The organism is Bifidobacterium rousetti (assembly GCF_008698235.1).
Classification (GTDB): Bacteria; Actinomycetota; Actinomycetes; order Actinomycetales; family Bifidobacteriaceae; genus Bifidobacterium; species Bifidobacterium rousetti.
Window position 1 is genome coordinate 57,672 of sequence record NZ_PEBH01000002.1, and the last position, 57,671, is coordinate 115,342.

A 57,671-nucleotide genomic window follows, 5' to 3' on the forward strand; every position below is an offset into this window, starting at 1 on the left:
CACACGCTGTTCGATCTGCCCGAGCAGCCACGCGGAACCGGACCAGAACTTCTCGGTCTTGTACATGTCGACCCAGCTCCTGTACGGGTTGTCCTCGAGCGTGCCGGCGAACTCGCGGGCGAGGCGCTGGCCGTAGTCGGCGTACACCCACGCGCACGGCAGTACGGCGACGAGCACGTCGAGCAGGTCGCCGCCGTAGGCGATCGACAGGATGTTGGACGTGTAGGCGCGGGCGAACGCGGACTGGCGCACCGAGTTCATCTCCTCCTCGGTGATGCCGTAGCTCGCCATGTACTTCCGGTGCATCGAGGATTCGACGTTGAAGATGGCGTTCTGCACGTTGGCCATGAACTGCATCACCTCGGGGTCGCGCGTCTTGGTCAGGCCCAGCGCGTGGACCTTCGCGTAATCGGCGAGGTAGCGGTAGTCCTGCAGCAGGTAGAAGGCGAACTTCTCGCGCGGCAGCGTGCCCTCGCCGAGCTCGCGCAGGAACGGCTGGCGGTAGCCCTCCTCCCAGATGACGTCGGCGGCCTCGCGCAGACGGGTCGCGAACGGCGGCAGGTGGTCCAGGGTGATCGCTCCGAACGCCTCCGGGTCGAACGTCGTGGTCATGGTGTGCTCCCTTCGATGAGTGGTCTCGATGAGTGACGGTACAGGACGACAGCGTACTAGGATGGGACCGGTAACACGAGACCCTTGCATGAGGAATGATTCACATAAGGGAGGAAAAATCATGGGTGAGGTAGTCACCGAGAAGGACAAGGAGTACGAGGCCGAGGAGCGCAAGGCGGCGTCGGGCCCGGACCAGGCGATGAGCGACCGCGTGAACAACCGTTCGCTGCGCCCCCGCTCCGAGGCGTTCAAGGAGTTCATGCGCTCCGGCTGGGCCGACGACGAGCCGGACATCGAGCCGCTGGAGTCCTCGAGGTTCACGCCCGCCAGGCTCAAGGCCCTCGGCGCGGCCTTCCCCGGCGAGCGTCTGGTGATCCCCGCCGGAAGCCCCAAGGTGCGCAACAACGACTGCGACTACATGTTCCGCCCGGACACCGCCTTCGCGTACTACACGGGCCTCGGCGTCGACTACGAGGCGGGCGCCGTGCTGGTGTTGAACCCCGTGGACCCGGACTCCCCCGAGGCCAAGGCCGGCCAGACGCATGTGCCGGAGCTGTTCGTCGCCCCGCGCGCCGACAACTCCACCACCGACTTCTTCATGAACCCGCATTACGGCGAGTACTGGGTAGGTCCGCGTGCAGGTCTCAAGGAGATGACGGCGATGACCGGCATCGAGACGCATGACATCGCGCAGCTGGCCGACGCCCTGTCCAAGGACGTGGGCGCCGAGGCGGGCGCCGTGCGCGTGCGTGTGATGCGCGAGACCGATCCGAGGATCACCGCGCTCGTCGAGTCCGTGCGCGAGGCGAACGGCGCGGCCGACCCGGACAGGAACGCGGCGGACGACGACAAGCTGCACGAGTTCACGTCCGAGGCCCGCATGGTCAAGGACGCCTATGAGATCGGCGAGATGCGCAAGGCCGTCGCCGCCACCAAGCAGGGCTTCGACCGACTGTTGTCCGCCCTGCCGGCGGCGCTCGACAAGCCGCGTTCCGAGCGCATCCTCGAGGGCGCGTTCAACGCCGTCTCCCGTGAGCTCGGCAACGCGGTCGGCTACGACTCGATCGTCGCCTCCGGCCCGCACGCCCCGATCCTGCACTGGATGCGCAACACCGGCGTCGTGAAGTCCGGCGACATGCTGCTCGTCGACGCGGGCGTCGAGGTCGACTCCCTGTACACGGCCGACATCACCCGCACGTTCCCGACCAACGGCAGGTTCACCGACCTGCAGAAGCGCCTGTACCAGGCCGTGCTCGACTCCCAGCAGGCCGGCTTCGAGGCCGCCAAGCCGGGCGCCACGTATTCGGACATCCACCACGCCTGCATGCGCGTGATCGCCGAACGTCTGCACGACTGGGGCCTGCTGCCGGTGGACGTGGAGACGTCTCTCTCCCCCGAGGGCCAGCAGCACCGCCGTTGGCTCGCCTGCGGCGTGGCGCACCACCTCGGCCTCGACGTACACGACTGCGCGCAGGCCCGCTTCGAGTCGTATCAGGGTGCGCCGATCCGCCCGGGCATGATCTTCACGATCGAGCCGGGTCTGTACTTCCGTGAGGACGACATGCTCATCCCGCCGGAGTACCGCGGCATCGGCATCCGCATCGAGGACGACGTGCTCATGACCGAGGACGGCCCCGAATGGATCTCCGCCGGCATCCCGAAGCAGATCGAGGACGTCGAGGCGTGGATGCGCGACCGCGCCGCCGCCCCGACCGCCTGATCGTACGGCGACAACGGCGAAACATCGCGAAAGCAAAGGAGAACCGACATGCCAACCCCGCAATTCGTGCTCGAACTGCGCAAGAAGATCGGCCATGACCTGCTGTGGCTCAACGGCGTGACCGGCTGCGTGCTCGACGATGAGGGCCGTCTGCTGCTCGGCCGCCGTTCGGACACCGGCGAATGGGCGATGGTCTACGGCATCAACGAGCCGGGCGAGCAGCCCGCCGACACCGTGGTGCGCGAGATCAAGGAGGAGACCGGCGTCGACGCGGTGGTCACCGATCTGGTGGCCGTCACCTCGTCGGACAAGGTCATCACCTACGCGAACGGCGACAACACGATGTACATGGACCATTCGTTCCTGTGCGCGCTGAAGCCGGGCGGCAACGCCGACCCGTTCGTCGGCGACGAGGAGAGCCTTTCCGTCGGCTGGTTCGACATGGACGACCTCCCCGAGCCGTTGGCGGCCAGCACGGTGGAGCGCCTGGCCCTGTTCCGCAGGTACATCGAGAATAAGGCCAAGGGCGACGCCCATGCGCTGTTCGTCTTCGACGGCGAGCAGCACTGACGCCGCACGGCAGATTGACAGCACGAGAAAAGCCGACGCTGAGGATCACTCAGCGACGGCTTTTCTCGTATCTTCAGGGGAAACCGTATCCCGCTACGCCTCGGCGGCGAGCAGCTCGTGGAGATGCTCGCGGTGGAGGCGCTGCTCGCGCGGATCGGGCACCGGCAGCGAGGCGAGCAGTTTCTTCGTGTACGGGTTCTGCGGCCGCTGCATGATGTCGTCCGCGTCCCCGTGTTCGACGATGCGGCCCTTGTGCATCACCATGATGCGGTCGGCAAGCATGTCGACGACGGCGAGGTCGTGGGTGATGAACAGGCACGCGAACCCGATCTCCACCTGCAGCTTCTTGAACAGCTGCAGCACCTTCGCCTGCACGGACACGTCCAGCGCGGAGGTGGGCTCGTCGGCGATGAGCAGCGACGGCTTCAGCGCGAGGCCGCGGGCGAGCGACGCCCTCTGCCGCTGGCCGCCGGACAGCTCGTGCGGGAAGCGATTCATGTACGCGCGCGGCAGCTGCACCATCTCGAGCAGATCGCCCACGTAGTCCTTCGCCTCGGCGACGGACCCGTACTTGCCGTGGACGAGCAGCGGCTCGGCCACGTTCTCCGCGATGGTCATCAGCGGGTTGAACGAGCTTCCCGGGTCCTGGAACACGAAGCCGATGTCGGCGCGCTTGGGTTTGAAATCGCGCTCCTTCACGCCGTTCATCTCGATGCCGAGCACGTTGAGCGAGCCGCCGGAGACCTTCTGCAGGCCGGCGATCGCGCGTCCCGTGGTGGACTTGCCGGAGCCGGATTCGCCCACGAGACCCAGCACCTCGGAACGGTGGATCGTAAAGTCGATGCCGTCGACCGCCTTGAAATCGGGCTGCATGAGATGGCCCGGATAGGTGATCGTCAGTCCCTTCGCCTCGACGGCGACCGGCTGCTCACGCCAATCGGCCTCGCGCTCAAGGACATGGCCGTCGCGGTCGTGCACGGTGAGCTTCTGGCCGATGCGCGGCACAGCGCCGAGCAGGCGCTTGGTGTAGTCGGCCTGGGGGTGGTAGAAGATCTGTTCGACCGTGCCCTGTTCGACGACGTGGCCGCGGTACATGACCACGACCTGGTCGGCGATGTCGGCGATGACGCCCATGTTGTGTGTGATGATGAGCACGGAGGCGTCGAACTCGTCGCGGGCGAGGCGCAGCAGGTCGAGGATCTCGGCCTGCACGGTCACGTCGAGCGCGGTGGTCGGCTCGTCGGCGAGGATGAGTCCGGGGTTCAGCACCAGCGCCATCGCGATGACGATGCGCTGCTTCTGGCCGCCGGAGAACTGGTGCGGATAGTAGTCCACGCGCGTCTCGGCGTCGGGGATGCCCACCTTCTTGAGGATGTCGATGGCCTTGGCGCGCAGCTCCTTCTTGTCCTTCATGCCGTGGGCGCGCAGGCCCTCCTCGATCTGCCAGCCGATGGTGTACACCGGGTTCAGCACCGAGTTGGGCTCCTGGAAGACCATCGCGGCCTCGGAGCCGCGCACTTCGCGCAGCTGTTCGCCGCTCAGGGAGAGCACGTCGAGGGAATCGGAGCCGTCGCGCTTGGACAGGTAGACGGCGCCGGAGGTGGTGGCGGTCTCGGGCAGGAGCTTGATGATCGAACGGGCCGTCACGGACTTGCCGGAGCCGGATTCGCCGACCACGCCGACGACTGTCTTGCGCGGGATGGTGAAGTTGATCCTGTCGATCGCCTTGATGGATCCTGCGTCGGTCATGAAGGAGACGGACAGGTCCTTGATCTCGGCGAGGTTGGAGGCTTCCTTCGCCTGCACTGGTGTCTCGGCCTTGGTCTCGGCCATGATCACTCCTTTCCTTCGTCCGATGCGGGGGCCTTGCCCTCGCCGGTCCATTCGCTGCCCGGGATCGCCGGGTCGTGGTCGGTGACGGTGACGGGCGTGTCCTCCGGGGCGAGCGGGTTACGGGCCGCGTCGAGCTCGGCGACGACCTCGTTGCGCACGCCCGGCTTCTCGCTCGGGTCGACGGAGGTGTCCTCGATCGAGCCGACGACCTCGCCGGCGGACTTGCGGGCGCGCAGTCGCGGATCGGCCAGATCGTTGAGCGACTCGCCGACGAGCGTGATGCCGAGCACGATGAGCACGATCGCGAGGCCCGGGAAGATGGCCGTCCACCAGATGCCGGCGGTCACGTCGGCGACGGAGCGGTTGAGGTCGTATCCCCATTCGGAGGCGGCGGTCGGTTCGATGCCGAATCCGAGGAAGCCCAGTCCGGCGAGGGTCAGGATCGCCTCGGAGGAGTTGAGCGTGAGGATCACCGGCAGGGTGCGCGTCGAGTTCTTGAGCAGGTGCTTGGTCATGATGCGCCACGTGGAGGCGCCGACGACCTTCGCGGACTCGACGTACGCGGAGGACTTGATGCGCACCACCTCGGCGCGGATCGTGCGGAAGTACTGCGGGATGTAGACCACGGTGATCGAGATGCCGGAGGCGAGGATGCCGCTCCACAGACCGGACTGGCCGCCGGAGATCATGATGGCCATGAGGATGGCGAGCAACAGGGACGGGAACGAGTAGATCGCGTCGGCGATCACGACGAGCACACGGTCGATCCAGCCGCCGAAGTAGCCGGAGACGAGGCCGAGCAGCACGCCGGCGAAGATGGAGAGCACGACGGCGATGACGATCGCGATGATGGCGGTGCGCGCGCCCCAGATGGTGCGGCTGAACACGTCGTAGCCGCCCACGGTCGTGCCCCAGATGTGCTCGGCGCTGGGCGCGGCCTGCGTCGGGAAGGACTGTCCGGAGGCGTCCTTCATCTGCGAGTAGCTGTACGGCGCGATGAGCGGCGCGAAGATGGCCAGCAGGATGAAGAAGAGCGTGATCACCAGTCCGGTGACGAGCATGCCCTTCTGCCAGCCGACTGCGATGCGCAGCTCCTTGAGGATCGGGGCCTTGGTCCACCACGGGCCGGACTTGTTGACCTTGAGGTCGTTCAGACGGCTGTCGCCCGGCACGCCGACCTTGTTGACGGTGCTTTCGGTCATGTCAGTACCTCACTCTCGGATCGATGAGCGCGGCGACCACGTCGACGATGAAGTTGACGACGGCCACGATGATGGCGATGAGGATCACGATGCCCTGCACGGCAACGAAGTCGCGGGCCTTCAAGTAGGTGGAGAGCATGAAGCCCAGTCCCTTCCATTCGAAGGTCGTCTCCGTCAGAACCGCGCCGGCGAGCATCATCGCGATCTGCATGCCCATGACGGTGATGATCGGGATCAGGGCCGGACGCCACGCGTGCTTCTTGAGCAGTCGCGATTCGGAGACGCCGCGGGAGCGGGCGGCCTCAACGTAGCCGGAGTTGTAGGTGGCGATCACGTTGGTGCGCACCAGGCGGATAAACACGCCGGCGGTCAGCAGGCCCAGCGCGAGGGCCGGCAGGACGGCGTGACGCAGCACGTCGGCGAGGACGGTCATGTCGCCCAGCTGGAGCGAGTCGATGATGTAGAAGCCGGTCGGCGAGACGAGACGCTGGAACTGCATCTCGCTGGACAGGTCGGAGCGGCCCGAGGAGGGCAGCACGTTGAGCCACACGGCGAAGATGAGCTTGAGCACGAGGCCGAGGAAGAACACCGGGGTCGCGTAGCACAGGATCGCGAACACGCGGATGCCGGCATCGGCCGCGTGGTCGCGGTGGCGGGCGGCAATGCGGCCGAGCCCGATGCCGACGATGAGCGCGACGATGAGCGACAGGAACGCCAGCTCGAACGTGGCGGCGCCGTACCGGGTGAGGATGGTGATGACCGGCTGGTTGTCGGTGAGCGTCGTGCCGAGGTCGCCGTGCAGCAGACCGCCGAGGTAGTCGAGGTACTGCACGATGAGCGGACGGTCGTAGCCGGCGGCGTGGATGCGCTTGTTCAGCTCCTCGGGGGTGAGTCGGCCGCCGAGCGCGGCGGAGATCGGGTCTCCGGTGGCGCGCATCACGAAGAAGACGATGGTGACGAGGATGAAGACCGTGGGGATGATCAGCAGGAATCTGGTCAGGATGAATCGGAAGAACCCGCCGGACAGACGGTTCCTCTTGGGTTTGGCCGCCTTCGTTCCGGTGGAGTCCGTTGCGGTGCTCTCGGACACGCGAAGCTCCTTTTGATGGATGGGTGATGATGCGATAAGGCTCCCGCCGGCTGCGCCGGCGGGAGCGGATGGGATTCGGTTGGCGGATTATCGGTCCGTCCTACCGGTCCGTGCCATCCGTCACTTGGTGACGGAGGCGTAGCGGAAGCGGAACGACGCGTCGAGGGTGACGCCCTTGACGTTCGCACCGGTCACGGCCACCTGCGCGCCCTGCAGCAGCGGGATGGTGGACAGGTCCTCGGTCTCGAGCTTCTGGATCTGCTTGAGGATCTCCTCACGGGCGGAGGCGTCCTTCTCGCCGGCCTGCTTGACGATGAGGTCGTTGACCTCCTTGTTGGAGTAGCCGTTGTTGACGAAGTTGCCGTCACGGAAGAACGGGGACAGGTAGTTGTCCGGGTCGGAGTAGTCCGGGAACCAGCCGAGCTGGTAGACCGGGTAGGCGCCGTCGGAGCTGTCGGTGACGTTGCGCTCCTTGTTGTACTGGGTCCATTCGGTGGACTGCAGGTCGACCTTGAACAGGCCGTCGGCCTCGAGCTGGTTCTTGATGGCCGCGTACTCGTCGGCGGAGGAGGAACCGTAGTGGTCGTTGTTGTACTGGAGCTTCAGGTCGACCGGGGTCTTGACGCCGGCCGCCTCGAGGACCTGCTTGGCCTTCTCGGCGCTGGGCTTGCCGCTGCCGTCGCCGTAGGCGGCCTTCAGGGTGTCGTCGTGACCGGCGAGGCCGTCCGGGATGAAGGAGTACATCGGGGTGTAGGTGCCCTTGTAGACCTTGGTGGACAGCTCGTCGCGGTCGATGAGGTTCGCGACGGCCTGGCGCACGGCCTTGGCCTTGTTGGCGTCCGGCTCGCTGGACTTCTCGCCGTAGGGCTGGATCTTGAAGTTGAAGGCGAGGAAGCGCTCCTCACCGCCCGGTCCCTTGACGACCTTGACCTTGGAGTCCTTGGACAGGTCCTCGATGTCGGTCGGGTTCAGGGAGCGGTAGGCGACGTCGATCTGGCTCTGCTGGACGGCGAGCTTCAGGTTGGAGGCGTCGGCGAAGTACTTGACCTGCACGGCGTCGTTCTTGGCCGGGGTCAGGCCCTGGTAGGAGTCGTTCTTGGCGTAGGCGAGCGCCTCGTTGAGCTTGAACGAAGTGAGCGTGTACGGGCCGGCGAACGCCTTCTTGGAGACGATGGTGTCGGCCGGGGTGAGCTTGTCGGCGTCGAAGGAGTCCTCGTCGACGATCGGGCCGGCCGGGCTGGAGAGCACCTGCTTGAGGGTCACGTCGTAGGGCACGGTGTCCTTGAACACGACGGTGGTGTCGTCCTTGGCGGTGACGGAGTCGATGTTGGCCAGCAGCGAGCTCGGGCCGTTCGGGTCGTCGATCTTCTTGATGCGGTCGAAGGAGAACTTGACGTCGGAGGCGGTCAGGTCGTTGCCGTTGGCGAACTTGAGGCCGTCCTTGAGCTTGACGGTGAACTCGGTGCCGTCGTCGTTCCACGTGCCGTCGTCGGCCGCGATGTCCGGGCTGAGCTCGGAGGTGTTGTAGTCCTGCGCGTACAGGAACGGGAACACCTGGATCTGCACGGCGTAGGAGCCGTTGTCGTAGGAGCCGGCCGGGTCGAGGCTGGTGATCTTGTCGGTGGTGCCGATGGTGATGGTCGATCCCGCGCTCGCGGTGGCGCCCGCGCCGTCGTCCTTCACGCCGCCGCATGCGGCGAGCGAGGCGATGGCCGCGACGGATGCGATCAGCGCCATGACTTTCCTGGATTTCATGGGAATCCTCTCTCTATAGTTCCCCCCACGGCCGTTTCCCGTCGTGGATTAGGGCTGACTATAGGAACCACTTGTGTTAACCCGACGTTTCCTTATGTAACGTCCGAACGTCCCTGTTGCCGGTTTTCCTTGGGATTCCGCCATTTCGCAATCACGTCCACATGCTGGAGCCCCGTAACATACGGTCCATATCGTGAGACTGGCATGTGGGATGGACGCAGGCGTGGACAGGGGCCGGATCACGCCCACGCGGCCGCCCGCGGAGCCCGCGGATGCCCCGGCACAAGGCGGCCACCGGCGGGGGTATGACGGGGCAACACAAGAAGTTAAGTTCGCTTACAAAATCGAAAACCCAAGACTTTCCGCCGCTCCGCGAATTGCGCGCCGCATGTATGCGGCTATAATGAAAAGTACGTTGCGTATAGAAGTGTCTGCAGCGTGGCGGCACGTACTATCATCCTTTGACGTCCCCTCCGCGAGGGGATTTCCTCCATGACGATACGACGACGATACGATGTTAAGGAAGGCGGCATCATGCCCGACCAGACGTACATGGGTTCGCTCCCCCTGCGGACTTCGGGCCGAACGAGCAAGGCCAGCCCCTCCGACGTACGGCGTCTCAACCGCTCGCTCATCTTCAGCCTGCTGTTCCCGCAGCAGCGGTGCTCCCGCGCCGAGCTCGGCCGGATGACCGGCCTGTCGCGCGTGGCCGTGTCGGACGTCGTCGGCGGCATGCTCGACGAGGGGCTGATCCGCGAGAGCGGGCATGTCTCCCCCTCCACAGGCAAGGGCAAGCGCGCCACGCTGCTGAGCGTGGACACCACCCGGCTGCGCGTCATCAGCGTCGATCTGGCGCAGCCGCATTTCATCCAGGGGGCCGTGACCGACCTGATCGGCACCCCGCTGCAGCATATGGAGACCGCGCTGGGGCCGGGCGTCCACGTCGACGCGAACGCCATCGTCCAGCTCGTCGACCAGCTCACCGCCGACCTCGACATGGGCTCGCTCGTCGGCATCGGCGTGGCCGTGCCCGGCGTGATCCGCGACGGCGTGGTCAACGAGTCCACCGCGCTCGGCTGGCGGGGCGTGGACCTGCGCACCATTCTGGAGACGCGGTTCACCGTGCCGGTCACCGTCGCGAACAACGTGGTGTGCACGATGCTCACCGAACGCTTCTTCGGGCAGGCCGGTCCGAACCTCATGTTCGTCAAGATCGGGCACGGCATCGGCTCGGCGACGCTCATCAACGACGTGCTGGTCGTCGGCGAGCAGCACGCGGGCGGCGAGATCGGCCACATCTCCCCCGATCCCGAACGCGGCCCACTGTGCCCCTGCGGCAAGCGCGGATGCGTGGAGCGGGTGATCTCCGCCGACGTGCTGCGCGAGCGCATGCTCGCCGCCGACGACGACGAGCGGAGCACGGCCATCATCCGCGAGGCGGGCGAATACTTCGCCTCCGCGATGGCCATGCCGGTGGGCCTGCTCGACATCAGCGACATCTGCGTGTACGGCCCCGCGGACGTGGTCAACGCCACGTTCCTCGATGCGGCGCAACGCCGGCTCGACGCGATGACGCTGTCGAAGTTCCACGACCGCGCCGTCATCCGCCGCTGCCAGTGCGGCCCGGAGGCCACACTGCGCGGGGCGGCGGTCGACGTAGTGCTGCGTCACCTCGAAAAGGACTGAGCCCTACAGCTCCCGCCACGCGATGGCGCTGGGCTCCAGATCGAACCGTTCGCTCGATCCGTCGGGCAGCGTCACGACCGTGGACTGCGCGCGGTCGGTGTTGTTGATCACGCAGTAGCAGCGTCTGGCCGCGAAGTGCGCGACCTCGCATTCGGGGTTCGACGAGCTGAACGCGGCGTAGCGGTCCTCGTTGCGGCTCGCGTGGAACAGGATGCGTTCCAAGAGCCTCGCGTTGGCCGCCGAATACGGCAATCCGGACACGTACACGCCTCGGCCTTCCCCGTACTCGTTGACCGCGAGCTGGACCTGCCCGTTGTCGGCGCGCAGCAGCGTCACGTCCTCGCTGATCGGGTAGGTGTTGGCGACCGGTTCGCCGAAGTCGATGCCGCCGAGCGGTTCGACGCCCTGACCGCCGCCGCATCCACTCAGCGGCGCGCGGTAGCCGGCCTCGCGCCACGCCTCGAGCGCATCCGGGGCGACCGTGACGTCGGCGGTGATGAAGTGGTCGACCGTCACCGGCGGGAAGTACTTGTCGACCGACAGGGTCTGGAAGCGCTCCTCGTCGACGCCGAGCACGTCGGCCAGCTGGAAGAAGCGATCGCCCCGCCCGTTGACCGCGGTGGGCTCGCCGACGCCGACGAACGCGCCGCCGGATCGCACCCATGCGCGGATCGTCTCGAGCAGACGGCTGTTGCGCCACACGTCGCCGCCGGAGAACGCGGTGTCGACGGGCCCGCCGTTGATGATCACGTCGATGTCGTCATCGATGCCGCGCTCGAGCACGTCGGCGAAGCTGATGAACCGCACGTTGACGCGCATGCCGGAGAGCGCCTCGAGCAGACCGTAGTAGGAGTACGTCTGCTTGTTGGGCAGCGCGTGCGCCACGGTGAACGCCATCCACGAGCGCATCGCGCCCCACGAGTTGAGGATCGCGACCTCGAGCTCGCCTTCGGCGGCCACTCCCCCGCTGCGGTCGTGGATGTCGCGGAACTCGTCGGCGATGCGCGTGACGGTGTCGACGAACTTCGGGAACCTCGCGGCCAGCGACAGGTAGCCGCCGTAGCCCATGCGGTCGATCGGCGAGCGCAGGATGGCGCGGCGGGCCTTGCGCCAGTTGTCGAGCCCCTCGATGCTCGGGTCGTTGCCCTCGTGGAACGTGTCGGGGAAGAAGTACGGCAGGAAGCGTCCCTCGGTGTATTTGACGCCGGGGATGTCGGCGATCATGCGCGTGGTGGTGCCATCGCCGATCGAGCCGACGACCGCGTCGAGGCCAAGGTCGGCGAACCCCTCCTTGTATGGTTCGGTGCCGATCCACTGGTCGCCGAGGAACATGATTGCCTCCTTGCCGGCGGCGTGGGACATGTCGACGAGCCTTTTCACGTTCTCGCGCACGAAGCCGGACAGGAAGTCGATCCAGTCGCGCTGCGGCTTGCCGGGCACGCGCCAGGCGGAGTCGTAGCAGCCGCCGTCCACGAAGTCCTCGGGGCGCATGCGGTAGCCGTAGCGCCGTTCGAAGTCGTCGAGCGCGGCCGGCGAGACGGTGCAGGAGCTGCCGAACCAGTCGACGATCCGTTCGCGGTGCCTCTCGTCGAAGATCAGCGTGAACTGGTAGAAGAACGTGGTGAAACGCACCACGTCGACGGCCGGGTTGTCCTCGAGCCACTTGGCGAACGTGTCGAACACGAACTTCCGCGTGGCAGGATGGTAGATGTCGAACGGGATCTCGTGCTCCTTGTCGCCCCAGTCGTTGGTCAGGTGGTTGTACATCTCCACCGGGTCCCAGATGATGTAGGCGAGGAACGAGACCGTGTATTCGTGCATCGGCACGGCGTTGATGACGGTCACGGAGCCGGCGGACGCGTCGACGCTCCAGTCGACCGGGTCGACGGCGCATCCGGTGGTCCGGTCGACGACCTCCCAGTACTTCGCCGGCGAGGCGTCGTAGTTCGGGGCGAGCTGCTCGGCGTAGAACGTGCGCATCAGGTCGATGCAGATCGTGTCCGACTCGGCGAGGACGCGCTGGGTCATCAGGTAGACCTGCGGAGTCTCGTCCATGTGCAGGGTGATCCATTCGTTGTGCGCGCGCGTCGGGAAGTAGGCGCTGTACACCTTCTTGCCGAGGGCGAGCACCGCGTCGTCGAGGTGCGTGCCGTCGGAGTTGCGGATCGCGTCCGCGCCCCACAGCTCGGCGAGCTCGCGGGTCCTGTCGGCGAAGTTCTCCTCGGTGGGCAGGGTGAATCTTCCGGTGGACATGGGTGTGTGCTCCTTTCTCATCCCTTGTCTTATTCCTTCTTATCCCTTGACGGATCCGGCGGCGAGTCCGGCCTGCCAGTAGCGCTGCAGGCCGAGGAAGAGGACGATGACGGGCAGGACGCCGAGCAGCGCGCCCATCATCAGTGCGCCGCGGTCGGTGAACGTGGCCAGCGAGACCATGCCGTACAGGCCGAGCGTGACGGGCTTCAACGTGTCGGACGAGACCATCATGAGCGGCAGCAGGAAGTTGTTCCACGTCGCGACGAACAGGAACAGGAAGATCGTCACCATCGCGGGCGCGAGGATGCGCAGCACGATCGTGAAGAAGATCCTCGCCTCGCCCGCGCCGTCGATGCGCGCCGCCTCGAGCAGCTCGTTGGGCACCGAGGTCTGCGCGTACACGCGTCCGAGGAAGAAGCCGAACGGCGAGACGCAGCACGGGATGATGATCGAGAGCATCGTGTTGGTCAGGTGCACGGCGTGGAAGATCGAGTACTGCGGGATGGTCAGCAGGGCGGCGGGCATGAGCATGCAGCCCATGATCACGCCGATCGCGAGGTTCTTGCCGCGGAAGTTGAACTTGGCGGTCGCGTAGCCGGCCATGACGGCCACGAGCGTGCCGACGAGCGCGGAGACGCCCGAGTAGATCAGCGAGTTCAACACCCAGCGCCAGAAGTTGCCGCGCGTCCAGTTGAGCAGCTTGCCGTAGTTGTAGGCGATGGCGTCGGGCAGCCGGTCCAGGCCGACCGCGAACCACAGGCCGTTGCTGCCGGTCATCTGGCTCGGGGTCTTCGTGGAGGCGACGATCGCCCAGTAGATCGGGAACAGGAAGTAGATGAGCGCGAAGACCAGCACGACGATGGTGATGGTCCGGGTCACGGCCGACGGCTGCATCGATCGGGGCAGGTCGTTGGCGTGCCTGTCGCGGATCCTGTCGGCCCTCCTGCGGGCGCGGACGGCGGCCTTGGCGTCCTTGTCCTTGTCTGGCGTGGCGGTCATTCCTCGTTCACCTTCCTTTCGACGAGCGCGTAGAGCGCGGCGAGCACGCCGGCGATCAACGCCATGACGATGGCGATCGCCGAGGCCGGCCCGTCGCCGCCCGGCGTGAGCGTGCCCTGCGAGGTGCTCAGGGCCATCATCATCGGCGTGTAGGCCTTGCCGATGCCGGAGTCCGCAGTCGACATGACCTGCGGCTCGTTGAACAGCTGGATCGTGCCGACGATGGACAGCAGCATCGCCAGCAGCGCGGCGGCGCGCACGTTCGGCAGCTTGATGTGCCAGGCGATCTGGAGGCCGTTCGCGCCGTCGATGCGCGCCGCCTCGTACAGGTCGTGCGGGATGGCCTGGAGGGCCGCGAGGAAGATCAGCATGTTGTAGCCGGTGAACGTCCATGTGGTGATGTTCGCCATCGATCCGAGCACGATGTTCTTGGCGAAGAAGTCGACGCTGACGCCGAGGGATGCGAGCGCCTTGACGATCGGCGAGATCTGGCCGTTGTACAGGAACACCCAGATGATCGACGCGACGACGCCGGGGATGGCGTACGGCAGGAAGTAGCCGAGGCGGAACGCGGTGACGTGCCTGACGATGTACGAGTCGAGCAGCAGGGCGAGCACCAGCGCGCCGATGATCATGACCGGCACCTGGATGACGGTGTAGACGAGCACCCTGCCGACGCCGGACCAGAAGGCGGACGAGGTGACGGCGTATTTGAAGTTCTCGAGTCCGACGAACTGGTTGACGAGCTCGCCGCCGCCGTATGCGCCGCCGCCGGTGGTGACCTGGCGGAAGAAGCTGGAGTAGACGGCCCAGAAGATGGGCAGGATGAAGACGAGCGCGAACAGGATGCCGAACGGCGCCATGAACGCCCAGCCCGTGCGGCTTTCGCGTCGTTCGGCGTCGGTCCTCCGCCGTTTGGCGGCGCGCCTGGCGCCTCCCTGCCTCGCCGATTGCGTTGTTGTGGTCATGATGGAACCTTGTCTTTCGGTCTTTCGTATGCGTATGAGGGGTCTGCCCGGTGGATCGAGGGACCCCGCACGGGCGGCCCCGTCTGCGCCGAAAGGGCCGGAGTGCAACCACACTCCGGCCCTCCCGGGACCCGGGTCGGCCGGGGACCCACGGCGATCACGCCGTTTCGTCCGCCGCGACGCCGACGCCGCGGGTCGTCATTCCTTGACGGACAGCTTCAGGTCCTTGAGCGTGGCCACCGAGGTGGTCTGCGCGTCGGCGAAGATGTCGGAGACCTTGGCGGAGCCGTCGACGACCTTGGCGGCGGTTTCGTTCATCTTCGCACCGACCGCGGAGAAGCCGGGGATGTAGATGAAGTCGCTCATGTTCGCGTTCGCGGTCTTGAACTCGGACATGATGTCCTGTCCGCCGAAGAACGTGGCCCAGTCCTCGGGGGTCTCGGCGTCCTCGGTGGTGGCGGCCACGACGAGGCCCTGCGAGACGAGATCGGGCACCTGGGTGTTGAACCAGTCGAGGAACTCCATGGCCTCCTTGGGGTGCTTGGAGGTCTTGAGCACGGCCACGCCGGAGCCGCCGTCGGCGCCGGTCTTGGTGCCGTTGCCGAACCAGTCGCCGATCTGCGTGACCTGCCACTGGCCGGAGCTGGCCTCGCCGGCGGAGGACATGAACAGCGGGGCCTCCCACGCGGCGGCGACGGTGCCGATCAGCGAGCCGTCCTGCAGCGAGGCGTCGAAGGAGGCGTCCCAGCGCTGGTTGGTGGTGGCCGCCTTGGCGTCGAGCAGCTGCTGGTAGACGTCGGCCACGGCCTTCGAGCCGTCGGTCTGGGTGTCGACCTTCCACGCGTCGCCCTCGATCGTGTACCACGCGCCGGAGGCGCCGGCCTGCCCGGACATCGTCATCATGGCCTCATCGGGCTGGAACGACATGATGTACTTGCCCTGCGCCGCGGTCTTCTTGGCCGTCTCGATGAGCTCGTCGGCGGTCTTCGGCACGCTGATGCCGAGCTTGTCGAACTCGGTCTTGTTGTAGAAGTAGGTCAGCGGGCCGGTGTCCTGCGGCAGGCCGTAGCTCTTGCCGTTGACCTGCATGAGCCCGTAAGGTCCGGAGGCGAAGTGGTCCTTGTACTGCTCTGCGTATTCGGTGACGTCCTGGAGCATGCCCTTCGTGAAGACCTCAGGCAGCTCGGAATAGCCGATCTGCGCCAGATCCGGCGCAGTGTCGGACTTGACGTCGGTCTCGAGCTTCTTGATCATCTCGGAGGCCTTGCCGTCGAACTTGGTGGCCTTGACCTGGATGTTCGGATGCTCCTTGTTCCACTTGGCCACGATGTCGTTGACCAGGACCATGCCGTCGCCGTCGGGCAGGCGGTGCATGTAGGTGATGTTCACCACGCCGCCGTCGGACGAGTCCTTGGAGGCGATGTCGTTGGAGTCCGAGCCGCAGCCGGCGAGACCCATGGCCATGGCGGCGACGACGGCCGCACCGGCGATCACACGCTTCTTGTATGACATTTCCTTTACTCCTCTTCGAGATATGGGTGTCGCCACCGCGTTGTGGCAACTACTGGACACTTTAGGGGGTACGGGATTATATGTCAATTGTCTTTGCATTAAGCGCGTGTCATCATTGGATACTCTGGCATAACAATGGGAAAACCGTGCAACAGCAACGGTTTTCCCATTACGTCAATCACCTTTACTTGAAGCTTTGCCTACCCCCGTCCGGCAGGACGGTCACGCCGCGTGCGCCGCGGCGACGGCCTCGCGCACGATGCCGCGGTCGGTGCGTTCGACCGGTTCGTCGCCCCCGCCCCCGGGGCCGCCGTGCGAGGCGACGAGCCTCTTGGCCGACAGGTGCAGCGCGTCCACACCGGTGTCCCTGACCTGCGGGATCGAGGCGACCGTGAGCCCGCCCCCGGCCTCGATCTGGATGCGTCCTGCAGCGCGATCGGCCAGTTCGCGCAGGGCGTCGATCCCCTCCGGCACGCTCGGCGCGCCACCCGAGGTGAGCACGCGCGTGTACCCCAGTCCGACGAGCGTCTCCAACGCGTCGATGCGGTCGACGGCCATGTCGAAGGCGCGGTGGAAGGTGACCTCGATCTCGCGCCCCTCGCGATCGCCGGCCTCGCGCGCCGCCTCGACGAGGGCGGAGGCGAACGGCGCGTCGACCTCCCCCGCCGGCGTGAGACCGCCGACGACGACGCCGGCGGCGCCGGCACGGACGGCCTCGCGCACGTCGGCGAGCTGGACGGCCTTCTCGTCGTCATCGAACACGAACGAGCCGGCGCGTGGCCGGATCAACGCCTGCACCCCTCGCGGCACACCCACCGCGGCGCATGCGGCGATGAGCCCGGCGCTCGGGGTGAGGCCGCCGGTCGCGCCCAGCGCCACGCACAGCTCGATGCGGTCGGCGCCCTCCTCCTTCGCGATGCGGGCACCCTGCACGTCCTGGACTGCTATCTCGATCATCGTCATATCGGCTCCTTCGCCCTGATCCCCGCGCCTCATGCGCGAGTGCCTCCATCGTAGTCGAGCGACCACGGCGCCGACACCCGGCGCGGCAGGATCGACCGGGCGCGCCGGCGATCCATCGCGGGAAATACGGGGCAAAACGGGGTAATCACTTAAGACACGCCGTGCCGGTCGCTTAATTGCATTCATACATTAACAGCGTTAATATCTTAACCAAGTTCAGATTCAAGGACGAGCGGACAACCACTCAATGATGTGCGAGCGCAAGGAGGTGTCAGGCATGAACGACGGCAGGAACGTCACCAAGGCCTCCCAGGCTTCGCTGGCCGAATACAACCGCTCCCGCATCCTCCAGCACCTCTACCACCACGGTGTGAGCTCCCGGGCGCAGATCGCCAAGGCGCTGCACCTCACCCCCGCCGCCATCACCAAGATCACCGCGCAGCTCATCGAGGCCGGCGCCATCGAGGAGACCGGCGACATGGAGGGCGCGAAGAACCGCCGCTCGATCGGGCTCATGCTCGACACCACGAAATTCCACATCATCGGCGTCAAGTTCGCCCGTTCGCTCGTGCAGATCGGCGTGTTCGACCTGTGCGGCGTCGCCCTGAGCGTCGAGGACATGCCCCCCGTCACCAACGACACGATCGACGAGGCCGTCAGGCTCCTGCACCGGCGCATCGAGAGCCTGATCGCCGGCGACAGGCACGTCGTCGCCATCGGCATGGCCATCCCCGGCCCCTACATGCGCGACAAGGGCTACACCGCGGTCGTCTCGTCGATGCAGGGCTGGAGCAGCGTGAACTTCATCGACGAATTCGTCCACGCCTTCGACGTGCCCGTGTTCATCGAACAGGACGCCCGCGCCGGCGTGCTGGCGCACTACCTGTTCGATCCGGACTCCCACGGCGAAAGCAACCTCGCCTACTACCTGATCGGCGAGGGCGTCGGGCTCGGCGTCATCGACAACGGCCACATCGTCAACGGCGCCCTCGGCGCCGCCACGGAGATCGGCCACATGTCCATCGACGTCAACGGCAGGCCCTGCGACTGCGGCAACGTCGGATGCCTCGAACGCTACTGCTCCACCCCGGCCATCCACAAGATGCTCATCGAGGACGGCTCGGTCGTGCCCGGAGCGGCGGGGATGTCCAACTCCGAGGCGTCCCGCGCCCTGTTCGCCAAGTCCGCGGCAGGCGACGAGGCGGCGCGCGCGCTCGTCCTCGACATCGGCCGCTACGTCGGATACGGCTGCATGAACATCTTCAACGCCTTCAACCCCAGCCACATCATCATCGGCGACATCGTCTCCGAGGCGGGCCAGCCACTCCTCGACGAGGTGCGCGCCACCGTGCGCGAACGCTCGGTGCGGGAGCTCTATGAGTCCACCGAGATCACCCTGTCGACGATGTCCACCGACGCCATCGTCTGCGGCGCCTCCGCCGTGGCGGTCACCCAGTTCCTCGATCATCCGTCGATGTTCTTCGACCTGAGCTAGACCCGCCCGGAACCGGATCATCAAGATTTCCCAAACGGAAAACCACCAACACCAACACAAGGAAAGGAAACCACCATGTCCAAGCCCATCGTTCTCTCCCTCGGCGAGCTCCTGTGGGACATGCTCCCCACCGGCAAGCGCGCCGGCGGCGCCCCCGTCAACTTCGCCTACCACGCGATGATGAACGGCGCGGACGGCTACTCCATCTCCGCCGTCGGCGAGGACGAGCTCGGCGACGAGCTGCTCGCCGAAACCGCCAAGGCCGGCATCCACGCCGTCATCCAGCGCAACGCCTGGCCGACCTCCACCGTCGAGGTCGAGCTCAGGAACGGCATCCCGGAGTACACCATCGTCAAGGGCGTGGCCTGGGACCACATCCTGTACACCAAGCAGCTGATCGAGGTCGTCCAGCAGGCCGACGCCGTGTGCTACGGCACCCTGGCCCTGCGCTCCCCCGAGTCGCACGCCACCATCACCGAGCTGCTCAAGCACACCAAGCCGGGCGCGATGAAGTTCTTCGACATCAACCTGCGCGGCGACCACTACTCCAAGGAGCTCATCGAGGAGCTGCTCGGCTACGCCACCGTCTTCAAGATCAACGACGAGGAGCTGCTCCTCCTGCGCGACATGTTCGACATCCGCGGCACCTCCGGCGACGACGCCTCCCGCTGGTTCCTCGAGAACTACGACCTCGACTACGTGATCCTGACCGCCGGCTCCGCCTACTCCACGATCATCTCCAAGAACGGCGAGATCTCCACCGTGGACACCCCGCGCGTCGAGGTCGTCGACACCGTCGGCGCCGGCGACTCCTTCTCCGGCACGTTCACCGCTCGCACCCTGCTGGGCGACTCCCTGTCCGAAGCGCACCGCAAGGCCGTCAACACCGCCGCCTTCGTGTGCACGCAGAACGGCGCCTGGCCGGAGTACCCGGCCCAGATGACCGACTACCTGGCCGAGGCCGGCAAGTAGGCCACGCCTTCCCGCCAACGCGGCCCCGCCGTCCGCCATGCATTCCGCATTTCGCATTTCGCATGCGCGATCATGCGTGACGGGGCCGCAGGAGGGGCATCGACGCCCCTCCTGCGTCTTTCCCGCGTATCGCCCGCCCTTCGAGGCGAACGGGACGCCCGAAGGCAGCCATCCAACAACCAACCATTTTTCGTCTCATTACAAAGCAGTAAAGAAAAAGGGATATCACAATGAGCAACGAAACAACCAAGACCGGCAACGCCGGATTCGCCAAGATCGCGCCGGTCATGCTGGCGTTCTTCGTCATGGGCTTCGTCGACCTCGTCGGCACGGCCACCAACTACGTCAAGGCCGAGTTCACGCTGGCCGACGGCACCGCGAACCTGTTCACCACCATGGTGTTCTTCTGGTTCCTCATCTTCTCCGTGCCCACCGGCATCCTGATGAACAAGATCGGCCGCCGCAAGACCGTGCTGTGGTCCATCCTCGTCACTCTCGTGGCCATGGCCCTGCCGATCATCGCGTACGTCGCATGCCCGGCGAAGTCGACCATCCAGCTGGTGCTGATCGTCATCTCCTTCGCGTTCCTCGGCATCGGCAACACGCTGATGCAGGTGTCGCTCAACCCGCTGCTGACCGTGTTCGTCAAGGGCGACAAGCTCGCCTCCACGCTGACCACCGGCCAGTTCGTCAAGGCGTTCGCATCCCTGTTCGCCCCGTACATCGCCGCGTGGGGCTTCAACCAGCTGGGCATGTGGTGGATCCTGTTCGTGATCTACCTGGTCGTCGGCATCATCGGCTACATCTGGCTCGCCTTCGACAAGATCGAGGAGCCCGCCCCCGACGCCGGCACCACCACCATCGGCCGCTGCTTCAAGCTGCTGTTCTCCGACCGCATCGTCTTCCTGTGCTTCCTCGGCATCGTCGCCCACGTGGGCGTCGACGTGGGCATCAACGCTCAGGCCCCGCGCATCCTCATGGAGCACACCGACATCGCCCTGACCGTCGCCACCAACGCCACGATGGTGTACTTCATCGCCCGTATGATCGGCTGCTTCACCGGCGGCATTGTCCTGCAGAAGATGAGCAACAAGCTCGGCATGCGCATCTGCGGCGTGATCATGACCCTGTCCGCGATCTGCTTCGCGATCTTCGCCTTGACCCCGTCCAACCCGCCGCAGTGGCTGTTCTGGGTGGCCGTCGCGCTTGTCGGCTTCGGCAACTCGAACGTGTTCTCGCTGTTCCTCTCCCACGCCCTCATGTACCGTCCGGATCGCCAGAACGAGATCTCCGGCCTCATGCTCATGGGCCTGATCGGCGGCGCGATCTTCCCGCCGGTCATGGGTGTCGCGGCCGACGCCGCGGGCCAGTTCGGCGGCATCCTCGTGATGGCCGTGGGCTGCGTCTACGTCCTCGTCGTCGCCTTCGCCTACAAGGTCCTCGAGGGTTCCAAGAAGGCCTGATCGCGCAGCTCTCAAACTGCCCGTAGTTCGGGGATTTGCATGATCCCCGAACTACGGGCCCATGGAAAAGCCCCTGCAGGTGTGCTCTGCACCACTTGCAGGGGCTTTTCCACGTTCGATTGCATCGCAGACCTCCGTCAGACACTACATACGGAACGACCGCGGCGGCAATGGTGTGCCAACGGATTGACATCCTGTATTCCACAGGATACGATAAACAATGTGGAGATCAAACAATCAGCTGAAGGAGACGTGCTTATGCTGCTGCTTGCGGGCGGCGACAAAAGCACCCAACAGGACGACATCAGACACGCGCACGATATTCTCGACGACTACAAGGAGCAACAATGAGCAACGAATTCACCGACTACGACACCAGCGAATACCTCGAGAACGAACAGGACACCATCGCTTATCTCAACGCCATCGCCGAATACGACGACCCAGTACTCATGCAGGTCGCACTCGGCAATGTCGCCAAGGCGCGCGGAATGACGCAGATCGCCAAGGAGGCAGGCGTGGGCCGTGAAAGCCTCTACAAGAGCCTGAGCCGCGACGGCAACCCCAGTTTCCAAACCATCCTCAAGGTCATTCACGCCCTTGGTGGACGACTTAGCATCCAGCCCGCCTGAAAAACAACACCCGACTTCGACTTTGCCCACATTTCGCCTACATCCTTTCGTGATATGAGGTGGGTTCGAGTGATGCTGAACGATACGAAAAGAGCCGCTTTCCCTTACTCTCGTAGGGGAAAGCGGCTCTTAGCCTGTCTTCGCAACAGTGGAGATGCGGGGAATTGAACCCCGGTCCGGCGACCGTACCCTCAGTCTTCTACGTGCGTAGTCTGCTGGCCGTGCGGCGGTTTTTCTGCTCCCAACTTTGTCGCAGACAACTGTTGGCGGGCATATCCGCAGTTAAAGTCCCGGTGTGGCCCTGAGGCTCAGCCACATCAGCAAGTCCTCTAAACGACGCTCAGCATCCCCCCGAAGACGAGGGAGAGTGAACGGAGCGGCTGCTCACTGGTTAATCCTGGCGCGAAGCTCAGGCAGCGAGAGCGAACTCAGTGCGGTTAGATTTAGCACTTATTCTTTTGCCGGGGGCATCCACGAGCGGACCCGGCGTTCTCGGCACGCTTCCCTGCGACGAACAGGTCACCGTCGAAACCGATCATCCCCAATCTTGAATTATCAAGCAGCCCGTCTTTTCAGGCGGACACTTTAGCATACAGCCGTCGGGGATGAAACGCAAATCGCCGTACCGCCCAGGCGCACGAATGCGCCGTGGGCGAAACCGGCGCCGCGTCTCAGCGCAGCACCGGCCGCAACGGCGCGGAGACGTCGACCTGCGTCTTGTCCCCGATGACGTTCGGATCGGACAGGATCTTGTCGACGACGGCCTTTTTGAGCTTCATCTGCGAGGAGTCGCCCCAGACGACCACATGCTTGCCGCCGTCGAGTTCGACGGTGACGGAGTCCTGCGTGTCCGCCGTGACCTTGGTGATGCTGTTGCGCATCGACTCGGACAGCGCATCCAGCACCTTGAGCGCCTCCCTGACGCCGGTGCGCTTCAGGCTCGCCGACACGTCCTTCACCTCGATGACGGGGATGCCGTCCGCCGAGGCCCCCGCCACGGAGTTGAGCACGCGGGCCTTCGCGTCGACGGCGGTCATCGAGTCGCCATCCGTGGGTTTGAGCATCGCGGCGGGACGCTGCGACGCGACGACGACATCGAGCCCGTGCGGCCAGCGTTTCGTCGCCGTCGCGCTGGTGACGCCGGGGATGGACGACATGCGTTCGGTCATCTCGCCGGTGTTGACCAGCACGAGCGACCGGCCGGCCTGCCCGTCCACGATGTCGCGGATGTCGGCCTCGCTCACCCATTCGTTGGCGCCGGACACCGTGACCTGCGAGGCGTCGAGACGCAGCATGGGAGACAGGAACAGCAGCCAGCACAGCCCCGCGATCACGGCCGCGACGAGGACCGCCACGGCGACGCGCAGGGCGACGACCCTCACACCGGCGCGTTTGCGCTCCTTCGCCCGCGCCGTGAAATCGACGACCTTGGGCCTTGTGGCGAGGCCCAGCATGCCGGAGTTCTCCTGAAGCGTCTTGGCGACCAGATCCTCACTGCTCAGCCGACGCGCGTCGACGAACGCGCCCGGCTCCGAACGCGAGCGGTCCGCGGGCGTGCGCGACGATCCCGACGAGGCGGTGCGACGGCCGACGGCATGCCCGTCCGGCTGACGCCGTCCCTGCCGGTCCCGATCGTGTTCCGACGAACGCCCGTGTTCCGACGAACGGCCGCGGCTCCCCTTGCCGCCGGAGCTGACGACCCTGCCGGCCATCACTCGCAGCTTTCGCGATGCGCCTCGAGCGCGTGGAGGATCACCTCGCCCATGTCGGTGATGTCGCCGGCGCCCACGGTGAAGATGACGTCGCCGTGATGGGCGCGCATCGCCATCATCCGGGCGGCGAGCTCCATGTCGTCGACGGCGCGGAACTCGACACCGCTCATGCCCTGCGCCTCGCGCACGATGGTCAGCGGGCCGACGCCCGGGAAGTCGGCCTGCTTCTCGCGGGCCGGGTAGATGCCGGTGACGATGACGTCGTCGGCCTTGGCGAGCGCCTCGGCGAACTCACGGGCGAAGAACTTGGTGCGGCTGAACAGGTGCGGCTGGAACAGCACGCGGATCACGCTGTCCGGGTAGCGGCGGCGGGCGGCGTCGAGCAGCGCGGCGATCTCGGTGGGATGGTGCGCGTAGTCGTCGACCACGGTGACCTGCTTGACGACACCCTTGATCTGGAAGCGGCGTACGGCGCCGTGGAACGAGGCGAGGGCCCCGGCCGCGGCCACAGGATCGACGCCGAGCAGCACGGCGGCCGTGATGGCGGCCGCGGCGTTGCGCGCGTTGTGCAGTCCGGGCACGGTCAGCGAAACCGGCACGTCGACGCCCGATCCCGTCTCCCGTCCGGCGACCGCCGCCGGCAGATGCAGCGTGAATCGTTCGGCGCCGGACCCGCTCGCCTCGCTTTCGGCCGCGATATGCACGTATGCTCCGTCTCCACGCCCTTCCAGCGCGGGATCGTCGGCGGGCGTGGCGCCGTAGGCGATGGCCTTGGACGCCGTCTCGGGGTCAAGGGCGAGCAGCACGGCGAGCGCGTTCGGATCGTCGGCGCAGATGATCACGTGCCCGGTGGCGTGCCTGGCGTGTTCGACGAACGCGGCGCGGTAGTGCGCCTCGTCGCCGTAGTGGTCGAGGTGGTCGGCCTCGCAGTGGGTGATGATCGCGATCTCGGGACGGTACTTCTCGAAGCTGCCGTCGGATTCGTCGGCCTCGGCGACGAGCGCGTCCCCACCGCCGACGTGTCCGCCGTCGATGACGGTGCCGTCGGCGCCCTGGATGGAGCCGCCGATCGCATAACTGGGGTCGGCGCCGCAATGCTCGAGGATGTGCGCGAGCATCGAACTGGTGGTGGTCTTGCCGTGCGCGCCCGCGACGGCGACCGCGCGGCGTCCGTGCATGAGCAGCGCGAGGATGTCGCTGCGGTGCACGATGCGCTTGCCTGCGCCGGCCGCCGCGACGATCTCCGGGTTGTCGGGCTTGATGGCGCTGGAGTACACGACGGTGTCGGCGTCGGCGACGTTCTCGGCGCGCTGACCGAAGGCGACCCTGATGCCGAGCGACTCAAGACGGTCGGTCTTGGCGCTGCGCTCGCGATCGGAGCCGGACACGGCGACCCCCCGCTCGTGCAGCATCTCGGCGAGGACGGACATGCCCGCTCCCCCGATGCCGATGAAATGCGTGGCCCCCAGCACGTCGACGGTTTCGTCGGCCGCGAACGCGGCGTGCTCGGGGTTGAGGATGATGGGCGATGTGGTGTCTGAGGTCACGGAAACGCACTCCTTGTGGAACGAAGTCAAACTGTATTCATTATGTCGCATGCGATGACGGCGGCGAACGGCGTTCAGGCGAGTTCGAGGACCCGCCTCGCCATCGTCTCGGCCGCGTCGCGGATGCCGTAGCCCCAGGCGTTGGCGCCCATGGCCGTGAGGCGTTCGCCGTCGGCGAGGAGCGTGGGGATCTCCTCGCGTACCCATGCCGGGGTCAGCTCGGAGTCCGCGACCATGAGGCCGCCGTCCGCATCGACGACCGGCTGGGCGTTGAACCGCTGCTCGCCGTTGCCGATCGGCAGCGGCACGTAGACGGCGGGCAGGCCCAAGGCGGTCAGTTCGGCGACCGTGCCGGCGCCGGAACGGCAGATGACGAGGTCGGCGCAGGCGAACGCCAGATCGATGCGCTCCAGGTATTCGGCGACGTGGTAGTCCCCCTTGCCGGCGCTTTGCGGGCCGAGGCCCGTCAGGTGCCCGGCACCGGCGTTGACGTCGACGAGCTTCGTGACCTCGTCCGACTTGCCCTTGCCGGTCAGGTGCACGACCTGCGCGACCTTGAGGATGTCGCCGGAGGCGGCGGCCACGGCCCGGTTGAGGCTCACCGCGCCCAGCGAGCCGCCGGTGACGAGCACGAGCGGGCGGTCGGGGTCGACGCCGAGTTCGCGCGCCGCCTCGGCGCGGGCGGCCGCCCGGTCGGTCTCGAGCTTGGTCACCAGCGAGGCGATGGCGGGGCGCAGCGGCAGCCCTACGCGTTCGATCTCGCCGCCCTTGGCGGGCTTCAGCCCGGTACCCTCGTAGACGGTGCCGATGAACTCGGCCCAGCGGCTGCCGAGCTTGTTGGCCATGCCCGCGCGGGCGTTCTGCTCGTGGATGACGATCGGCACGCCCATCCTGTGCGCGGTGGCGTAGGCGGGGGCGGAGGCGTAGCCACCGAATCCGACGACCACATCGGCCTGACGATCCTCGAGGATCGAACGCACCTTGCGCGTCTCGGCGGCCCATTTGCCGGGGAACTTCAGCATGTACAGGTTGGGACGGCGCGGGAACGGCACCTTCTCGATGGTGTCGAGCTCGAGGCCGGCCGCGGGGACCAGATCCTTCTCGAGCCCCACGGCCGTGCCGATGACGCTCACCTTGGCATCGGGTTCGATTCGGCCGATCGCGGCGGCGACGGACAGCAACGGGTTGACATGGCCGGCGGTGCCGCCGCCGGCGAGGACGATGTGCTTCATGCTGTACGAGCATAGTCGCCCGCGGTCACAGTTGCTCGCCCGGGACGCAAGTCCTATTGTCCGATCGTCACAGCTTGGAGACATCAGCCTTGATCTGGGCCTGCTGGCGCATGATCCGCAGCGCGACCCCGGATATGCCCAGACACATGATCATCGACGATCCGCCGGCGGAGATGAACGGCATCGGCACGCCGAACACGGGGAAGATGCCGACGACGACGCCGATGTTGACCATCGCCTGGCCGACGAGCCAGACGAGGATCAGCATGAGCACCATCGAGCTGTAGCGGTCCTTGAGCTGCAGGGCGCTGAACAGCAGGCACCATCCGAGGATCACGAAGATGAGGATCACCATCGCGCAGCCGAGGAAGCCGGTCTCCTCGCCGATGATCGCGAAGATGAAGTCGTTGTGCGCGGCCGGCAGGTAGTTCCATTTCTCGCGTGAGTTGCCGAGACCCAGCCCCAGGAACCCGCCTGAGGCGATCGCGTAGCGGGCGTGCATCGACTGGAAGCAGATGCCCTGCGCGTCGGCCGCCGAGCATTCGGTGTACGCGGCGAGCACGCGCTGTCGGCGGTTGGGGCTGGACGCGATCATCGCGATGACCCCCACCGCCATGACGACGCCCGACCCTGCCAGCCATTTGCCGGGGAAACCCGCGATGAGGAACGCCACGACGCCGATGAACAGGAGGATCATCGCGGTGCCGAGGTCCTTGCCGCCGAGCACGAGCAGCAGGCACACGACGTACACCCCGACGACCACGCTGTACGCCTTGACCTGGTCACGCAGGCTTTTCGCCCGGTCATAGCGGCGTTTGGCCACGATCAACGCCGAGGGCAGCCATATGCACAAGGCGAATTTGATGAGCTCGGCCGGCTGTATCGTGATGCCGCCGACGCGGATCCATCCCGCATTGCCGTATTGCTCGACGCCGAGTCCGGTGAAGGTCAGCATCTGCACGGCCATGGCGAGGCCCACGGCGACGAAGCCGAACTGACGGTATAACTTGACCGGCAGCATCGACAGCACGAACCCCACCACCAGTCCGACGACGCAGAAAAACGCCTGATTGAGGCTGGAGAACGGCGACTTGCCCGTCGAGGCGTTCGATACGGCGGAGCTGGAGAACACCATGATCACGCCGAAGACGCTCAGTCCCAGCACGGACATGCGGAACCCGTGGTAACACCACAGCGGGTTGAACAGGCTCTGCGGGCTTGTGGAGCGCTTTCCCGCGCGATCGGGGCGGTCAGCGTCCGTCATACGCGCTGACCCATCGCCTGGCGGCCTCGGTGAACTTGACGCCGCGGTCGGCGTAGGAGACGAACTGGTCCATCGAGGCGCAGGCAGGGGCCATAAGGACCACGTCGCCGGGCTCGGCGTACCGTCCCGCGGCCTCGACGGCGCGGGCCATCACGTCGTCGTTCGGATCGGGGTTGATGACGGTCAGCGGGGTCGACGGGGAGGACGCGGCGAAGGCGTCGATCATCGGCTGCTGGTCGCGTCCGATGATCACGGCCGCCTTGATCGTGCGGCTGCGGTCGGCGACGAGATGTTCGAAGCGGCTGCCCTTGGCAAGGCCGCCCGCGATCCAGACCACCGAGCCGTCGGCGAAGCTTGACAGGGAAGCGTTGGCGGCATGCGCGTTGGTGGCCTTGGAGTCGTCGACGAAACGGATGGTGCGGCCGGCGTCGTCCGGCGTCGTCGCGGCGACGGTGGCGATGCGGTGGCCGCCGGGCTTAAACGTGCGCAGCGCGTCGAGGGCCTTGTCGCGGTCGGCGCCGAAGCCGAGGACCAGCGCGAGGGCGGTGAGCGCGTCGGCGAGCAGATGCGGGTAGACCGTGCCGTCGGGCTCCGTCAGGTGATCGAACTCGGCGATCGGGGCGAGACGCACGGCCTCGCCGACCTCCGCCCCGGCGACGCCGCTCATGTCGACGATCCATCCGTCCTTGACGCCGATCTGGCCGGCCTTGGGCTCGTGGAGCGTGAAGCCGACCCGGCGGCACCCTTCGGCGGGCTCGGCCTCCTCGGCCTTGCGCGTGACCAGCGGGTCGTCCGCGTTGTAGACGAGGGCCCGCTTGACGCCGTGGAACACCTTGGCCTTGTCGGCGGCGTAGTTCTCGCGTCCACCGTGCCAATCGAGGTGGTCGTCGGCGATGTTGGTGATGGCGGCGCAGTCGAGGGCGAGCGAATCGGTGAAATGCAGCTGGAAGGAGCTCAGTTCGACGCACAGCACGTCATGCTCGGGGTTGGTGGCGCAGCGGGACAGGGACATCGCCATGTTGCCGGAGGCGATGTTGCCGGCGGTCGGCGCGTCGTAGCCGCACGCCTCGAGCATCACCGAGGTCATCTCGGTGGTGGAGGTCTTGCCGTTGGTGCCGGTGATGCCGATCCACGCGGCAGGCCGGCCGGTGCGCTTCGAGTCGACGCGCAAGCGCCAGGCGAACTCGACCTCGCTCAGCACGGGGATGCCGCGGCGCTGCGCCTCGAGGATGAACGGGGTGCGCGGGTTGAACACCGGGGACGACATCACATAGTCGATGCCGTTCCAGTCGACCTTGTCGAAGGAGTCGAGGTCGGCGTCCGGCTTCCTCTCGTCGACGCCGATGACCCTGGCGCCGGACTCGCGCAGCACCTCGGCCAGCGACGTGCCAGACACGCCGAGGCCCGCGATCAGAACGGTCCTGCCTGTGATATCCATGATTGCTTTGCCCCCTGATGGATGGTTGTGTAAAGACCCGTTATACGAACACCCGTATACGAACGCCCGGAAATCAGCCGGAATCAGCCGAAGATCAGCCCGGAGCGGGTGGCCCAGTCGGCGTAGAAGACCACGAGCGCGATGAGCACGAACATGAGCTCGATCATCCAGAAGCGGACCACCACCTTGGATTCCTGCCATCCGCACAGCTCGAAGTGATGGTGGATCGGCGCCATCTTGAACACGCGCTTGTGCGTGGCCTTGAAGTAGCCGACCTGGATGACGTCGCTCATCGCCTCGATCACGTACAGTCCGCCGAGGATGACGGCGAGGAACTCGGTGTGCGTGGCGATCGACAGGGCCGCGAACAGGCCGCCCAGCGCGAGCGAACCGGTGTCGCCCATGAACACGGAGGCGGGGTTGGTGTTGTACCACAGGAACCCGATGCAGGCGACGGCGGCGCACACGGCGATGATCGTCAGGTCGAGCGGGTCGGAGACGGCGTACGCGTAGCCGGAGTGGCCGGCGCCCTTGAGGTGGTAGCTCTCCCAGAAGGCGATCACGCCGTAGCCAGTGAACGCGATCATCGACGAGCCGGCGGCGAGGCCGTCGAGGCCGTCGGTCAGGTTCACGGCGTTCGTCCACGCGGTCATCAGGAAGTTGACCCAGACGACGAACAGGACGATGGCGACGGCGCGTCCGGCGAATTCGAAGCTGAAGAACGGGCGCTCGATGAAGCTCATGCCCGCCTGCGCGCTCGGGAAGCCGCTTTTGGTGGGGATGATCAGGGCGAGCACCGCGTAGATCGTGGCGAAGATGAACTGGCCGATGAACTTGCCGCGCACCGTGAGCCCCTCACTCTGCTTCTTGCGCACCTTGGCGAAGTCGTCGATGAAGCCGAGCAGGCCCATCGAGAGCATCGCGAAGAGCACGAGGACGGCGGACCACGACGGCTTGTCGCCCATGTGCAGGTAGCGGTAGAGGGCCGAGGCGCCCCATCCGAGCACGATGGCCAGGTTGATGACCACGCCGCCCAGCGTCGGGGTGCCGCGTTTGACCTGATGCGACTTCGGGCCGTCCTGGCGGATGTACTGGCCGTAATGCAGCCGGTGCACGAGCCGGATGAGCATCGGGGTGCCGACGAGCGTGACGACCAGCGTCACCAACATTCCAATGATTAGCGCAATCACTTCGGGTCTTTCCTCATTCCCTGTCTTCCCATGGGCGGCCTGTTCCCGCCCGACGTATATGCGTCAGCCGCGTATGCCGCGCCAGCCGCGTCCCGGCCCGGGACCCCATTTCACTGCGCGGGCGCCCAGCGTTCGGCCAGCGCGCTCAGGCCCGAGGCGTGCGAGCCCTTGAGCAGCACGACCGTTCCGGCGTGATCGCGCGCGACCGACGTGACGAGCCCGTCGGCCTCGTCGGCGTCGTGGACCCAGTCGACCGGCACGTTGGAGACGCCCTTGGCGGCCAGCTCGGCGCGGGCGCCTTCGGCCAGCGACTCGGCGAGCGCGTCGAACTCGGCGTCGGTCTTCGAACCGACCGCGATGATGCGGTCCAGTCCGAGGCCGGCCGCGTAGGCGCCGACCGAGCGGTGCAGGCCGCGCTCGTCGCCGCCGAGCTCGAGCATCGCGCCGAGCACGGCGACGCGGTACGGCTCGGGCTCCTTCCCGGCTCCCCAGCGGGCCAGACCGTCGAGTCCGGCCTTCATCGAATCGGGGTTGGCGTTGAAGGAGTCGTCGATGAGCGTGAAGGAGGCGCCGTCGCGCTCGACCGTGGAGACGGCCATGCGGTGCGGGCTGATATGGCGCTGCTCGCCGAGCACGCGCGCGATGTCGTCGAGCGGCATGCCGAGCATGCGCGCGACGGTGGCCGCGGCCAGCGCGTTCATCACGTTGTGCGCGCCGGGGATGCCCAGCTGGACGTGCACGCTCGCGCCGTCGTCGGTGAGAAGCGTGAACGAGGGCCTGTCGAGGTCGTCGGTCGCGATGTCGCGGGCGGTCAGGGCGTCGCCTGCCGCATGCGTCGGGTCGATGCCGAAGCGCACGACGCCGGCCGGGGCGATGGACGCCATCGCCGCCACATGCGCGTCGTCGGCGTTGAGCACGGCGACGCCGTCCGGCAGCAGGCCGCGCACGATCTCGGACTTGGCCTGCGCGATGCGTTCGACGGAGCCGAACTCGCCCAGATGGGCCACGCCGACCTTGAGCACGATGGCGATGTCCGGCGGGGCGATCGTGGTCAGATGCGCGATCTCGCCGACATGGTTCGCCCCCATCTCCGCGACGAAGTAGCGGGTGTCGGCGTTCACGGTCAGCGCCGTGAGCGGCAGACCGATCTCGTTGTTGAACGAGCCGACGGGCGCGACCGTGGCGTCGAGGGTCGACAGCAGCGACTTGAGCAGGTCCTTGGTGGTGGTCTTGCCGACCGATCCGGTCAGCGCCACCAGCGTGAACGGCTTGCCGCCCTGCGCGGGGTCCGCGGCGGCGCGGCGGCGCTCGATGTTGTACCGTGCCAGCTCGCCCAACGCGGCGACGGTGTCGTCGACGACGATCTGCGCGATGTCCGCGCCGGCGACCTCATGGTCGACGATGGCGGCGACCGCGCCGGCGGCGCCCACCTTCGGCACGTAGTCATGACCGTCCACGCGCTCGCCCCTGATCGCGACGAACACGCCGCCGGCGGTCACCTGACGCGAGTCGCTGACCGTGGAGACGGCGACGGCGCCCTCGGGCACGCGCCCGGCCCCCTCACCCGTGGCCGGGGCCACGACCCTTCCTCCGGTCGCCTCGGCGATCTGCGTGATGGTCATCGGCATCATCGTGCTGCCCACTGTCTCTCCTCATTGTCCTTGGATGGTTTGATACGTTCCTGTGTTTCCCGGGTTTCCTGGGCCCGACCGGCGCCCGGACCGCCTACTCGAGATCCCCCGCCACACGCAGCGCGTTCCTGATGTTGTTGCGGCGCACGCCGGCGGCGAGCACCATCGCGATGGCGAGCGACAGGCGCGAGCGCTCGGCCGGGTCGTCGCCCTCGGTGGCGTATCGGGCGAGCGTGTCCGACTCCTCGGTGGGGCTGGTCACGCGCATTTGCTCGTCGGCGCGGAAGCCGTATTCGGACTGCATGCGTTCGATCACCGCGCGGTCAGCGTTCGCGGGGGCCGGCAGGGAGGATCCGAAGACGTCCACGTTTACCGATTCGAGCGCATGCGCGGACACGGTCAGGTCGTTCAGCGCGATGACCACGGCCGCGGCGCCGTCCTCCGCGCAGATCGCCAGCGTGCGCTGCAGGTCGATGATCCCGAGCGGATAATCCAGATCGAGCTTGCGTTCGAGCGAATACGAGCCACCCACGCTGATCGTGCCCACGGGGTTGCCGAGCATGTGCAGGAACCGTGCGAGCTTGTCGACGGTGGCGATCCCCTCCTGCGGCGTGGAGGCGCTCACCGCGAAGATCGCAAGCGTGTTGGAGGGGTTGCCGGCCATCTGCGAGGCGAGCGTGCCCATCTGCTCGGGCGTCGGGTCGGCGAACAGCAGCGGCATGTCCGGGTCCTTGAGGCGCTCGCGGTCGGCGGTCGGCACGATCGCGGCGTACGCGCCGTGCCGGCGGGCCCGGCGCAGCGTGTCCTCGTCCATGTCGTGGGCGGGATAGTACAGCGCGCCCGGCTCGATCGAATCGAGGTCGTCGGCGAGCGAGGTGACGGTCACATGACCCGCGAACGGGGGCACCAGCTCCCATCCGTAGTGCTCGACGAGGTGGCCGAGCGTCATGCGCTGCATGATGGACTCACTCACTGCGCTCATAGTGTCCCTTTCATCGCTTGTCTCATCCGACTCATCCGCGGTTCACCAATCCACTGCAATAGCATCAGTGCGCGGGGACGAATTCGGCACCTCGTACTTCTGCATAAGGAATTCACCAATCTTGGAGAACAGGGCACCGGAGGTGAGGCCGCCGTACGTGCCGTCCGGATCCTGCATGATCACGGTGACGACGAAACGGGGGTTGTCCGCGGGCAGGATGCCCACGAAGTCGGCGACGATCGACGTCAGGCGGCCGTCGGCGCCCGCGACCTCGGCGGTACCCGTCTTGGCGGCGACGCGGTAGCCTTCGACGCCGGCGGTGGACTTGTACTCCTCGCCGACCGACTCCATGGCGTTCCTGATCTGCCGTGCGTGCTCCTCGTCAAGGACCCGGGTGGCCTCGTTGTGGACCTTGTCCGTGACGTGGCCGTCCGCGTCGGTGACCGACTTGATGACCGACTGCCTGCGGCTGACGCCGTCGTTGGCGATGATGGAGATCGCGCGGGTCAGCTGCAGTGGGTTGACCGTGTAGCCCTGGCCGAACAGGACGGTGTCCTTGGTGCGGCCGTCCCAGGAGGAGGACTGCGTGAGCACGCCGTTGGTCTCGCCGGGCAGGTCCAGACCGGTGGACTGGCCGATGCCGAACTTGGTCAGCATGTCGTAGCGCTGCTGGGGGGTGACGTCCTTGGCGGCCATGACCATGCCGACGTTGGAGGAGTTGCTCAGGATGCCCGCCAGCGTCCAGTGTTCGCTGCCATGCTCGTGCGAGTCGTGGAACTTCTGCCCGTTCCAGTCGATCTCGTAGGGCACGGTGAACTTGTCGTCGATCTTGTGCGCGCCGCTTTCGAGGATCGCGGCCAGCGCCGGGACCTTGCCCACCGAGCCGGGCTCGAAGGTCTGCGTGACGGCCTTCGAGGCGTTGAGCTTGGCGGAGTCGGAACCGGCCTGGATCTGGTCGCTGTCCTCGAGGGCGATGATCTCGCCGGTGCGGCAGTCCTCGACCACGGCCACGCCCCACTTGGCGTGGAAGCTCGCGACGCCCTCGGTGAGCACCTTCTTGACGTACCAGTCCACGTCGGCGTCGATGGTCAGGCTCACGTCCTTGCCGTCGACGGCTTCCTTCGACTCGGTGACGGTGCCGGGGATGACCGCGCCGCCACCGTTGCTGCGCTGGTAGACGGTGTAGCCGTCGGTGCCCTTGAGCGTCTCGTTGAGCGTGCGTTCGAGGCCGGCGGCGCCCTCCCCCTCGTCGTTGACGCCGCCGAGCAGGGAGCCGAGCAGGGTGTTCTCGGCGTAGACGCGCTCGCTGCTCAGCTCGCCGTAGACGATGCCGGCGAGCCCGAGCTTGTCGATCTTGCGCTTGACGGCCGGGGTGACGTCCTTCTTGATGACGAGGTACATGCCGTCGCCGTTGAGCTTGGCGCCCAGCTCGAGGGCGTCGACCTTGAGGACCGGCGCCAGCAGGCGCGCCACCGCGGCCGCGCCGGTCGCGCCGACCGGCTTGCCGTCGATCTGGTGGCAGTAGCCGAGGGTCTTGGCCTGCTTGGAGCCGCAGGCGACGGGCGTGAACGCGGTGGCCGCGTCCGGGATGCCGATGATGTTGTACCGCTCGACGCTCTGGGCGAGCACCGTGCCGTTGGTGTCGGTGATCCGGCCGCGGTTCGAGCGGATCGTGATCCTGCTGGTGCGCATGTCCGTGGCGGCCTGGGCCGTGGCGCGCCCCTGCAGCAGCTGGACGCTGGCCAGCTGGATCAGGCACGCGCCGGCGACCACGGCGAGCGCCAGTCCGACCGCGAGGCACCGCATCATGAAGGAGTCGAGCCGGTGCCGGCGTGCGAACGCCCTGATGAAGTTCATGTCATTTGCCTTCCGTCGAGGCCGGGTCGGATGCCTTGTATCCGTTCAGGTCGATGGACACCGAGCTGGACTGCGGGACCATGCCCATGTCGTCGGCCTTCTGCGGCAGCGAGGCCTCGAGCTGGTTGAGCCTGGCCTGATCGTCCTGCACGTCCTGGGTCAGCCGCGCGATGGAGGTCTCCAGCGAGGAGACCTCGAAGGCGTTCTGCACCATCTGGGTGCGCAGCATCAGCGCACCGATGAGCGTGGCGGCGAGGAAGACGACGGCGACGACGATATGCACCGTGGGCGCCGAACGGGTGCGGACCCATTCCATGAACCGGCCGAAGCCGGCGGCGAGATCGTCCTTGTCGGCGCGGCCGCCGTTGACGACGCGCAGCTCGGGGCGTGACGCCGGCACGGCGGCGGGCTCGGGCCGGCGCGACGCCGGCACGGCGTTGGAACGCAGGGAACGTGCTGCGGATGCCATGATGTTAGTTCCTCTCCCCTTACTGGCGGTGGGATGTGCTTGCTTCGGACTCGAACCGTTCGACGGTTCTGCGCGGTATCGGTCTGACGAGTTCCACCGCGCGCAGCCGCACCGAGGCGGATCTCGGGTTCGCGGCGATCTCCGTCTCGTCCGCCTTCAGCGCCCCCCTCGTGAGCTCCCGGAAGAACGGACGGGCGTCGGCGGGGACCACCGGCATGTCCGGAGGCACGTCGGCGACGAGCCCGGTCGTCATGAACGTCTTGACGGTCTTGTCCTCAAGCGAGTGGTAGGACTCGACGACGATGCGCCCGTGCCCCCTGAGCCGCAGCGCGATCTGCGGCAGGGTGCGCGCGAGCTTGTCCAGCTCGCCGTTCACCTCGATGCGCAGCGCCTGGAAGACGCGTTTGGCGGGGTTGCCGGCCGGGCGGTGCGCCTTGGGCACGACCTCGTCGACCAGCTCGTTCAACTCGGCGGAGGTCTCGAGCGGGCGTTCTGCGCGGCGTTCGACGATCCGGCGAGCGATCTGGCGGGCGAACCGCTCCTCGCCGTACGTCCTGAAGATGCGGGTCAGGGACCGCTCGTCGTATTCGGCGAGGACCCGCCGCGCCGTCAGCGGCTGGGAGACGTCCATGCGCATGTCGAGCGGGGCGTCGTGGGAGTAGGAGAAGCCGCGGTCGGTCTCGTCGATCTGCAGGCTGGACAGCCCCAGGTCCATGAACGCGGCGTCGACCCGGCCGATGCCGTGCTCGTCGAGCGCCTCGGTGAATTCGTCGAAGGCGGCGTGCACCGGCGTGAAACGGTCGGCCAGGCCCTCGCGCTCCATGCGTTCGGTGGCGAGGCCCAGCGCCTCGGCGTCGCGGTCGATGCCGACCAGACGGGCCGCGGGCGCCGCCTTGAGGAAGGCCGTCGCGTGCCCCGCCAGCCCGAGCGTGCAGTCCACGATCACGGGGGCCGCCACGCGTCCGTCGGTGGCGGTGCCGCCCGTGACAAGGCGCACGCAGTCCTCCAGCAGCACCGGCTTGTGGATCGAGGCGAGATCCCGCCCGTGTTCGTCGTTCATCGTCATCCGTCCGTCCATCACATCCATTGCGTTCGTCGCATCCATCAGAACTCCACCTCCGGCAGCACGTCGTCGGCGATGTTCGCGTAATCCTGCTCCTTCTCGGCGAGGTAGGTCTCCCAGGTCGCGCGATCCCAGATCTCGGCGCGCGTGCCCACGCCGATCACCACCACGTCGTCGCCCAGATGCGCGTAGTCGCGCAGCATCTGCGGCACCAGCACGCGGCCCTGCCTGTCCGGGGTCTGGTCCACGGCCCCGGAGAGGAACACGCGCAGGTACTCACGGGCCGCCTTGTTGCCCACGGAGACGCGCTGGATCTGCATCGCGATGCGCCGGAACTCGGCCACCGGCAGCAGATACACGCAGCGCTCCTGACCACGCGCCATGACCAGCCCCTGACCGAGCTGACCGCGCATCTTGGCCGGCAGGGCCATGCGCCCCTTGGCGTCGATCCTGGGCGAATACGTGCCGAGCAGCAGCGGGGGCATGCCCAGATCGGCCATCACGCCCGCGACGCCGCCCAGAGGCTGGGCCGCCTGACCCTGCGGGGACTGCGGGGACTCGCCCTGTCCCGACGTGTCGCCGGAGGGGGCGAATCCCATGCCTTCCGCGTTGCCGTCGGCCATCCGCCCCACCTCCTTCGCATCGCATCAGGCACACCACCGCCACACTTCTCCCCCACTTTACCCCACAAGTCCCCATTTTTCCCCACCCGAACACACTTTCCGCGCTTTTTGACGGCGCCGGGAACCATTCCGGTGATCCCGCGGCGCGGATTTACGCGAACCCAGCTGCGAACCCGCGAACCCGCATGCAAACCCACGCGAATTCAGATGAAATTCACCTTTCTTCCCCCACTGCGGCCCCGGTCGTTCGGGGGAAGGAGTAAATTGGGATGTCTTGAAAATTTCGGCCAAGACATAAGGGGAAACGGTACGACCATGTCGAGTTACGCCTCGCAGCTTGAGGAGGAACAGCGCGCGGTGTCCCGCGCCTACGACCGTCTGGACGCATTGCGCGCCGAGGCGAGGCAGCGCCTCGACACGGTGCGCGCCGCGGGATCGCACGGGTCCCCGACGCAGCGCACCGAGCGGGACTCCTTCGCCACGATGTACGAGGACCGTCTCACCCAGCTGCGCGCCGTGGAGGACCGTCTGGTCTTCGGCCGTCTCGACGACTCCGCCGGCGGACGCCGCTACATCGGGCGCATCGGCCTGACCGACGAGGCGCACAAGCCGATCCTCACCGACTGGAGGGCCGAGGCCGCCCGTCCCTTCTACGAGGCCACGCCCTCGCATCACGGCGACATCGTGATGCGACGCCACATCACGCTGAGCTTCCGCGACGTGGTCGCCGTGGAGGACGAGGTGCTCGACGTGCACTCCGATCAGGTGGGCGAGGCCTCGCGCTCCGGCACGCTGACCGGCGAGGGCGCCCTGCTGGCGTCGCTGAGCTCGAGGCGCACCGGCAAGATGACCGACATCGTGGCCACGATCCAGGCCGAGCAGGACCACATCATCCGCTCCGAGATGGGTCGCGCGGTCGTGGTGCAGGGAGGCCCCGGCACCGGCAAGACCGCGGTGGCGCTGCACCGCGCCGCCTACCTGCTGTACACGCACCGCCGCACGCTGGAACGCGCCGGCGTGCTCATCGTGGGCCCGAGCTCCGCGTTCCTGCACTACATCGACCAGGTGCTCCCCTCGCTGGGCGAGACCGGCGTGGTCTCGCGCACGATCGGCGACCTCATCCCCGGCATCGAGGCCTCGGCCGTCGACTCCCCTCGCGCGGCCCAGCTCAAGGGCGACCACCGCATGGCCACGGCCATCCGCAACGCCGTGAGCGCGCGCGAACGCGTGCCGCACGACCTGCCGACCGTGCGGATCAGCGGCATCCCCGTGCCGATGCTGGCCGTCGATATCGAACAGGCCATGGCCGACGCCAAGCGCACCCGCCAGCCGCACAACAAGGCCCGCGAGACCTTCGTCAAGTCGATGATCTCCGCGATGCGCGCGCGCTACGAGGAGCAGCTCGACTACACGCCCGACCAGGACGAGATCAACCGCGCCGTCTCGCTGTTGCGCATGAACGATCAGGTGCGCGTCGCCCTGAACCTCGCGTGGCTGCCGATGACCGGCCAGTGGCTGATCGACGACATGTTCTCCAAGCCGGACAAGCTGCGTCGCTTCGCCCCCTGGCTGAGCGACGAGGACGTGGCCGAGCTGGTCCGCCCGAAGGGCTCCGCCCTGACCCGCTCCGATGTGCCGCTGCTCGACGAGGCGATGGAATTGCTCGGCGACGATCCGAAGGTGGCCGCGCGCAAACGCCGTGACGAGGCCAAGCAGGCGGAGGCGCTGCGCTTCGCGCAGGACACGCTGGCGCAGAACGGCATCGGCAACGGGCTGGTCACCTCGCAGATGCTGGTCGACCGGATCGCCGGCGACGACGTGGAGGTCACCGCCCAGCGCGCCGGACGCGACCGCGAATGGGTGTACGGCCATATCGTCGTCGACGAGGCGCAGGAGCTCACGGCGATGGACTGGCGCATGCTGATGCGCCGCTGTCCGTCCCGCTCGTTCACGATCGTGGGCGACGTGGCGCAGACCAGCGCGCTCGGCGGCACGCGTTCCTGGCCGAAGACGATGGACCGCCTCTTCGGACGCGGCAACTGGGATCTCGACGAACTGACCATCGACTACCGCAACCCGCAGGAGGTCTCCGATCTGGCCGGGCACTTCGCCGAGGCGCAGGGGCTGTACATCTCCACGGTGCACGCGGTGCGTCGGATCGCCGACGCCGTCTCGCGCACGACGGTCCCGTCCCGCGGCGAACTGATCGGGGCCGCCTGCGACGAGGCCGCGCGTCTGGCCGAACGGTTCGTGGCGACGGACGGCACCGGCCGTATCGCGGTGATCGCCCCGCAATCGCTGCTCGGCGAGCTGGCTCCGGCCGTCGACGCCGCCCTGCGACGGGTCCTCGGCGTCGACGAGGCCGCACGCATCGCCGATCAGGAGCCGTGGGACCGTCAGGTGACGGTCAGCGACACCGAGGAGGTCAAGGGACTCGAATACGACGCCGTCGTGCTCGTCGAACCCGGCCTCATCGACCAGGAGGCGCCGAGCCGTCTCGTCTCGGCGGCCGACCTCTACGTGGCGATGACCCGGCCCACGCAGCGTCTGGCCATTGTGCGGACCACGATGGACGAAAAGGATCTGGAACTCTAAGGTGGGAGACATGCCTAAAGCACTGTTACTGGAAAACATCCATCCCGACGCGGCCAAGTCGCTGCGCGACCACGGCTTCGAGGTCGTCACGGCCAAGGGCGCCCTGAACGAGGACGAGCTCATCGACGCCCTCGACGGCGTCGACATCGTCGGCGTCCGGTCGAAGACCACCGTGACCAAGCGTGTCCTCGAGGCCCGTCCGACGCTGTCCGCGGTGGGTTGCTTCTGCATCGGCACCAATCAGGTGGACCTCGATTTCGCCGGGCGTCAGGGCATCGCCGTGTTCAACGCCCCGTACTCCAACACCCGTTCGGTGGTGGAGCTGGTGATCTGCGACATCATCTGCCTGATGCGCCGCATCCCCGCCCACACGCACCACCTCAAGCACGGCCTGTGGGACAAGTCCGCGTCCGGCTCGCACGAGGTGCGCGGCAAGACGCTGGGCATCATCGGCTACGGCAACATCGGCTCGCAGCTGAGCGTCCTGGCCGAGGCGCTCGGCATGCGTGTGGTGTTCTACGACCTCGAGGAGAAGCTGGCGATGGGCAACGCCCACCGCTGCGCCACGCTCAACGAGCTGCTGGAGCAGTCCGACGCCGTGACGCTGCATGTGGACGGCCGCAAGTCGAACACCGGGTTCTTCGGCGAGGACCAGTTCGAACATATGAAGCAGGACGCCATCTTCATCAACGCGTCCCGCGGCTTCGTGGCCGATCTGGACGCGCTGAAGCGCCATCTCGACTCCGGACATCTCTCCGGCGCGGCCGTGGACGTGTTCCCCGTCGAGCCGAAGAAGACCGGCGACCGGTTCGACACCGCCCTGGCCGACGAGGACAACATGATCCTCACCCCGCACATCGGCGGCTCGACCCTCGAGGCGCAGAAGTCGATCGGGCATTTCGTCTCCCAGCGTCTGGAGGATTACTGGGAGAAAGGCTCGACCTCCCTGTCGGTGAACCTCCCCCAGATCAATCTGGGCCCCAACCGCGGCGTGACGCGCATCGCCCACCTGCACGCGAACCTGCCAGGCGTCCTCGCCCGCGTCAACCACGTGCTCGGCGAGGAGAACATCAACATCGCCGCCCAGTCCCTCGGCACCGAAGGCGAGCTCGGCTATGTGGTGACGGACGTCTCGCAGAAGCCGTCGAAGGACACGCTCGAGGCGTTGCGCGCCATCGAGGGCACGATCCGCATGCGCGTGATCTCCTGATTCGCCTCCCCGGCATCGATGAAGGCGGCTGGTCTCCCAGTTGTGGGAGACCAGCCGCCTTCATCGTTTCCCGTCGTCTGCGTGATCGTCATCGGCCACGCTTCGGCCGGGTTCCGGCCGTGCTCGGCTATTCGTGCTTGAGCTCGTCTATCGCCGACTGGAAGTCGTCGAGGTTCTCGAAGTTCCGGTATACGCTCGCGAAGCGCAGATACGCGACCTCGTCCAGCTCACGCAGCGGCTTGAGGATGGCCTTGCCGACCTCATCCGAGGTGACCTGTGCCTGCCCCGTGGAACGCAGATACTCCTCGACGCGCTGGCCGAGCATCTTCAGGTCGTTCTCCTTGACCGGACGCCCCTGGCACGCCTTGCGCACGCCGGAGATGACCTTGTCCCGGTTGAACGGCTCCAGACTCCCCGATCGTTTCTCGACGAGCAGCGTGGTGGTCTCCAGCGTGGTGAAGCGCTTGTTGCAGTGGAGGCACATGCGGCGGCGACGGATGGAATAGCCGTCCTCGCTGACGCGGGTCTCCACGACCTTGGTATCGGCATGATGGCAGTACGGGCAATGCATGGAATCCACCATACCGTGTACGCCCCGAAAAACGTTGCACGCGGGGTTTCGCATCAGTCGTCGGCGGGGATGACGATGCGCTGGCCGACCTGCACCGAGGCGTCCTCGAGGTGGTTGAGCGCCATGAGCTCGTCCACCGTGGCGCCGACGTCCCCTCCCCGAGGCGTGGCCATCTCGGCGTACGTCCACAGCGTCTGCCCAGGCTGGACGGTATAGCTCTCCACCGCCATCGGGGCGGCGGCCGAATCGGCGCGCGCCGGGGTGAACGCGCCCAACGTGGCGGACACGGCGAGAACGGCCAGAACAAGCACCGTGACGCGCGACACCAGTCTCTCCATGGAAACCACATCCTTTCGAACACATGTTCTATCGAACATCCGTGCTGATTATGACACAGATGTTCGAACGTCGCAACTCGCCGTGTCGAACAAATGTTTGATCTTTTGTGTGGTCCACGGTATGCTTGACCAAGCAGAAAGGAGCCCCATGAGCACCATCCCGTTCGCCCCCGCGGCCGCGGACGATCCCGCGAAACCCCTCACGGAACGTCAGCGCCGCATTCTCGAGGCCATCATGACGTACCAGAACGAACGCGGCTTCGCCCCCTCGTTCCGCGACATCGGCGAGGCGGCCGGGCTCAAAAGCCCCTCCTCGGTCAAGCACCAGCTGCAGGCGCTCGAGCAGAAGGGCTACATCCGGCTCAACGCGAACAAGGGCCGCGCCATCGAGATCCTGCGCACCGAGGAGGAGGGGCCTTCCGCCCACACCTCCCGCGCCGAGGCATCCCCTGAACGGTTCGCGCCGCTCGTCGAGGACGAGGGCGATGGCATGCGCACGAACGGCACCGCCACCATCTACCGGTTCCCCGTCGGCGGCGAGTCGGAGTCGATGCTGGAGTCGCGCGACGTCCCGCTGGTCGGTCGCATCGCCGCGGGCGTGCCGATCACGGCCGAACAGCATATCGACGATGTGATGCGTCTGCCCGAACGGCTCACCGGCTCCGGCGGCAAGCTGTTCATGCTCGAGGTGCATGGCGATTCGATGATCGACGCCGCGATCTGCGACGGCGATTTCGTGGTGATCCGCGAGCAGCAGGACGCCGTCAACGGCGACATCGTGGCGGCCCTGATCGACGGCGAGGCCACGGTGAAGACCTATCGCAACGATCACGGCCACCTGTGGCTGATGCCGCACAACCCCGCCTACTCCCCCATCGACGGCACACACGCGACGATCATGGGCAAGGTCGTCACCGTCCTGCGCAAGCTCTAGCCGGCCCGCAGGCGCGTATGCTACACTGCCGACCAGCGAGATATACGAAGACCCCGGCCAACCCCGGGGTCTTCGTGTTTCCCGGGCAAAACGCGAATGGTATTGAGAAGCGATTTCAACGCTGACGTACAGGTACGGCAAAGGGAAAGGACGCACACACGATGGGTCAAACGGGGCGGATGGATCAGCGCGGTCGAGGCGGTCATGCGCATGGAGTCGGATCGCAGGCGTCGGCGGACGGGACCGGCTCGCATCAGCGCCGGCTGATGGCGACGCTGGCGGTCACCGGTTCGGTGTTCGTCATCGAGGTGGTCGCCTCGGTGCTGACCGGCTCCCTGGCGCTGCTGGTGGACGCCGGGCATATGCTCACCGACATGTCCGTGCTGATCGCCTCGACGGTGACGGCGATGCTGATGCGACGCAGGCCGAACAGCCACCGTACGTGGGGGTGGGCCCGGCTTGAGGTGCTGACGGCGGCGGCCGGCGCGATCGTGCTGCTCATCGTCGGCGTGTACGCGCTGGTGGAGGCGGGCATGCGCCTGTTCGGCGGTTCGCGGTCGGGCGTCGGGGACGTCGGTCTGCTGCTGTTCGTCGGCGTGCTCGGCCTTGCGGCGAACGTGACGTCGATCTTCATCCTCGCCTCGCAACGCGGCGACAACATGAACATGAAGGCGGCGTTCCTCGAGGTGATGAACGACGCGCTCGGCTCGGTGGCGGTGGTGCTGTCGGCGCTGGTGATGATGTCGACCGGCTGGGACGGATTCGACGCGGTGGCCGGCGGCGTGATCGCCCTGATGATGATCCCGCGCGCCATCGGCCTGTTGCGCAACGCGGTGCGCGTGCTGCTCGAGGAGACACCCGACGGGCTGGATCTGGACAAGGTGCGCGAGCACTTGGAGCATGTGCCCCATGTGGTGGCCGTGCACGACCTGCATGCGAGCACGGTGTCCACGGGCATGCCGATCCTGATGGCCCATGTCGTCGTCGAACGCGGGCTCACGATGGATCAGGCGGCCGTCATCCTCGGACAGCTGCAGGATTGCCTGCGCGAGCATTTCCCGGTGTCGGTGCCCCACACCACCTTCCAGCTCGAACCGGAAGGCTACCGCTCCCCCTCCGACGCCGAGATGCACGCCGCCGATCATCGCCCCGATTCCGATTCAAGGGCGGAGGACTGAAGGAGAACACCAGGAATGACATCGCCCCGACCATAACGATCGGGGCGATGTTTCAGTAAGGCTTCATACCATCACAGCCGAACGAGCTGTTCGACATTCGATTAAAACCGTTGAAAACGGCGTCGCACGCGTGCGAATTTCGTGCCGCCCGAGGTGAAGGCGTACAAAGGTACGTCGAACCTCGGGCGGTGCGAAAGGCGCTCCGTGCGACGCCGTTTTCACATCAGAAGCCGAACTCGGCGGCGGTGGCCTTCAGCGTCTCGGCGGAGCGCTTGAGGGCCGCGAGCTCGTTGTCGGAGACCGGGGTGTTGATGGCGGTGTTGACGCCGGAGCGGTTGAGGAGGGTCGGCACGGACATGCAGACGTCGGAGATGCCGTGGAAGTCCTTGAGCATGGAGGACACCGGCAGGATGCGGTTGGAGTCCTTGAGGACGGCCTCGATGATGTCGACGCCGGACATGCCGATGGCGTAGTTGGTCGCGCCCTTGCCGTTGATGATCTTGTAGGCGGCGTTCTTGACGTCCTGGTGGATCTGCTCGCGGACGGTGGCGTCGAGCGCCTCGTGGCCCGGCAGCGGGGTCCAGTCAAGCATCGGGACGCCACCGATGGTGGCGGAGGTCCACAGCGGGACCTCGGAGTCGCCGTGCTCGCCGGCGATGTAGGCGTGGACGTTCTTGACGTTGACGCCGGTCTGCTGCGCGATCAGGAAGCGCAGGCGAGCGGAGTCGAGGTTGGTGCCGGAACCGAAGACCTGATTCTCCGGCAGGCCGGAGAGCTTCTGGGCGACGTGCGTGGCGATGTCGACCGGGTTGGTGATCAGCATGTAGATGGCGTTCGGGGCGACCTTGACCAGGTTCGGGATGATGGCCTGGAGGATCTTGACGGTGGCGCCGACGAGCTCGAGGCGGGACTGGCCCGGCTTCTGGCGCGGGCCGGCGGTGATGACGACCATGTCGGCGTCGCGGCAGATCTCGGGGTCGTCCGAGCCGTCGATGGAGACGGTCGGGTAGAAGCTGGAGCCGTGCTGCATGTCGAGCACCTCGGCCTCGACGCGCTCCTTGGCGATGTCCTCGAGGACGATCTCACGGGCGACGCCGCGCTGGGCGGCCGCGAAGGCGAGGGTGGAGCCGACGGCGCCGGCACCGATAACGGCAAGCTTCGTGGGCTTGGTAACCAGAGTTTCTGCCATGTTCATGAACCTCTCTTAGAGTGGACGCCCGACATGGGCGTCATTCATTCAACCAACGGCTCTCAATGTACTCCGACAACCTGACGTATCGCATATCGGCGAGTACGCCAAATCGTTGCGAGCACTGGACTGTTATCGCTCACAGCACGCCCTCGCGAGCGACGCGGAACGAATGTGGGCAAAGTCACATTGACGCCCGTCCGACCGTCGCCCGACCCACCGCGCAGCGGCTCATCCGATGCGGCTCATCCGATGGACCGCTCGACCAGACGCGCGGCGAGCCCGCTGTCCACGTCGGCCACGACCCTGACCCCTTCGTCGAGCCATTCGACCCGCTCGACGTGCCCGTACTCGCGCACCTGCGAGAGCAGGGAGCCGGCCGAGTACGGCAGCAGCGCCTCGACGTGCACGCCGGGCACCGGCAACAGGGCCTCGACCGCGTCGCGCAGCCCGTCCAGCCCCTCGCCGGAGTATGCGGAGACGATGTGTGCGTCCGGCTCCAGCGAGGCGAGCCGGCCCAGCGTGGACTCGTCGCACCGGTCCGACTTGTTGAACACGAGGATGCGCGGGATCGAGCCGGCGCCCTCGATGTCGGCGAGCACCTCGTTGACCGCGTCGATCTGGGAGAACGGGTCCGGATGCGAGCCGTCGACGACATGCAGGATCACATCGGCCTCCCCCACCTCCTCCAACGTGGACTTGAACGCCTCGACCAGCTGCGTGGGCAGGCGGCGGACGAATCCGACCGTGTCGACGTAGGCGTACAGGCGCCCGTCCCTCGCCTTGGCGCGGCGCACGGCCGTGTCCAGCGTGGCGAACAGCGCGTTCTCGACCAGTTCGCTGGAACCGGTCAGCCGGTTCGTCAGCGACGACTTGCCGGCGTTGGTGTATCCGACGACCGCGACCGTGGGCAGCCCGTAGCGGCGGCGGGAGCCGCGCTTGACCTCGCGCGCGGGCGCCATCTCGCGGATCTGCCGACGCAGCCGGGCGATGCGCGTGCGGATCACGCGGCGGTCCATCTCGATCTTCGTCTCGCCCGGACCCCTCGACCCGATGCCCGCGTCGGCGCCGGCCGCGCGGCCGCCGGCCTGACGGGACAGCGAGCCGCCCCATCCGCGCAGACGCGGCAGCATGTACTCGAGCTGGGCGAGCTCCACCTGCGCCTTGCCCTCGCGGCTGGTGGCGTGCTGGGCGAAGATGTCGAGGATCACGGCGGTGCGGTCGACGACCTTCACCTTGGCGGCGTCCTCCAGTCCACGGCGCTGGCTCGGCGGCAGGTCGTCGTCGACGACGATGGTGTCGGCCTCCTCGCGCGCCACGATGTCGGCGATCTCGCGCGCCTTGCCGGAACCAACGTAGGTGGCGGCGTCGGGCTTGGCGCGATGCTGCAGCAGACCGTCGCACACCACGGCGCCGGCGGTCTCGGCGAGCGCGGCGAGCTCCCTCAAGGACTCCTCCGCCTTGGCCTGCGTGGTGGATGCGCTCGACCACACGCCGACGAGCACGACGCGTTCCAAGCGCACCTTGCGGTACTCGACCTCGGTGACGTCCTTGAGCTCGCCGAGGCCGGCCACATGCTTCAGCTGGTTGCGGGATTCTCGCTCCTGCCACTCCTCGTCATGGCTTTCATGCCATGAGACGCCTTCGCCTCCCCCTTCGATCAGCACCTCGGACGCTTCGGCGAGCACGTCGCCGTGCGTGTCCTGGTCGGTCTCGTCTGCGTACATCCCCATGGGTTCGGCGTCGCGGGTCAATGCCACCTCTTTTTCACGCGTTGCGTGGTATCACGATTGAACTATGGTTCCTTATTATAACGACGACGAGTCGAACCATACGAAGCACACAACGAAGCACACGAACACGGCAGGTGAACGATCATGACGGAACAGTATTTCTCGGCCGACCCCTCCTCGAAGGACGTGCGACGCACGCTCAGGGTGACGCTGCGCGGGCATGAGGCGACGGCGCAGGTCTCCAACGGCGTGTTCTCCGCCTCCCGCGTGGACCTCGGCACCTCCGTGCTCCTGAGGCACGCGCCCGAACCGCCCCGAACCGGCGACCTGCTCGATCTGGGCTGCGGATGGGGGCCGATCGCCCTCGCCCTCGCCCTCGAGTCCCCCGAGGCGCGCGTCACGGCCGTGGACGTCAACGAGCGCGCGCTGGATCTGACGCGCGTCAACGCCGAGGCCAACGGCTGCGCGAACGTGCACGTCACGCAGACCGACGAGTCCGGCGCCCCCCTGCCGGCCGCCGGCCAGCCGGCGGGATGCGAGCCGGTCGACGACGACGCGGCCTTCGACGCGATCTGGTCGAACCCGCCGATCCGCATCGGCAAGGAGGCGCTGCACACGCTGCTCATGACCTGGCTGCCGCGCCTCAAGCCGGACGGCGCCGCCTATCTGGTGGTGCAGAGGAACCTCGGCTCGGATTCGCTGATCCCGTGGCTCGCCGACGCGCTCGGCGAGGGGTTCGCGGTGTCCAAGTACGCAAGCTCCAAGGGCTTCCGTATCATTGAGGTTTTGCGAAACAACTAACGATGGCGGGCGGTGGCCCGCCGTGAGCCCCGTGGGAGGGGCGGAAAGTCAGCGGGAAGTTTAGGGAATGCGTTTCGAATATCCGTCCGAACTGCCGGTCTCGGCCGCGCGCGATGAGATCGCGCGGGCCGTTCGTTCGTCCCAGGTGGTCATCGTCTCCGGCCAGACCGGTTCGGGAAAGACCACGCAGCTGCCGAAGATCCTGTTGGAGCTCGGCCGCGGCTCGCACGGCAGGCAGATCGTGCACACGCAGCCGAGGCGCATCGCGGCCCGCACGGTGGCCGAGCGCATCGCCTCCGAGATGGGCGTGCGCCTCGGCGACGAGATCGGCTATCAGGTGCGGTTCACCGACGAGAGCTCGCCGAGCACGCGCCTGAGGGTCGTCACCGACGGCATCCTGCTCGCGCAGATCCAGCGCGACCCGCAGCTGAGCCGCTACGACACGATCATCATCGACGAGGCGCACGAGCGCAGCCTCAACATCGACTTCCTGCTGGGATACCTGACGGCCCTGCTGCCGAAACGGCGCGACCTGAAGCTGGTCATCACCTCAGCGACCATCGACTCGGAGAAGTTCCAGCGTCACTTCGAGGAGGCGCTGCACGAGAAGGTGCCGGTCATCGAGGTGTCGGGACGCACCTACCCGGTGCAGGTGCTCTACGAGCCGCTCGGCACGGCGCCCGCGCTGATGCGCGAGGTGCCCGGTTTCGCGACCGGCGCGCGTCCGGGCGACGCCGACTACGAGGAGCTGTCCACCGCGATCGCCGACGACGGCTCCGACTCGCCCCGCGCCGGCAGGTCCGGCCGCGGCGGCAACGGCAACGCCAACTCGCGGTTCGCCGACGACTCGATCACCGACATGCCCACGGCCGTGGCGCGCGCCTGCGCCGAGCTGGTGATCCACTCCTCGCACGAGCGCGGTCCGCGCGACATCCTCGTGTTCGCTTCCGGCGAGCGCGACATCCACGAGTTCGAGGCGGCGCTGCGTCATCATTACGGCCCGCGCGCCGACGACATGCGTCGTCCGGACGCGATCGAGATCATGCCCCTGTTCGCCAGGCTTTCGGCGGCCGACCAGCACAAGGTGTTCGAATCGCATACGCATCAGCGCATCGTCATCGCCACGAACGTGGCCGAGACGTCGCTGACCGTGCCGGGCATCCGCTACGTGGTCGATCCGGGCAACGCGCGCATCTCCCGTTATTCGAAGACCGCGAAGGTGCAGAGGCTGCCGATCGAGCCGATCAGTCAGGCGAGCGCCGACCAGCGGTCCGGCCGATGCGGCCGTGTGGCGGACGGCATCGCGATCCGCCTGTATTCGCGCGAGGACTACGAGACGCGCCCGCGCTTCACCGAGCCGGAGATCCTGAGGACCTCGCTGGGCGCGGTGGTCCTGCACATGCTGTCGGTGGGCGTGGCGCGCACCGCCGAGGACGTGACGCGCTTCGGCTTCATCGACCCGCCGGACATGAAGGCCGTCTCGGACGGCTTCAACGAGCTGACCGAGCTCAAGGCCGTGGCCCGTCATCGCGGCGAGGTGACGCTCACGCATATCGGACGCCAGCTGGCGCGCATCCCGATCGACGTGAGGCTCGGTCGCATGATCATCGAGGCGGCGAGGACCGCATCCCCGAACACGCTGGCCGCCGTGCTGGTGGTCGTCGCGTTCCTGAGCCTGCAGGACCCGCGCGAGCGTCCGGACGACAAGCGCGAGGAGGCGGACCGCATCCACAACCGCTACGCGGATCAGACCAGCGACTATCTGACGGCGCTCAACATCTGGGACCGCGTGTTCCAGGCGGACGGCGAGCCAAGCAACAACGCGCTGCGCCGCATCTGCAAGACCGAGTACTTCAGCTGGCTGAGGATGCGCCAGTGGAAGGATCTGGTCTCCCAGCTGAGGCAGATGTGCCGCGAGATGAAGTTCAAGGTGGGCGATCCCCTGCCGTCCACGCGCGCCGGACTGGAGATCCGCCAGCTGCCGATCAACCAGCAGGCGGCGCATTCGCTGTGCTGCGCGTGGGACGCGGACGGCATCCACAAGTCGATGCTCGCGGGCCTGCTGTCGATGATGGGCATGCAGGTGGTGCGCGAGCCGAAGGCGTCCGACTACGCGAACCTCAAGGGCGCGGCGAGGGCCCGCGCCCTGAAGCGCGCGCAGAAGATGTCGAAGAACGACTATCTGGGCGCGCGCGGCACGCATTTCGCGCTGTTCCCCGCCTCGGCCGTCGCCAAGACGACGCCGAGCTGGGTGATGTCGACCGAACTGGTGGAGACCTCGCGACTGTGGGCGCGCTATTCGGCCGCGATCGACCCGGCGTGGGCCGAACCGCTGGCCGGCACCCTCACGCGCACGACGTACGCGGAGCCGCACTGGTCCGGTTCGCGCGGTTCGGCCGTGGCGAGCGCGAAGGTGCTGCTGTACGGCCTGCCGATCGTGCAGGACCGCACCGTGCAGTGGGGCCGCATCAACCCGCCGGAGGCGCGCGACTTCCTGATCCGTCAGGGACTGGTGGAGGGCGACATCCAGCAGCGGTTCAGCTATGACGAGTTCGTGGCGAAGAACCTGAAGCTCCTCGAGGAGGCCGCGGACGACGCGAACCGCACACGTCAGGTCGCCGAAACCGTGTCCGACGAGGACCTGTTCGACTTCTACAACGCCGTCATCCCCAACGACGTGACCTCCGTGGCCGCGCTCGCGCAATGGTGGAAGGGCGTGCACGACGAGAACCCGAAGCTGCTGGACTTCGACCCGGAGAAGGTCGAACGCCTCCAGACGGCCGACGCGGTCAGCCTGAACGACTACCCGGATCACTGGCACACGCTCGGCACGGACGGCCAGCCGATCGACCTGAGGCTCAGCTACATCTACGATCCGAGCGACGAGAACGACGGCGTGACCGTGCATGTGCCGCTCAAGGCCCTCTCTCGCCTGACGCCGGACCAGTTCACCTGGAACGTGCCCGGTCTGCTCGACGAGCTGATCCTCGCGATGATCAAGGCGCTGCCCAAGCAGCTGCGCGTGCAGTTCGTGCCCGCGCCGGACGCCGCGAGGAAGATCCGCGCGTGGATCGACGACCACTACCCGTGCCTGCCCGGATCGGGCGACATGCGCAAGCCGAACACGCCGCCGGATGACGTGACCTCCTGGCCGGATCTCGCGCATGTGTTCACGCAGGCGTCGATCGCCGTGCTGGGCGCGCAGATCCACCCGGAGGTGCTGGGACCGGATCTGATCGCGCGTCTCCAGCCGTACCTGAAGATGACGTTCGTCGTCGAGGAGCGGGTCGGCGGGCGATCCTCCGGACGTCCCGGACGCGGCCGGACGCAGGTCAGAACGCTCGGCAGATCCAAGGACCTGAAGGCGCTGCAGGTGAAGTTCGCCGCCGAGGCCAAGGAGTCGGCGCGCAACATGGTGCGCAAGCAGGCCGACAAGGCCGGCGACGCGGGCCGTCTCGTCGAACGCGCCGACCTGCTGCACAAGGCGGGCGCGACCACCGAATCACGCGCCTCGATGCTCTGGCGCGGCGCGCTGGACGCGCTGAGGCTCCCCTCCGACCGCATCTCCTCGCGCTGGCTGGGTGCGGAGGCGCTGATGCTCGCCTCCGCGCCGTACAAGTCGACGAAGGAGCTGGTCGAGGACCTGCAGCTCGCCGCCGTCAAACGGCTGCTGCCGGACGTGGACCGGCTGCCGGACGACGACGCGCTGGCGAACGCGGTGCTCGACGTGCGCGAGGTGTTCGAGGACACGGTCTATCAGGTCGCGCACGACGTGATCGCGATCCTCAAACGCTACGCCGAGGTCGACAAGGCCGTCTCCGGCAAGGCCGACCTGCCGATGCTCTCGGTGCTCCAGTCGATCCGGGAGCATATCGCGACGCTCGTGTTCCCCGGCTTCGTCGGCGCCGCTCCCCCGGCCGCGCTCAAATCCATCGAACGCTACCTCCACGCCGACCTCATGCGCCTGAACAAGGCGAAGCAGGACAAGAACCGCGACGTGCGCTGGGCGTGGGAGGCCGACGAGGCGCGCCAGCTGGTCGACAAGGCCACGGCCGCCGCGAAGCGCGAGCCGGCGGGGCCCTCGCACGAGCGGATGATGAAACGGGCCGACGAGGCGCGCTGGATGCTCGAGGAGTTCTACGTGAGCCTGTGGGCACAGGAGCTCGGCACCCCGAAGCCGGCCAGCCTCAACCGCATCAAGAAGGCGCTGGCCGCCTAGGAGCGCCCTAGGTTGGCTAGGACACGACCCTAGGTTGGCCTGCCCCGATACAATACGACAGCACGAAAACGGATAAGGAGAAACATTCATCATGGCATTGACCAAGAAGCAGATCAAGCAGCTGCGCGGCATGGCGAACAGCCTCAAGCCGCTCATCAACATCGGCAAGAACGACATCAGCGACTCGCTGGTCAAGCAGACCAGCGAGACCCTCGCCAAGCGCGAGCTGGTGAAGATCAGCGTACAGGACGGTTCCGGCCTCGACGCCAAGGAGGCCGCCGACAAGCTCGCCGGTCAGGTCGGCGCCGAAGTCGTGCAGACCATCGGCAACCGGTTCGTCCTGTTCCGCCGCTCGAAGCGCGAGGACATCGAACACATCAGCCTCGTGCGCGAGTGACGCGGGGCGGCATGGCTTCGCAGACTGATTCCCGCGCTCTCGACGAGCGCATCCCCGGCAGGCTGATCGGCGCGATCGTCGCGACCGGTTCGCTCGCCTTCATCGGCATCCTCACCGAAACGGTGATGACGGTGCTCTTCCCGCAGCTCATGCGCGAGTTCCATGTGGACACCGCCACCGTGCAGTGGATCACGACGATCTACCTGCTCACGGTGGCCGCCACGATGCCGGTCTCCTCGTTCCTCAAGCGCCGGTTCCGCCTGAAGACGATCTTCCTCGCGGCGGTCGCGCTCGCGCTGACCGGCTCCGTCATCATGATCTTCGCGGGCGCGTTCCCGATGCTCATCGTCGCCCGCATCATCCAGGGCGTGGGTTCGGGCGTCGCGACCCCGCTGATGATGAACATCATCCTCGAGCAGTCGCCGCGATCCAAAATCGGGCGTCTCATGGGCGTCGGATCGCTCGTCATCACGGTCGCCCCGGCCATCGGGCCGACCGTGGGCGGCGCGGTGACGACCGTGCTGCCGTGGCGCGCTATCTTCGTCATCGCGATCCCGCTGATGCTCGTCGCCGCGGTCGTGGGCCTCATGTGCATCGAGCAGAAGTCCCCCACCGAAGCGGCGTACCTTGACCCGTTGCAGCTGACCACGATCGTCGTCGCGCTGGTCGGCATGGTGCTGGGGCTCAATCAGGCCGGCATGGCGGTGAGCGCCGCCGTGTCCGGACAGCCGGTCGGCACCTCGGGCGTGATCGCCGTGGCGAGCTTCGTGATCGGCCTCGCCTCGCTGATCGCGTTCGGATGGCTGTCCCATCGCGCGTTCTCGCCGCTGCTGCGCCTCGGCATCCTGCGTGACCGTGTGGTGCTGCTGCATCTGGTGGCGTACCTCGTCATGCCGATCGTCTCGATCGGCTTCGGCTATGTGATCACCAACGTGGCCCAGCTCTCGCTCGGCACGAACGCGTTCCTCGCGGGCGCGCTGGTGCTGCCCGGCGCCCTGATCGGCGCGGTGTGCGCGCCGCTCGGCGGCTGGCTCTACGACCGCTTCGGCGCGGTCGGACCGGTGCTGGTGCCGTTCGGCATCGCGATCCTCGGCCCGGCGCTGCTGTTTGCGTTCTCGATGCACCTGACCCCGGCGCTGCTCGCCGGCTTCTACTTCATCTTCGGGTTCTTCTTCGCGCTCGGCAACTCGAACGTGATGACCAGCGCGCTGAGCTCGATCCCCCACGAGTTCGCACCCGACGGCAACGCGATCTTCAACACGGCCCTCCAGTTCGGCGGCGCCGCCGGAACCGCCCTGTTCTCGACGATCCTTGCGGTCGCGCAGGCCGGTCACGGCTCGGAGGGCTCCCCCGAATTCATGCACGCGACCGCGGTCGGCGGCTCGTGGGTGTTCGCCGTGATGACCGCCATCTGCGTGATCGGATGGCTGTCGTTGGCCGTCGCCTTCCGCATCCGCGCCTCGCGGCGTTGAATCGAAGCATCCGCGACATCATGAAAGCCCCGGACCATTTCGGTCCCGGGGCTTTCATCGTCTTTCACGACGCCATCGACATTACGCCTGACCGGCCGGAAAGGTCGTCAATCGGTCAGTTCGAGCCCCTGTGCGTCACGGTGCCAAGGGCTTCCCGGATTGCTGCACAGGATGAGGATGCCCTCGACGAATCCCCAGATCATCGCGGCGATCGGGCCCAGCCCGACGAGGATCCAGCCGACCAGCGTGAGCAACAGCTGCGCGACCGCCTTGCCGGTGTAGCCGAGATAGAAGTTGTGCACGCCGAGACCGCCGAGGAAGATGCCGAACAGCCCGGCGGCGAGCTTCGACTTCGTGCTCGTCGGGACGTACGGGCCGTAGCCGTACTGGGGAGCGGCCCCATACGGGGCGCCCGGGGCACCGGGTGCGGCGTACTGGGACCCGGTCGGGGCATATCCGGGGGCGCCGCCGTACGGGGCTCCGTTCGGATCGTATCCCGGAGTGCCATACGGGGTTCCGGAAACGCCGTAACCGGGCGCCGACTGGCCCGGATACGCCGGATCACCCGATTGACCCGTGTATGCACCGCCATTGGACTGTCCGGCGTATTCCTCACCCGATAGGCCCGACTCCGTCTGGTTGCCGTATCCCTGCCCGGCGTATCCCCCGCCCGGTTGGCCGACGTACCCCTGCCCGGCATATCCCTGCCCGTTGTATCCGGAGTATCCGGACTCGCCATAGTCCGCGCCGTCGTATCCGGCCCCCGTCGGCTGTCCCGACTGGGGGTATGACGGCTGGGGCTGGTTGCCCTGACCGTATGCCGGCTGTCCATACGGCTGCTGCGCTCCTGCATTACTCGGGCTCTGATTGAACTGATTCGGATCGCTCATCGCGGCGTCCTCCCTTTCCAGCCGGATCGCCCGACCATGTATGAACATTCCCTGACACATTGTCTCACACATCCGGTTCGCCGAGAAGACCCCCGTATCCTCGTCCTCGTCCACGGATCCCGCCGAGGAGACGCTCCCGGTGGCCAACGGAGGCCAGCCCACAAAGGACGTACGCTGACTCCCGGTCACAGTACGCCAAACGGGGCTTTACACCGATTGCCACCTGTTTTCGTACGCTGACCCGCACCCAGCATACGAATACAGGGGGCAATGTCGGGATAGCCCCGGGAAACGTACGCTGACTGGAGGCCAGCGTACGCGGACCGGGGTCAGCCGTCCGTTGGCCACGGGAAGCGTACGGCGCGGAGGCCAGAAGAGCCCCGAGTCGTTAGCGGGACGGGGGACGCCCAGAAGACCACAAAACGTGTGGGGGTGTGGTCCCTACAGGGACCACACCCCCACACGCCGGATGAAGAAGGAAAGGAAAAGAGAAAGAGGTTTGTCTTGCGCCGTGGGGTCGGAATCATGTGGCGTACCATTCACCCCTGCCGCCTCCCCGCCCCTGATGGAACGGGGACGGAAAACGGCAGCCGGGCGAATCGGAACCGATCCCTACGGGCAAGACCATGTTCAGTTATGTTCCGTGCTTCGGGGTGAATCGCCCATCAAATCCGATGGCCGACCCGCAGTCCAATCGCACGGGTTCAGGTCCCCGGGGGTTGCCCTCCGGCCGTCACAGTCCGACCGGCAGGCAACCCCGGGCTCTCCTATTTCTTGGATCCGACCGCGGTCACCGCACGCTGCAGGACCACGAAGATCAGGATCATGAGGCCGACCACGATGGTCGTCCACTCGGCCGGGACACCGAAGTCGGAGGTCAGCGGGTCGATGATGGAGCGGACCAGGGCGCCGATCACGGAGCCGAGCACGTAGCCGAAGCCACCGGTGATGATCGTGCCGCCGATGACGACGGAGGCGACGGCGTCGAGCTCCCAGCCGACACCCACGGTGTTCTTGGCCGAGCCGATGTTCGCGGTGTAGACGATCGAGGCCAGGGCGGCGAGGAAGCCGGAGGTCAGGTAGATCGAGAACTGCGCGCGCTTGACGGGCAGACCCATGAGCTCCGCGGAGGAGCGGGAGCCGCCGATGGCGTAGATGGTGCGGCCGGTGCGGGTGTGGTGCAGGAAGATGTAGCCGTAGATGACCACGATCACCGCGAGGATCACGCCCACATTGAAGGACAGATCGTTGGAGATCTTCGGGTTGTCGATGATCTTGATCTCGTTGGCGATGAAGGAGAAGTCATTGCCCTCGGGGAAGGTCAGCGAGTCGGTGGAGATGATCGAGGCGAGGCCGCGGGCGAGGAACATCGTCGACAGCGTGGCGATGAACGGCTGCATGTTGAACTCCTCGATGAGGAGCGCGGCGAGCAGGCCGAAGGCCAGACCGATGAGCAGCATGACGATCATGACGACGATCGCCGGGACGCCCGCGTTGGCCATCTTCAGGCCGACGACGGCGGTGATGGCGACGATCGCGCCGACGGACAGATCGATGCCGCCGGTCAGGATCGGCAGGGTCATCGCGACCGCCAGGATGATCAGGTATGCGTGATCGATGAACAGGGAGGAGATGAAGCCCAGACGGATGTAGGTGCCGAACAGCGCCTGTCCCATGATGAGCATCAGGATGAAGATCACCACGGCCGCGATGGTCGGGATCATCTGCGCGTCCATGCGACGCGACTTCTTCGCGGCCTTCTTGGCCGGGGTTGCCGTAGCTGTTGTCATGCTGCCACCGCCTTAGACTGCTGAGCCTTGAGCGCGCGCTTGCGTTTCATTTCCGCGCTCAGGTTATGAACCTTGGGTGCCTGCATCACGCAGATCACGATCACGACGATGGCGAAGAAGGCCGGGGTTGCGGCCGCATCGATGCCGAGGGTGATGATGGTCTTGCGGATCATGGCGATGATCACCGCGCCGATAGCGGAACCGGCGAGGGAGAACTTGCCGCCGAGCAGCGAGGTGCCGCCGATGACGACCGCGAGGATCGCGTACATCTCGAGGTCCTGACCGGTCTTGACGACGTCGACGCGCATCACGGACGCGGTGGCGAACAGGCCGGCGATGGCCGCGAGGAAGCCGGAGACCGCGTAGACGAGGAAGAGGATCTTCTTCGGCTTGATGCCGGTCATGCGGGAGGCTTCGGGGTTGATGCCGACGGCCTCGATCATCATGCCCATCGCGGTCTTGCGGCACAGCAGGCCGACGAGGATCACGATGACCAGGGCGATGATGAAGTTGGCGGGGATGCCGAGGATGAAGCCGTTGGCGATCCAGCGCAGCGGCTCGCCGCCGGCGACGGAGGAGGCGTCGGTGTTCTCGCCGGAGGTGATGACCTTCGCGAGGCCACGGCCGGCGAGCATCATGATCAGGGTCGTGATGAACGGCTGGAGTCCGAGGAACGCGACGAGCGCGCCGTTGACGCATCCGACCACGAGGCCGATGACGAGGGCCAGCAGGATGGCGGCCCACACGTTGACGCCGTTGGTCAGCGCCTGCATCGCGGCGGCGCCGGCGACGGCCATCACGGAACCGACGGACAGATCGATGCCGGCGGTGGAGATGACCAGCGTCATGCCGGTGGCGATCATGAGGTAGCGGGCGGATTCCTGCAGCATCGTGATCATCGGGCCGGCCAGACCGCCGGTGTTGCTGTTCCAGCTCAGCTGGAGGAACTGGTGATCGAAGATGGTGCAGATGATGATGAGCAGGATGAAGGCGAGGACCGACCAGGTGAGGTTGGATCCCAGCAGCTTCTTCACCAGGGCGTTGCCGCCCTTCTTGGCTTCTTCAGCCATCTCACGCCTCCTTTCCGGAGTTGACGTTGGTGTTCGCGATGGTCTCGACGATGGTGGACTGCGAGACGGTGTCGTCGTTCTCGATCTCGGCGATCTTGTGACGGTCCTTGAGGACCTCGATGTCGTCGGACAGGCGCACGACCTCCTCCAGCTCGGAGGAGATGAAGACGACGCCCATGCCCTTGGCGGCCAGGTCGAGGACGACCTGCTGGATCTCGGCCTTGGCGCCGATGTCGATGCCTCGGGTCGGCTCGTCGAGGATGAGCAGCTCGGGGTGCGTCGCCAGCCAACGGCCGATGAGGACCTTCTGCTGGTTGCCGCCGGAGAGGTTCTTGATCGGACGGTCCGGGTCGGCGGGGCGGACGTTGAGCTCCTTCATGTACTTGTCGACGATCTCGTCCGCCTCCTTCTTCGGGATCGGCTTGAACATGCCGCGCGTCGCCTGCAGGGCGATGAGCATGTTCTGGCGGACGGTCAGGTCGCCGATGATGCCCTCGTCGCGGCGGTTCTCGGTGGAGTACGCGATCTTGTTCTTCAGGGCGGTGTACGGG

General features: G+C 66.7%; 46 protein-coding genes and 1 other RNA gene (2 of these 47 cut by a window edge). 16 read left to right on the plus strand and 31 right to left on the minus strand.

Annotated features, from left to right (window positions below):
* Positions 1-612: the 5' portion of a thiaminase II gene (gene tenA / locus CSQ85_RS02780; RefSeq protein WP_150382781.1), read on the minus strand. Its footprint begins 138 nt before the window's first position; only the first 612 of its 750 coding nucleotides appear in the window; the start codon lies at positions 610-612; its stop codon lies off the left edge, out of view.
* 121 nt (positions 613-733) lie between these two features.
* Between tenA and CSQ85_RS02785 the strand changes: the two genes are divergently transcribed.
* Positions 734-2,332, plus strand: coding sequence for an aminopeptidase P family protein (locus CSQ85_RS02785; protein ID WP_150382782.1), 1,599 nt, complete (start codon positions 734-736; stop codon positions 2,330-2,332).
* 48 nt (positions 2,333-2,380) lie between these two features.
* Positions 2,381-2,902, plus strand: coding sequence for an NUDIX hydrolase (locus tag CSQ85_RS02790; RefSeq protein ID WP_150382783.1), 522 nt, complete (start codon positions 2,381-2,383; stop codon positions 2,900-2,902).
* 93 nt (positions 2,903-2,995) lie between these two features.
* On the opposite strand, the gene CSQ85_RS02795 is transcribed toward CSQ85_RS02790, so the two are convergent.
* The 4 genes from CSQ85_RS02795 to CSQ85_RS02810 form a co-directional block, all read right to left on the minus strand.
* The gene (locus CSQ85_RS02795) at positions 2,996-4,735 is read right to left on the minus strand and encodes a dipeptide ABC transporter ATP-binding protein (protein WP_150382784.1); all 1,740 of its coding nucleotides are present in this window, start codon (positions 4,733-4,735) and stop codon (positions 2,996-2,998) included.
* Between the two features lie 2 nt (positions 4,736-4,737).
* Positions 4,738-5,937: an ABC transporter permease gene (locus CSQ85_RS02800; protein ID WP_150382785.1), complete on the minus strand. Its 1,200-nt coding sequence runs from the start codon at positions 5,935-5,937 to the stop codon at positions 4,738-4,740.
* A gap of 1 nt (position 5,938) precedes the next feature.
* The gene (locus CSQ85_RS02805) at positions 5,939-7,027 is read right to left on the minus strand and encodes an ABC transporter permease (protein WP_150382786.1); all 1,089 of its coding nucleotides are present in this window, start codon (positions 7,025-7,027) and stop codon (positions 5,939-5,941) included.
* Positions 7,028-7,147: 120 nt separating this feature from the next.
* Positions 7,148-8,782 carry an ABC transporter substrate-binding protein gene (locus CSQ85_RS02810; RefSeq protein WP_150382787.1) on the minus strand — a complete coding sequence of 545 codons (1,635 nt, stop codon included), beginning with the start codon at positions 8,780-8,782 and terminating at the stop codon, positions 7,148-7,150.
* 534 nt (positions 8,783-9,316) lie between these two features.
* On the opposite strand from CSQ85_RS02810, the gene CSQ85_RS02815 reads away from it, so the two are divergent.
* Positions 9,317-10,468 (plus strand): ROK family transcriptional regulator, encoded by a 1,152-nt coding sequence (locus tag CSQ85_RS02815; RefSeq protein ID WP_223846793.1) that lies wholly within the window; start codon positions 9,317-9,319, stop codon positions 10,466-10,468.
* 3 nt (positions 10,469-10,471) lie between these two features.
* On the opposite strand, the gene gnpA is transcribed toward CSQ85_RS02815, so the two are convergent.
* The 5 genes from gnpA to CSQ85_RS02840 form a co-directional block, all read right to left on the minus strand.
* Entirely contained in the window at positions 10,472-12,721 is a 2,250-nt protein-coding gene (gene gnpA / locus CSQ85_RS02820) for a 1,3-beta-galactosyl-N-acetylhexosamine phosphorylase (protein ID WP_150382788.1), read from the minus strand.
* Positions 12,722-12,760: 39 nt separating this feature from the next.
* Entirely contained in the window at positions 12,761-13,720 is a 960-nt protein-coding gene (locus CSQ85_RS02825) for a carbohydrate ABC transporter permease (protein ID WP_150382789.1), read from the minus strand.
* Positions 13,717-14,688: a carbohydrate ABC transporter permease gene (locus tag CSQ85_RS02830; protein WP_107042379.1), complete on the minus strand. Its 972-nt coding sequence runs from the start codon at positions 14,686-14,688 to the stop codon at positions 13,717-13,719. The genes CSQ85_RS02825 and CSQ85_RS02830 overlap by 4 nt, the downstream gene beginning before the upstream one ends.
* Positions 14,689-14,886: 198 nt before the next feature.
* Entirely contained in the window at positions 14,887-16,200 is a 1,314-nt protein-coding gene (locus CSQ85_RS02835; RefSeq protein ID WP_107042380.1) for an ABC transporter substrate-binding protein, read from the minus strand.
* 222 nt (positions 16,201-16,422) lie between these two features.
* Positions 16,423-17,163 carry a copper homeostasis protein CutC gene (locus CSQ85_RS02840; protein ID WP_150382790.1) on the minus strand — a complete coding sequence of 247 codons (741 nt, stop codon included), beginning with the start codon at positions 17,161-17,163 and terminating at the stop codon, positions 16,423-16,425.
* Positions 17,164-17,440: 277 nt separating this feature from the next.
* On the opposite strand from CSQ85_RS02840, the gene CSQ85_RS02845 reads away from it, so the two are divergent.
* The 5 genes from CSQ85_RS02845 (at position 17,441) to CSQ85_RS02865 (ending at position 21,725) form a co-directional block, all read left to right on the plus strand.
* Positions 17,441-18,658: an ROK family transcriptional regulator gene (locus CSQ85_RS02845; protein WP_223846794.1), complete on the plus strand. Its 1,218-nt coding sequence runs from the start codon at positions 17,441-17,443 to the stop codon at positions 18,656-18,658.
* Positions 18,659-18,733: 75 nt separating this feature from the next.
* Positions 18,734-19,630, plus strand: coding sequence for a carbohydrate kinase family protein (locus tag CSQ85_RS02850; RefSeq protein ID WP_107042383.1), 897 nt, complete (start codon positions 18,734-18,736; stop codon positions 19,628-19,630).
* A gap of 230 nt (positions 19,631-19,860) precedes the next feature.
* Positions 19,861-21,093, plus strand: coding sequence for an MFS transporter (locus CSQ85_RS02855; RefSeq protein ID WP_150382792.1), 1,233 nt, complete (start codon positions 19,861-19,863; stop codon positions 21,091-21,093).
* 222 nt (positions 21,094-21,315) lie between these two features.
* Positions 21,316-21,444 (plus strand): type II toxin-antitoxin system RelE/ParE family toxin, encoded by a 129-nt coding sequence (locus CSQ85_RS13495; protein ID WP_263390558.1) that lies wholly within the window; start codon positions 21,316-21,318, stop codon positions 21,442-21,444.
* On the plus strand, positions 21,441-21,725 hold the full coding sequence (locus CSQ85_RS02865; RefSeq protein ID WP_107042136.1) for an addiction module antidote protein: 285 nt from the start codon (positions 21,441-21,443) through the stop codon (positions 21,723-21,725). Before CSQ85_RS13495 ends, CSQ85_RS02865 begins: the two co-directional genes overlap by 4 nt.
* Before the next feature lie 146 nt (positions 21,726-21,871).
* Here CSQ85_RS02865 and ssrA read toward each other — a convergent pair.
* From ssrA to mraZ, 13 genes are all read right to left on the minus strand, one after another.
* Positions 21,872-22,268, minus strand: a transfer-messenger RNA (tmRNA) gene (ssrA, locus tag CSQ85_RS02870).
* A gap of 128 nt (positions 22,269-22,396) precedes the next feature.
* Positions 22,397-23,437 (minus strand): cell division protein FtsQ/DivIB, encoded by a 1,041-nt coding sequence (locus CSQ85_RS02875; protein ID WP_150382793.1) that lies wholly within the window; start codon positions 23,435-23,437, stop codon positions 22,397-22,399.
* Positions 23,437-25,035 carry a UDP-N-acetylmuramate--L-alanine ligase gene (murC, locus tag CSQ85_RS02880; protein ID WP_150382794.1) on the minus strand — a complete coding sequence of 533 codons (1,599 nt, stop codon included), beginning with the start codon at positions 25,033-25,035 and terminating at the stop codon, positions 23,437-23,439. The genes CSQ85_RS02875 and murC overlap by 1 nt, the downstream gene beginning before the upstream one ends.
* Positions 25,036-25,058: 23 nt before the next feature.
* Positions 25,059-26,216: a UDP-N-acetylglucosamine--N-acetylmuramyl-(pentapeptide) pyrophosphoryl-undecaprenol N-acetylglucosamine transferase gene (locus tag CSQ85_RS02885; RefSeq protein ID WP_150382795.1), complete on the minus strand. Its 1,158-nt coding sequence runs from the start codon at positions 26,214-26,216 to the stop codon at positions 25,059-25,061.
* A 67-nt stretch (positions 26,217-26,283) separates the two neighbouring features.
* Positions 26,284-27,480, minus strand: a complete 1,197-nt coding sequence (locus CSQ85_RS02890) for a peptidoglycan glycosyltransferase FtsW (RefSeq protein ID WP_223846796.1) — start codon at positions 27,478-27,480, stop codon at positions 26,284-26,286.
* Positions 27,467-28,918: a UDP-N-acetylmuramoyl-L-alanine--D-glutamate ligase gene (murD, locus tag CSQ85_RS02895; protein ID WP_150382796.1), complete on the minus strand. Its 1,452-nt coding sequence runs from the start codon at positions 28,916-28,918 to the stop codon at positions 27,467-27,469. The genes CSQ85_RS02890 and murD overlap by 14 nt, the downstream gene beginning before the upstream one ends.
* Positions 28,919-29,001: 83 nt before the next feature.
* On the minus strand, positions 29,002-30,108 hold the full coding sequence (mraY, locus tag CSQ85_RS02900) for a phospho-N-acetylmuramoyl-pentapeptide-transferase (RefSeq protein ID WP_150382797.1): 1,107 nt from the start codon (positions 30,106-30,108) through the stop codon (positions 29,002-29,004).
* Between the two features lie 110 nt (positions 30,109-30,218).
* Positions 30,219-31,739, minus strand: coding sequence for a UDP-N-acetylmuramoyl-tripeptide--D-alanyl-D-alanine ligase (locus CSQ85_RS02905; RefSeq protein WP_150383018.1), 1,521 nt, complete (start codon positions 31,737-31,739; stop codon positions 30,219-30,221).
* Positions 31,740-31,833: 94 nt separating this feature from the next.
* A complete protein-coding gene (locus CSQ85_RS02910; protein ID WP_107042143.1) occupies positions 31,834-32,721 on the minus strand; it encodes a UDP-N-acetylmuramyl peptide synthase in 888 nt (295 codons plus the stop codon).
* Positions 32,722-32,763: 42 nt separating this feature from the next.
* Positions 32,764-34,578: a peptidoglycan D,D-transpeptidase FtsI family protein gene (locus CSQ85_RS02915; RefSeq protein WP_107042144.1), complete on the minus strand. Its 1,815-nt coding sequence runs from the start codon at positions 34,576-34,578 to the stop codon at positions 32,764-32,766.
* A gap of 1 nt (position 34,579) precedes the next feature.
* Positions 34,580-35,047: a hypothetical protein gene (locus CSQ85_RS02920; protein ID WP_107042145.1), complete on the minus strand. Its 468-nt coding sequence runs from the start codon at positions 35,045-35,047 to the stop codon at positions 34,580-34,582.
* A 19-nt stretch (positions 35,048-35,066) separates the two neighbouring features.
* On the minus strand, positions 35,067-36,107 hold the full coding sequence (rsmH, locus tag CSQ85_RS02925; RefSeq protein WP_107042166.1) for a 16S rRNA (cytosine(1402)-N(4))-methyltransferase RsmH: 1,041 nt from the start codon (positions 36,105-36,107) through the stop codon (positions 35,067-35,069).
* 44 nt (positions 36,108-36,151) lie between these two features.
* Positions 36,152-36,610, minus strand: a complete 459-nt coding sequence (gene mraZ, locus CSQ85_RS02930; protein ID WP_107042167.1) for a division/cell wall cluster transcriptional repressor MraZ — start codon at positions 36,608-36,610, stop codon at positions 36,152-36,154.
* Positions 36,611-37,048: 438 nt separating this feature from the next.
* Between mraZ and CSQ85_RS02935 the strand changes: the two genes are divergently transcribed.
* Together CSQ85_RS02935 and serA are read left to right on the plus strand one after the other, a co-directional pair.
* Positions 37,049-39,328 carry a HelD family protein gene (locus CSQ85_RS02935; protein WP_150382798.1) on the plus strand — a complete coding sequence of 760 codons (2,280 nt, stop codon included), beginning with the start codon at positions 37,049-37,051 and terminating at the stop codon, positions 39,326-39,328.
* 10 nt (positions 39,329-39,338) lie between these two features.
* Entirely contained in the window at positions 39,339-40,538 is a 1,200-nt protein-coding gene (gene serA / locus CSQ85_RS02940; RefSeq protein ID WP_107042147.1) for a phosphoglycerate dehydrogenase, read from the plus strand.
* 127 nt (positions 40,539-40,665) lie between these two features.
* Here serA and nrdR read toward each other — a convergent pair whose 3' ends face one another.
* The gene (nrdR, locus tag CSQ85_RS02945; protein WP_150383019.1) at positions 40,666-41,109 is read right to left on the minus strand and encodes a transcriptional regulator NrdR; all 444 of its coding nucleotides are present in this window, start codon (positions 41,107-41,109) and stop codon (positions 40,666-40,668) included.
* A gap of 53 nt (positions 41,110-41,162) precedes the next feature.
* Entirely contained in the window at positions 41,163-41,447 is a 285-nt protein-coding gene (locus CSQ85_RS02950) for a LysM peptidoglycan-binding domain-containing protein (protein ID WP_223846797.1), read from the minus strand.
* A gap of 148 nt (positions 41,448-41,595) precedes the next feature.
* Here CSQ85_RS02950 and lexA point away from each other — a divergent pair, with 148 nt between their 5' ends.
* Positions 41,596-42,381, plus strand: coding sequence for a transcriptional repressor LexA (gene lexA, locus CSQ85_RS02955; RefSeq protein ID WP_150382799.1), 786 nt, complete (start codon positions 41,596-41,598; stop codon positions 42,379-42,381).
* Between the two features lie 266 nt (positions 42,382-42,647).
* Positions 42,648-43,559, plus strand: coding sequence for a cation diffusion facilitator family transporter (locus CSQ85_RS02960; protein ID WP_223846831.1), 912 nt, complete (start codon positions 42,648-42,650; stop codon positions 43,557-43,559).
* 223 nt (positions 43,560-43,782) lie between these two features.
* Here CSQ85_RS02960 and CSQ85_RS02965 read toward each other — a convergent pair whose 3' ends face one another.
* Positions 43,783-44,748, minus strand: a complete 966-nt coding sequence (locus tag CSQ85_RS02965; protein WP_107042168.1) for an L-lactate dehydrogenase — start codon at positions 44,746-44,748, stop codon at positions 43,783-43,785.
* Between the two features lie 245 nt (positions 44,749-44,993).
* Positions 44,994-46,481 (minus strand): GTPase HflX, encoded by a 1,488-nt coding sequence (gene hflX, locus CSQ85_RS02970; protein ID WP_150382800.1) that lies wholly within the window; start codon positions 46,479-46,481, stop codon positions 44,994-44,996.
* Between the two features lie 144 nt (positions 46,482-46,625).
* On the opposite strand from hflX, the gene CSQ85_RS02975 reads away from it, so the two are divergent.
* The 4 genes from CSQ85_RS02975 to CSQ85_RS02990 all read left to right on the plus strand — a co-directional run bounded on the left by CSQ85_RS02975 (position 46,626) and on the right by CSQ85_RS02990 (position 53,370).
* Positions 46,626-47,282: a class I SAM-dependent methyltransferase gene (locus CSQ85_RS02975; protein ID WP_150382801.1), complete on the plus strand. Its 657-nt coding sequence runs from the start codon at positions 46,626-46,628 to the stop codon at positions 47,280-47,282.
* 67 nt (positions 47,283-47,349) lie between these two features.
* Positions 47,350-51,501 carry a DUF3418 domain-containing protein gene (locus CSQ85_RS02980; RefSeq protein ID WP_150382802.1) on the plus strand — a complete coding sequence of 1,384 codons (4,152 nt, stop codon included), beginning with the start codon at positions 47,350-47,352 and terminating at the stop codon, positions 51,499-51,501.
* A 91-nt stretch (positions 51,502-51,592) separates the two neighbouring features.
* Complete coding sequence (locus CSQ85_RS02985) at positions 51,593-51,898, plus strand: YhbY family RNA-binding protein (RefSeq protein ID WP_107042154.1); 306 nt, start codon at positions 51,593-51,595, stop codon at positions 51,896-51,898.
* Positions 51,899-51,909: 11 nt separating this feature from the next.
* Entirely contained in the window at positions 51,910-53,370 is a 1,461-nt protein-coding gene (locus CSQ85_RS02990; RefSeq protein ID WP_150382803.1) for an MFS transporter, read from the plus strand.
* A gap of 107 nt (positions 53,371-53,477) precedes the next feature.
* Here the strand turns inward: CSQ85_RS02990 and CSQ85_RS13340 are convergent, their stop codons facing one another.
* From CSQ85_RS13340 to CSQ85_RS03010, 4 genes are all read right to left on the minus strand, one after another.
* A complete protein-coding gene (locus CSQ85_RS13340; RefSeq protein ID WP_223846798.1) occupies positions 53,478-54,260 on the minus strand; it encodes a TM2 domain-containing protein in 783 nt (260 codons plus the stop codon).
* Between the two features lie 767 nt (positions 54,261-55,027).
* The gene (locus tag CSQ85_RS03000) at positions 55,028-56,050 is read right to left on the minus strand and encodes an ABC transporter permease (RefSeq protein WP_107042156.1); all 1,023 of its coding nucleotides are present in this window, start codon (positions 56,048-56,050) and stop codon (positions 55,028-55,030) included.
* A complete protein-coding gene (locus tag CSQ85_RS03005; RefSeq protein ID WP_107042157.1) occupies positions 56,047-57,120 on the minus strand; it encodes an ABC transporter permease in 1,074 nt (357 codons plus the stop codon). The genes CSQ85_RS03000 and CSQ85_RS03005 overlap by 4 nt, the downstream gene beginning before the upstream one ends.
* Before the next feature lies 1 nt (position 57,121).
* Positions 57,122-57,671, minus strand: partial view of a sugar ABC transporter ATP-binding protein gene (locus CSQ85_RS03010; protein ID WP_150382804.1) — the final stretch only. 992 nt of this gene lie beyond the right edge of the window; 550 of the gene's 1,542 nt are visible here — the last part of the coding sequence; its start codon lies beyond the right edge, outside the window; it ends in the stop codon at positions 57,122-57,124.

Excerpts from the sequence above, each read along its gene's own strand:
- CSQ85_RS02910 (WP_107042143.1), bottom strand. The coding sequence starts at position 32,721 with ATGAGCGCAGTGAGTGAGTCCATCATGCAGCGCATGACGCTCGGCCAC.
- CSQ85_RS02985 (WP_107042154.1), top strand. The coding sequence starts at position 51,593 with ATGGCATTGACCAAGAAGCAGATCAAGCAGCTGCGCGGCATGGCGAAC.
- CSQ85_RS02835 (WP_107042380.1), bottom strand. The coding sequence starts at position 16,200 with ATGTCATACAAGAAGCGTGTGATCGCCGGTGCGGCCGTCGTCGCCGCC.
- nrdR (WP_150383019.1), bottom strand. The coding sequence starts at position 41,109 with ATGCATTGCCCGTACTGCCATCATGCCGATACCAAGGTCGTGGAGACC.
- gnpA (WP_150382788.1), bottom strand. The coding sequence starts at position 12,721 with ATGTCCACCGGAAGATTCACCCTGCCCACCGAGGAGAACTTCGCCGAC.
- CSQ85_RS13340 (WP_223846798.1), bottom strand. The coding sequence starts at position 54,260 with ATGAGCGATCCGAATCAGTTCAATCAGAGCCCGAGTAATGCAGGAGCG.
- CSQ85_RS02810 (WP_150382787.1), bottom strand. The coding sequence starts at position 8,782 with ATGAAATCCAGGAAAGTCATGGCGCTGATCGCATCCGTCGCGGCCATC.
- CSQ85_RS02990 (WP_150382803.1), top strand. The coding sequence starts at position 51,910 with ATGGCTTCGCAGACTGATTCCCGCGCTCTCGACGAGCGCATCCCCGGC.
- CSQ85_RS02830 (WP_107042379.1), bottom strand. The coding sequence starts at position 14,688 with ATGACCACAACAACGCAATCGGCGAGGCAGGGAGGCGCCAGGCGCGCC.
- CSQ85_RS02850 (WP_107042383.1), top strand. The coding sequence starts at position 18,734 with ATGTCCAAGCCCATCGTTCTCTCCCTCGGCGAGCTCCTGTGGGACATG.
- CSQ85_RS02855 (WP_150382792.1), top strand. The coding sequence starts at position 19,861 with ATGAGCAACGAAACAACCAAGACCGGCAACGCCGGATTCGCCAAGATC.
- CSQ85_RS02785 (WP_150382782.1), top strand. The coding sequence starts at position 734 with ATGGGTGAGGTAGTCACCGAGAAGGACAAGGAGTACGAGGCCGAGGAG.
- CSQ85_RS02980 (WP_150382802.1), top strand. The coding sequence starts at position 47,350 with ATGCGTTTCGAATATCCGTCCGAACTGCCGGTCTCGGCCGCGCGCGAT.
- CSQ85_RS03005 (WP_107042157.1), bottom strand. The coding sequence starts at position 57,120 with ATGGCTGAAGAAGCCAAGAAGGGCGGCAACGCCCTGGTGAAGAAGCTG.
- CSQ85_RS02935 (WP_150382798.1), top strand. The coding sequence starts at position 37,049 with ATGTCGAGTTACGCCTCGCAGCTTGAGGAGGAACAGCGCGCGGTGTCC.
- CSQ85_RS02795 (WP_150382784.1), bottom strand. The coding sequence starts at position 4,735 with ATGGCCGAGACCAAGGCCGAGACACCAGTGCAGGCGAAGGAAGCCTCC.
- CSQ85_RS03000 (WP_107042156.1), bottom strand. The coding sequence starts at position 56,050 with ATGACAACAGCTACGGCAACCCCGGCCAAGAAGGCCGCGAAGAAGTCG.
- CSQ85_RS02840 (WP_150382790.1), bottom strand. The coding sequence starts at position 17,163 with ATGACGATGATCGAGATAGCAGTCCAGGACGTGCAGGGTGCCCGCATC.
- CSQ85_RS02865 (WP_107042136.1), top strand. The coding sequence starts at position 21,441 with ATGAGCAACGAATTCACCGACTACGACACCAGCGAATACCTCGAGAAC.
- CSQ85_RS02950 (WP_223846797.1), bottom strand. The coding sequence starts at position 41,447 with ATGGAGAGACTGGTGTCGCGCGTCACGGTGCTTGTTCTGGCCGTTCTC.
- CSQ85_RS02845 (WP_223846794.1), top strand. The coding sequence starts at position 17,441 with ATGAACGACGGCAGGAACGTCACCAAGGCCTCCCAGGCTTCGCTGGCC.
- CSQ85_RS02875 (WP_150382793.1), bottom strand. The coding sequence starts at position 23,437 with ATGGCCGGCAGGGTCGTCAGCTCCGGCGGCAAGGGGAGCCGCGGCCGT.
- serA (WP_107042147.1), top strand. The coding sequence starts at position 39,339 with ATGCCTAAAGCACTGTTACTGGAAAACATCCATCCCGACGCGGCCAAG.
- rsmH (WP_107042166.1), bottom strand. The coding sequence starts at position 36,107 with ATGAACGACGAACACGGGCGGGATCTCGCCTCGATCCACAAGCCGGTG.
- CSQ85_RS02960 (WP_223846831.1), top strand. The coding sequence starts at position 42,648 with ATGGCGACGCTGGCGGTCACCGGTTCGGTGTTCGTCATCGAGGTGGTC.
- CSQ85_RS02800 (WP_150382785.1), bottom strand. The coding sequence starts at position 5,937 with ATGACCGAAAGCACCGTCAACAAGGTCGGCGTGCCGGGCGACAGCCGT.
- CSQ85_RS02965 (WP_107042168.1), bottom strand. The coding sequence starts at position 44,748 with ATGGCAGAAACTCTGGTTACCAAGCCCACGAAGCTTGCCGTTATCGGT.
- murC (WP_150382794.1), bottom strand. The coding sequence starts at position 25,035 with ATGCGACATAATGAATACAGTTTGACTTCGTTCCACAAGGAGTGCGTT.
- murD (WP_150382796.1), bottom strand. The coding sequence starts at position 28,918 with ATGGATATCACAGGCAGGACCGTTCTGATCGCGGGCCTCGGCGTGTCT.
- CSQ85_RS02975 (WP_150382801.1), top strand. The coding sequence starts at position 46,626 with ATGACGGAACAGTATTTCTCGGCCGACCCCTCCTCGAAGGACGTGCGA.
- CSQ85_RS02885 (WP_150382795.1), bottom strand. The coding sequence starts at position 26,216 with ATGAAGCACATCGTCCTCGCCGGCGGCGGCACCGCCGGCCATGTCAAC.
- mraZ (WP_107042167.1), bottom strand. The coding sequence starts at position 36,610 with ATGGCCGATCTGGGCATGCCCCCGCTGCTGCTCGGCACGTATTCGCCC.
- CSQ85_RS02825 (WP_150382789.1), bottom strand. The coding sequence starts at position 13,720 with ATGACCGCCACGCCAGACAAGGACAAGGACGCCAAGGCCGCCGTCCGC.
- CSQ85_RS02915 (WP_107042144.1), bottom strand. The coding sequence starts at position 34,578 with ATGAACTTCATCAGGGCGTTCGCACGCCGGCACCGGCTCGACTCCTTC.
- hflX (WP_150382800.1), bottom strand. The coding sequence starts at position 46,481 with ATGGGGATGTACGCAGACGAGACCGACCAGGACACGCACGGCGACGTG.
- lexA (WP_150382799.1), top strand. The coding sequence starts at position 41,596 with ATGAGCACCATCCCGTTCGCCCCCGCGGCCGCGGACGATCCCGCGAAA.
- CSQ85_RS02905 (WP_150383018.1), bottom strand. The coding sequence starts at position 31,739 with ATGATGCCGATGACCATCACGCAGATCGCCGAGGCGACCGGAGGAAGG.
- CSQ85_RS02815 (WP_223846793.1), top strand. The coding sequence starts at position 9,317 with ATGCCCGACCAGACGTACATGGGTTCGCTCCCCCTGCGGACTTCGGGC.
- CSQ85_RS02890 (WP_223846796.1), bottom strand. The coding sequence starts at position 27,480 with ATGACGGACGCTGACCGCCCCGATCGCGCGGGAAAGCGCTCCACAAGC.
- CSQ85_RS02790 (WP_150382783.1), top strand. The coding sequence starts at position 2,381 with ATGCCAACCCCGCAATTCGTGCTCGAACTGCGCAAGAAGATCGGCCAT.
- CSQ85_RS02920 (WP_107042145.1), bottom strand. The coding sequence starts at position 35,047 with ATGGCATCCGCAGCACGTTCCCTGCGTTCCAACGCCGTGCCGGCGTCG.